Source organism: Bradyrhizobium sp. USDA 4341 (genome assembly GCF_054063755.1).
In genome coordinates this window covers 6,409,897-6,467,567 of the sequence record NZ_JBSSGO010000002.1, presented here as the reverse complement: position 1 = coordinate 6,467,567, position 57,671 = coordinate 6,409,897, and the positions used below count along the sequence as shown (strand labels likewise).

38 protein-coding genes, 1 pseudogene and 1 riboswitch (2 of these 40 only partly in view) are annotated in these 57,671 nt (G+C 64.6%); of the genes and pseudogenes, 13 read left to right on the top strand and 26 right to left on the bottom strand.

The features are described from left to right. Both ACVIGB_RS36625 and ACVIGB_RS36620 read left to right on the top strand, forming a co-directional pair. Window positions 1-250: the end of a flavin-containing monooxygenase gene (locus ACVIGB_RS36625; RefSeq protein WP_456719022.1), read on the top strand. The gene continues 1,538 nt to the left of window position 1, outside the view; the window shows 250 of its 1,788 coding nt (coding positions 1,539-1,788); its start codon lies off the left edge, out of view; the stop codon is at window positions 248-250. Window positions 251-375: 125 nt separating this feature from the next. After that, window positions 376-1,350, top strand: a complete 975-nt coding sequence (locus tag ACVIGB_RS36620; protein WP_456719023.1) for a peptidyl-alpha-hydroxyglycine alpha-amidating lyase family protein — start codon at window positions 376-378, stop codon at window positions 1,348-1,350. A gap of 152 nt (window positions 1,351-1,502) precedes the next feature. Here ACVIGB_RS36620 and ACVIGB_RS36615 read toward each other — a convergent pair whose 3' ends face one another. Then, on the bottom strand, window positions 1,503-3,263 hold the full coding sequence (locus ACVIGB_RS36615; protein WP_456719024.1) for a chloride channel protein: 1,761 nt from the start codon (window positions 3,261-3,263) through the stop codon (window positions 1,503-1,505). 192 nt (window positions 3,264-3,455) lie between these two features. Between ACVIGB_RS36615 and ACVIGB_RS36610 the strand changes: the two genes are divergently transcribed. Continuing rightward, complete coding sequence (locus ACVIGB_RS36610) at window positions 3,456-4,013, top strand: HNH endonuclease (RefSeq protein WP_092123236.1); 558 nt, start codon at window positions 3,456-3,458, stop codon at window positions 4,011-4,013. A gap of 68 nt (window positions 4,014-4,081) precedes the next feature. On the opposite strand, the gene ACVIGB_RS36605 is transcribed toward ACVIGB_RS36610, so the two are convergent. Next, window positions 4,082-5,317, bottom strand: coding sequence for an MFS transporter (locus tag ACVIGB_RS36605; RefSeq protein WP_456719025.1), 1,236 nt, complete (start codon window positions 5,315-5,317; stop codon window positions 4,082-4,084). Window positions 5,318-5,407: 90 nt separating this feature from the next. Here ACVIGB_RS36605 and ACVIGB_RS36600 point away from each other — a divergent pair, with 90 nt between their 5' ends. The 5 genes and pseudogenes from ACVIGB_RS36600 to ACVIGB_RS36580 all read left to right on the top strand — a co-directional run bounded on the left by ACVIGB_RS36600 (window position 5,408) and on the right by ACVIGB_RS36580 (window position 11,005). After that, complete coding sequence (locus ACVIGB_RS36600; protein ID WP_092123232.1) at window positions 5,408-5,911, top strand: MarR family winged helix-turn-helix transcriptional regulator; 504 nt, start codon at window positions 5,408-5,410, stop codon at window positions 5,909-5,911. 2 nt (window positions 5,912-5,913) lie between these two features. Next, window positions 5,914-7,966 (top strand): annotated as a pseudogene (locus ACVIGB_RS36595) (FUSC family protein). Next, window positions 7,963-8,169: a DUF1656 domain-containing protein gene (locus ACVIGB_RS36590; protein ID WP_456719027.1), complete on the top strand. Its 207-nt coding sequence runs from the start codon at window positions 7,963-7,965 to the stop codon at window positions 8,167-8,169. Before ACVIGB_RS36595 ends, ACVIGB_RS36590 begins: the two are co-directional and overlap by 4 nt. After that, complete coding sequence (locus ACVIGB_RS36585; RefSeq protein WP_456719028.1) at window positions 8,166-9,032, top strand: efflux RND transporter periplasmic adaptor subunit; 867 nt, start codon at window positions 8,166-8,168, stop codon at window positions 9,030-9,032. Before ACVIGB_RS36590 ends, ACVIGB_RS36585 begins: the two co-directional genes overlap by 4 nt. Before the next feature lie 173 nt (window positions 9,033-9,205). After that, window positions 9,206-11,005, top strand: coding sequence for an adenylate/guanylate cyclase domain-containing protein (locus ACVIGB_RS36580; protein ID WP_456719029.1), 1,800 nt, complete (start codon window positions 9,206-9,208; stop codon window positions 11,003-11,005). 125 nt (window positions 11,006-11,130) lie between these two features. Here the strand turns inward: ACVIGB_RS36580 and ACVIGB_RS36575 are convergent, their stop codons facing one another. Together ACVIGB_RS36575 and ACVIGB_RS36570 are read right to left on the bottom strand one after the other, a co-directional pair. Then, window positions 11,131-11,994, bottom strand: a complete 864-nt coding sequence (locus tag ACVIGB_RS36575; protein WP_456719030.1) for a tetratricopeptide repeat protein — start codon at window positions 11,992-11,994, stop codon at window positions 11,131-11,133. Between the two features lie 37 nt (window positions 11,995-12,031). After that, window positions 12,032-12,565, bottom strand: coding sequence for a FecR family protein (locus ACVIGB_RS36570; RefSeq protein ID WP_456719031.1), 534 nt, complete (start codon window positions 12,563-12,565; stop codon window positions 12,032-12,034). Between the two features lie 515 nt (window positions 12,566-13,080). Between ACVIGB_RS36570 and ACVIGB_RS36565 the strand changes: the two genes are divergently transcribed. After that, window positions 13,081-16,785, top strand: a complete 3,705-nt coding sequence (locus tag ACVIGB_RS36565) for a DUF5801 repeats-in-toxin domain-containing protein (RefSeq protein WP_456719032.1) — start codon at window positions 13,081-13,083, stop codon at window positions 16,783-16,785. Window positions 16,786-16,854: 69 nt separating this feature from the next. Here the strand turns inward: ACVIGB_RS36565 and ACVIGB_RS36560 are convergent, their stop codons facing one another. After that, complete coding sequence (locus ACVIGB_RS36560) at window positions 16,855-18,624, bottom strand: alkaline phosphatase family protein (protein ID WP_456719033.1); 1,770 nt, start codon at window positions 18,622-18,624, stop codon at window positions 16,855-16,857. 426 nt (window positions 18,625-19,050) lie between these two features. Between ACVIGB_RS36560 and ACVIGB_RS36555 the strand changes: the two genes are divergently transcribed. Further along, window positions 19,051-20,358 carry a cytochrome c peroxidase gene (locus ACVIGB_RS36555; protein WP_456749268.1) on the top strand — a complete coding sequence of 436 codons (1,308 nt, stop codon included), beginning with the start codon at window positions 19,051-19,053 and terminating at the stop codon, window positions 20,356-20,358. 9 nt (window positions 20,359-20,367) lie between these two features. On the opposite strand, the gene ACVIGB_RS36550 is transcribed toward ACVIGB_RS36555, so the two are convergent. The 4 genes from ACVIGB_RS36550 to ACVIGB_RS36535 all read right to left on the bottom strand — a co-directional run bounded on the left by ACVIGB_RS36550 (window position 20,368) and on the right by ACVIGB_RS36535 (window position 25,653). Continuing rightward, on the bottom strand, window positions 20,368-21,078 hold the full coding sequence (locus tag ACVIGB_RS36550; RefSeq protein ID WP_456719035.1) for a hypothetical protein: 711 nt from the start codon (window positions 21,076-21,078) through the stop codon (window positions 20,368-20,370). Between the two features lie 120 nt (window positions 21,079-21,198). Beyond that, window positions 21,199-23,256: an alkaline phosphatase family protein gene (locus ACVIGB_RS36545; RefSeq protein WP_456719036.1), complete on the bottom strand. Its 2,058-nt coding sequence runs from the start codon at window positions 23,254-23,256 to the stop codon at window positions 21,199-21,201. Window positions 23,257-23,494: 238 nt separating this feature from the next. Then, window positions 23,495-24,871, bottom strand: coding sequence for a cytochrome c peroxidase (locus ACVIGB_RS36540; protein ID WP_456719037.1), 1,377 nt, complete (start codon window positions 24,869-24,871; stop codon window positions 23,495-23,497). Then, window positions 24,868-25,653, bottom strand: a complete 786-nt coding sequence (locus ACVIGB_RS36535; protein WP_456719038.1) for an EfeM/EfeO family lipoprotein — start codon at window positions 25,651-25,653, stop codon at window positions 24,868-24,870. The genes ACVIGB_RS36540 and ACVIGB_RS36535 overlap by 4 nt, the downstream gene beginning before the upstream one ends. A 77-nt stretch (window positions 25,654-25,730) precedes the next feature. Between ACVIGB_RS36535 and ACVIGB_RS36530 the strand changes: the two genes are divergently transcribed. Beyond that, complete coding sequence (locus ACVIGB_RS36530; protein WP_456719039.1) at window positions 25,731-26,378, top strand: prepilin peptidase; 648 nt, start codon at window positions 25,731-25,733, stop codon at window positions 26,376-26,378. 19 nt (window positions 26,379-26,397) lie between these two features. Here the strand turns inward: ACVIGB_RS36530 and ACVIGB_RS36525 are convergent, their stop codons facing one another. Genes ACVIGB_RS36525 through ACVIGB_RS36480 form a run of 10 tightly spaced genes read right to left on the bottom strand, consistent with a single transcriptional unit; the run spans window position 26,398 to window position 34,580 of the window. Then, window positions 26,398-27,036, bottom strand: coding sequence for a hypothetical protein (locus tag ACVIGB_RS36525; RefSeq protein WP_456719040.1), 639 nt, complete (start codon window positions 27,034-27,036; stop codon window positions 26,398-26,400). Next, complete coding sequence (gene gspM / locus ACVIGB_RS36520; RefSeq protein ID WP_224944000.1) at window positions 27,036-27,599, bottom strand: type II secretion system protein GspM; 564 nt, start codon at window positions 27,597-27,599, stop codon at window positions 27,036-27,038. Before gspM ends, ACVIGB_RS36525 begins: the two co-directional genes overlap by 1 nt. Next, window positions 27,596-28,669, bottom strand: coding sequence for a PilN domain-containing protein (locus ACVIGB_RS36515; protein WP_456719041.1), 1,074 nt, complete (start codon window positions 28,667-28,669; stop codon window positions 27,596-27,598). The genes gspM and ACVIGB_RS36515 overlap by 4 nt, the downstream gene beginning before the upstream one ends. Next, entirely contained in the window at window positions 28,669-29,586 is a 918-nt protein-coding gene (locus ACVIGB_RS36510; RefSeq protein WP_456719042.1) for a general secretion pathway protein GspK, read from the bottom strand. The genes ACVIGB_RS36515 and ACVIGB_RS36510 overlap by 1 nt, the downstream gene beginning before the upstream one ends. Continuing rightward, window positions 29,586-30,293, bottom strand: coding sequence for a PulJ/GspJ family protein (locus ACVIGB_RS36505; protein ID WP_092123203.1), 708 nt, complete (start codon window positions 30,291-30,293; stop codon window positions 29,586-29,588). The genes ACVIGB_RS36510 and ACVIGB_RS36505 overlap by 1 nt, the downstream gene beginning before the upstream one ends. After that, complete coding sequence (locus tag ACVIGB_RS36500) at window positions 30,290-30,694, bottom strand: prepilin-type N-terminal cleavage/methylation domain-containing protein (RefSeq protein WP_456719043.1); 405 nt, start codon at window positions 30,692-30,694, stop codon at window positions 30,290-30,292. The genes ACVIGB_RS36505 and ACVIGB_RS36500 overlap by 4 nt, the downstream gene beginning before the upstream one ends. Beyond that, window positions 30,675-31,139 carry a pilus assembly FimT family protein gene (locus ACVIGB_RS36495; protein WP_456719044.1) on the bottom strand — a complete coding sequence of 155 codons (465 nt, stop codon included), beginning with the start codon at window positions 31,137-31,139 and terminating at the stop codon, window positions 30,675-30,677. The genes ACVIGB_RS36500 and ACVIGB_RS36495 overlap by 20 nt, the downstream gene beginning before the upstream one ends. Window positions 31,140-31,154: 15 nt before the next feature. Next, complete coding sequence (gene gspG / locus ACVIGB_RS36490; RefSeq protein WP_456719045.1) at window positions 31,155-31,670, bottom strand: type II secretion system major pseudopilin GspG; 516 nt, start codon at window positions 31,668-31,670, stop codon at window positions 31,155-31,157. Window positions 31,671-31,687: 17 nt separating this feature from the next. Then, window positions 31,688-32,899 (bottom strand): type II secretion system F family protein, encoded by a 1,212-nt coding sequence (locus tag ACVIGB_RS36485; RefSeq protein ID WP_092123199.1) that lies wholly within the window; start codon window positions 32,897-32,899, stop codon window positions 31,688-31,690. Between the two features lie 4 nt (window positions 32,900-32,903). Further along, a complete protein-coding gene (locus ACVIGB_RS36480) occupies window positions 32,904-34,580 on the bottom strand; it encodes a GspE/PulE family protein (protein ID WP_456719046.1) in 1,677 nt (558 codons plus the stop codon). Window positions 34,581-34,902: 322 nt separating this feature from the next. Between ACVIGB_RS36480 and gspD the strand changes: the two genes are divergently transcribed. Both gspD and ACVIGB_RS36470 read left to right on the top strand, forming a co-directional pair. Further along, window positions 34,903-37,281: a type II secretion system secretin GspD gene (gene gspD / locus ACVIGB_RS36475; RefSeq protein ID WP_456749267.1), complete on the top strand. Its 2,379-nt coding sequence runs from the start codon at window positions 34,903-34,905 to the stop codon at window positions 37,279-37,281. A gap of 13 nt (window positions 37,282-37,294) precedes the next feature. Next, a complete protein-coding gene (locus ACVIGB_RS36470) occupies window positions 37,295-37,831 on the top strand; it encodes a tetratricopeptide repeat protein (protein WP_456724986.1) in 537 nt (178 codons plus the stop codon). A gap of 102 nt (window positions 37,832-37,933) precedes the next feature. Here ACVIGB_RS36470 and ACVIGB_RS36465 read toward each other — a convergent pair whose 3' ends face one another. The 7 genes from ACVIGB_RS36465 to ACVIGB_RS36435 all read right to left on the bottom strand — a co-directional run. Beyond that, window positions 37,934-49,963 (bottom strand): filamentous haemagglutinin family protein, encoded by a 12,030-nt coding sequence (locus ACVIGB_RS36465; protein ID WP_456749392.1) that lies wholly within the window; start codon window positions 49,961-49,963, stop codon window positions 37,934-37,936. Between the two features lie 295 nt (window positions 49,964-50,258). Beyond that, entirely contained in the window at window positions 50,259-51,239 is a 981-nt protein-coding gene (locus ACVIGB_RS36460; protein WP_456719048.1) for a FecR family protein, read from the bottom strand. 62 nt (window positions 51,240-51,301) lie between these two features. Further along, complete coding sequence (locus ACVIGB_RS36455) at window positions 51,302-51,811, bottom strand: RNA polymerase sigma factor (RefSeq protein WP_456719049.1); 510 nt, start codon at window positions 51,809-51,811, stop codon at window positions 51,302-51,304. A 29-nt stretch (window positions 51,812-51,840) separates the two neighbouring features. Further along, a complete protein-coding gene (locus ACVIGB_RS36450) occupies window positions 51,841-52,461 on the bottom strand; it encodes an STN domain-containing protein (RefSeq protein ID WP_456719050.1) in 621 nt (206 codons plus the stop codon). A gap of 234 nt (window positions 52,462-52,695) precedes the next feature. Further along, window positions 52,696-54,180: a PepSY domain-containing protein gene (locus tag ACVIGB_RS36445; protein WP_456719051.1), complete on the bottom strand. Its 1,485-nt coding sequence runs from the start codon at window positions 54,178-54,180 to the stop codon at window positions 52,696-52,698. A 2-nt stretch (window positions 54,181-54,182) separates the two neighbouring features. Continuing rightward, a complete protein-coding gene (locus ACVIGB_RS36440) occupies window positions 54,183-56,465 on the bottom strand; it encodes a TonB-dependent receptor (RefSeq protein ID WP_456719052.1) in 2,283 nt (760 codons plus the stop codon). Between the two features lie 106 nt (window positions 56,466-56,571). Next, window positions 56,572-56,767, bottom strand: a riboswitch (cobalamin riboswitch). Between the two features lie 222 nt (window positions 56,768-56,989). Next, window positions 56,990-57,671, bottom strand: partial view of an IS110 family transposase gene (locus ACVIGB_RS36435; RefSeq protein ID WP_456718658.1) — the 3' portion only. 251 nt of this gene lie beyond the right edge of the window; only the last 682 of its 933 coding nucleotides appear in the window; the start codon falls outside the window, past its right edge — the gene reads right to left on this strand; its stop codon occupies window positions 56,990-56,992.

Here is a 57,671-nt window from a genome sequence, read left to right as displayed (position 1 = left end):
GCCGCAGGAAGAGCTGGTGAAGAAACTGTTCGGCGAGGCGATGGCCGCGCGCGTCGGCCCGATCTGGGGCTTTGGCGACGGCCAGGAGCTGCGCAACATGTACACCCGCACGCCGCAGCCCGGCCTGTGGTTCATCGCCGGCAGCCTCGCGCAATGCCGCATCAACTCGCGCTATCTCGCGCTGCAAATCAAGGCGATCGAGGAAGGCCTGTTGCCGCGCGACGTCGGGCCGTTGGCAACGCTAATGTAGTCAGCCGTCATTCCGGGGCGCGCGTAGCGCGAACCCGGAATCCATTGGGCCACAATCTCTGCGGACGAATGGATTCCGGGCCTGCGCTTCGCGCATCCCGGAATGACGAAAAGGGGGAGACCACGATGCCAACCATCCTCGGCACCGGCGAGCACCGCTATCGCGTGGTGGAGAACTTCGCAAAACTCCCCGACGGCTGGAGCCTGACGGATGTCGCCTCCGTCGCGGTCGACAGCAAGGACCGTGTCTATGTCTTCAACCGCGGCGAACATCCGATGGTGGTGCTCGACCGCGAGGGGAGCTTCATCCGGAGCTGGGGCGAAGGCGTATTCTCCCGCGCGCACGGCCTGCATATCGACGCCGACGATAATCTCTATTGCACCGACGACGGCGACCATACCGTGCGCAAATGCTCTGTTGACGGCAAGGTGCTGCTGACGATCGGCATACCGAACAAGCCGGCACCGTTCATGAGCGGCGAGCCGTTCCATCGCTGCACCCATACGGCGCTGTCCCCGAAGGGCGAGATCTATGTCTCCGACGGCTACGGCAATGCCTGCGTCCACAAATACACGCCGGATGGAAAGCTGATCAAAACCTGGGGCGAGCCCGGCACCGATCCCGGGCAGTTCAACATCGTGCACAACATCGCGACCGACGCCGATGGCTGGGTCTACGTCGCCGACCGCGAGAACCACCGCGTCCAGGTGTTCGACGGCAACGGCAAATACGAGACGCAGTGGAACAATTTGCACCGGCCCTGCGCGCTATGCTGCGGCGGCGGCAAGCAGCCGAACTTCGTGATCGGCGAGCTCGGTCCCGGCATGGCCGTCAACCGCAAGGTGCCCAATCTCGGCCCGCGGCTATCGATCGTCGATGGCACCGGCAAGCGCATCGCCCGGCTCGGCGGCGAGCATGGCCCCGGCGTCGAAACCGGCAAGTTCCTGGCGCCGCACGGCATCGCGCTGGACTCGCGCGGCGACATCTATGTCGGCGAAGTCGGCGTCACCGACTGGAAGACCAGCTTTCCGGACACCGAGATGCCGGCCGCCGTGCGGGTGACACGGTGCTTGCAGAAGCTGGAGCGGGTGACGGTGTAGCGCCGGCCCCCTATTTATCTCCGTCATGCTGAGGAGCGCGGAACGCGCGTCTCGAAGCATCGACGGCCCCGCTGCCGCAGCTCGGCCGTGCATCTTTCGAGGCTCGCAAGAGCTCGCGCCTCAGGATGACGGGTCGAAAGCGCCCGCCGCAATCAAATCTCGCCGATCACCTCGCGGCGGCGCTGCTCGGATTCTTCCGCATAGCGCCGCATCGCGTGCGCTTCGGTGAGCAGGCCGATCGGCCGCCGGTCGCCGTCGTCCTCGACCACCGCGAGCGATTCCGCTTCGGCGGCGTCGAACACCGCGATCGCCTCCTGCACATTCATGGCGGGATGCAGCACCACGTCGGCGTAGCGCAGGATGGCCGCAAGCCCCTTGTCGGCCTCGAGATCGGGCGCGTGCGCTTCCGCGACCAGCGCGAGCCCGGCATAACGCCCCTCGCCGTCGACCGCGACGACCTGGGTCTTCGAGCCTGGCGGGAATTCCTCGCGAAACGCCTCGATCGGCATCGCGGCGTTCACCGTCGTCATGTCCTGCCGCATCATCTTGCCGACCGTGAGATCGCGGATCCAGCCGATATCGGCGGCGCTGCGGATGGTCTCGCCGCGCAGATGCAACCGCCAGGTCGCGAACGAATAGCCGAACAACTCGCGCGTGATCGTGGTCGAGATGATGACCGCGACCAGCACCGCGGTGGTGAGCCAGAGATTGCCGGTGGATTCCAGCGCGATGAACGACATCGTCAATGGTCCACCGATCACCGAGGCCGACAGCGCGCTCATGCCGATCACCGCATAGGCGTTGGGATCGAGATTGAGCCCCGGCCACACGATGTCGACGCCGGCCGCGAACAGCCGGCCGCCAAGCGCGCCCATGAACAATGTGGCGAAGAACAATCCGCCGCGGAAGCCCGAACCGAGCGAGACGATCGAGGCGACCGCCTTCAGCGCGAACACGGCGGCAATGAAGGTGAGCGGCATCGCCACGATGCCGGCGAAGCGCAGCGCGCCGTGGCCCGACGACATCACCTGCGGCGTCAGCAGCGCCATGGCGCCGACCGCAAGCCCGCCCAGCGCCGGCCGCAGCGGCGGCCAGAGCCGGGTCTTGGCGAGCAGCGTCTCGCACAGCGCCACCCCGCGCATGATCGCAATCCCGGTCAGGGCCGCGACCACGCCGAGCAGCGCGGCGATCGCAAGATCCCGTCCGAGCACGTCGCCGACGGTTCCGACGCCGACGCCGAGCGGCAGCGGCTCGAAGGCATGGGCGACGAAATAGCCGGTCACCGCGGCAACGCCCACCGGGGTCAGGCTCGCCGGCGTATAACCGCCGATCACAAGTTCGAAAGCGTAGAACGCGCCCGCCAGCGGCGCGCTGAAGGCCCCAGCGATTGCCGCCGCCGCGCCGCAGCCGACCATGATTCGCTGGTCGTTGCGGCGGAGATGAAAACCGCGGCCGAGCGAGGCGGCCAGGCCGCTCGAAAGCTGGGTGTAGCCGGCCTCGAGCCCGACCGAGCCGCCGACACCGCTCGACCAGATCGTCTGCAGCGCCACGATCACGCTGCCGCGGAACGACATCCGGCCGCCATAAAGCGCGTTGGCCTCGATCGGGTCGATTTCCCGGGCCGGCCGAACCCTGAGCAGCAGCAGGAACGCTACTCCAAGCACCAGTCCGCCAACCGTGGGAACCACGAGGGCGCGCACGGGATCGATGCTGGGCTGGCTCGACAGCCGATCGCCCAGCGGCAGATTGAACAGCACCGAATGCAGCACCGTGACGAGGCCGCTCATGACCGCCACCACGAGACCGCCGATGGCGCCGATCAGCAGCGCCAGCACCACGAGGCTCGTCTCGTGCGCACGCACGAATGCGCGCAACCGGCGCGGCGCCTCGAGATAGCTTGTGGTCGTGGTCATCGGCAGGGTCCGTCACTGGCCGACAGGGCCTTGCGGCTCCCTTTACGGGCCTCGCGGGCGGGAGGCAATCGGGGCAGGAACATGGCAGGGCATGGCGGATAAGCCGCTCATTGCTCTTCACAATCCCGTCACGCTGCCTGTAGTATGTGAGTGCATGCTGCTTCGCAGCTAATGGGAGATCAGGAGCGTTATTTGAACGCACATGTCTCGCAAGGCGGTTGGCCGGTGCTGGTCTTGAATGCGGACTTCCGGCCGCTGAGTTATTACCCGCTGTCGCTCTGGTCCTGGCAGGACGCGATCAAGGCGGTGTTCCTCGATCGTGTCAACATCGTCGAATATTACGACCGGGCGGTACGAAGTCCTTCCTTCGAAATCCAGTTGCCGAGCGTCGTATCCCTCAAATCCTTCGTCAAGCCAAGCACCCACCCCGCCTTTACCCGGTTCAACGTTTTCCTTCGCGACCGATTCAGCTGCCAATATTGCCTGTCGGGCGACGACCTCACCTTCGATCACATCATTCCGCGCAGCAAGGGTGGCCAGACCACCTGGGAGAACGTCGTCGCCGCCTGCTCGCCGTGCAATCTGCGCAAGGGCAATCTGACGCCGCAACAGGCCAAGATGTTTCCGAGGCAAACGCCCTACGCCCCGACGGTGCATCAACTCCACCGCAACGGCCGGCTGTTCCCGCCGAACTATCTGCACGAGAGCTGGCTCGATTATCTCTACTGGGATACTGAGCTCGATCCGTAGACCGCGCCGTCAGCCGCACCCACCTCGTGCTTCCGAACGAGAGCGCGCATCGGCTTGCTGCCGCGCCGTCAGACCTTCGGTGCGGGCTGTCCCGGCGGGAGGAGTTGCCCGGCCAGGATTGCGCCGAGCATTGCGATCGCCGCCATCACGAGTGTCCAACTGACGTACAGCTGGTGACCAATCAACGCGCCGCTCAGCAGCGGAGCGCAGATATTGGCGCCCGACATCAGCGATTGGTTGAGACCCATGATCATGCCCTGCCGGTTGACCGCGGTGCTGCGCGACAGTTCGGCGGTCAGCGTGCTGCGGGCGAACATCATGCCGACGATGATCAGCGTCAGGAATACGGCAAGCAGACTGATCCGGTCAGCGAACGCAAGTCCGACCAATCCGGCTGCCATGCAGGCGAACGCCGCCAGGACAATGATGCGATCGGACGCGAAGATATTCGCGCGCGTGATCAGGGCACACTGCACGACCATGTTGATGAAACCGGCATAGGCGAACACCGCGCCGAGTTCGCGGGCGCCGAAGGCATGCCCGTTCCAGCTGAACCGCGCCGACAGGAACAGGCCGATCTGCGACAGGAACATCGAATTGACGAAGAAGAACACGATGAGCAGACCGAGCACGCGCCACGCATACCGCGACCCGAGGATCGTGTGCGGCAGCGCCGGCTCGGGCACCCGCTGTTGATAGAGCGGCTCTGCGGCCGGATGATCCGGCGACAGCAGAACGACCGTGGCAACGATGCTGATCAGCGACAACGCTGCGGCAGCCCATACCGGTGCGGTGTCGCCGTAGTGGACAAGGAGGCCCGACAGCGCGGGGCCGACCAATAGGCCGGTCCCGATCGCGCCGCTGGTCATGCCGAGCGCCTGCTTGCGGGCCTGCGGCGCGCTGTGCTCGGCCGCATAGGCGTGCGCCACCGAAATGTTGCCGGACGTCAGCCCGTCGACGATCCGGGCCAGAAACACCAGGGTCAGGTTGCCCGCGACGGCAAGCAGCACGAATCCGACGCAGGTGCCGATCTGGCTGACGAGAAGCACCTTGCGGCGACCGTAGCGGTCGGACAGCGCGCCGACGACCGGGCCGGCGATCAGCCGGCAAAGCGCGTAGATCGAGATCAGCGCGCCGATCACGAATGGCGTCGCGCCAAGCCGCTGCGAGTAGAACGGCAGCAATGGCAGGATGATCCCCAATCCAGTCGCATCCACGGCCACGACGATGAAGGTCGGGACCAGCGCCAGGCTGCTCTCGGCCCGAAATTCTTCGCCAGCTCCCGCCGTGGAGCTCGTGCCCATTGCCGCTTGCTCGATCGCTTTTACGTGATCACCAGGAACGTTCCGGATTATATAGTTGCAGCCTAATAGTTTGTATCCTATCTAATTTGCATGCCTCCTTCGCAATCCCATATCCACGCCGAGATCGGCCGCCTGATCACCAGGCTTGGGCGGATCTGGCGGCGCGAGTCGGATCAGGCGCTGTCCGATCACGGCCTGTCCTACGCGACGGCGATTCCGCTGCTGGTGCTGTCGCGGCAGGGCGAGAACGTCCGCCAGGGAGTACTCGCCGACGAGCTGGGGATCGAGGGGCCTTCGCTGGTGCGGCTGATCGATCTGCTGCAGTCCGAAGGCCTGGTCGAGCGTCGCGAGGACCCGACAGATCGGCGCGCCAAGACACTGCATCTCACCGCGGCCGGCGAAGCCAAGGTCGAGGAGACCAACCGGGTGCTGCGCCGCGTGCGGGCCAGCGTGCTGAAGGATATCGGCAGCGAGGAACTTGCGGTAACCTTCGAGACGCTGCAGCGCATCGAGGCGCGGGCGAGCCGCCTGCAAGACGCCAAGAGCGCTGCAGCCAAGACCGCTACAGCTAAGACCGCTGCAGAGGCGAAATAGTCATGCGCGCGGAAGAGCCGTTCCTGGTCCGCCACGCGGACCTCATCTTCGCGTTGAAGACATTCGCCGCGTCGATGCTGGCGCTTGTCATCGCATTGGCGATCGATCTGCCGCGGCCTTATTGGGCGATGGCGACGGTTTATATCACGTCGCAGCCGCTGGCGGGCGCGACCAGCTCGAAGGCGTTCTTCCGCGTGATCGGCACCCTGGTCGGCGCGAGCATGACGGTCGCCCTGGTGCCGAACCTGATCAATGCGCCGGAGCTGCTGTGCCTCGCGATCGCGCTCTGGGTCGGACTGTGCCTTTATCTGTCGCTGCTCGACGGCACGCCGCGCAGCTATGTCTTCATGCTGGGCGGGTATACCGTCGCACTGATCGGCTTTCCGTCGGTCGCCGACCCGGGCAGCATCTTCGATGTCGCGCTGGCGCGGGTCGAGGAGATCTCGCTCGGCATCATCTGTGCGAGCCTGGTGTCGACCGTGGTGTTTCCGCGCAGCGTCGCGCCGGCGGTCGGCGGCCGCGTCAGGAGCTGGCTGTCGGATGCGCGCCGCCTCTCCCGCGACGTACTGCTTGATCACGGGACCAGCGAGACGCGCCGGGCCCAACGCCTTCGCCTTGCGACCGACATCGTCGAGATCGATACGCTGGCGACCCATGTCGCCTATGACCGGCTGGCCGATGCCGGCACCGCGCGTGGCCTCGGCGAGGTCCGGCTGCGCATGCTGATGCTGTTGCCGATCATCACGTCGATCGAAGACCGGCTCGCCGCACTCGGCGAAGCGGCGCTGCAAAGGCAGCCGGAGCTGCGGCGCCTGATCGGCGATCTCGCCGCTTGGATCGTGGACGAGGATCGCCAGCGGCAATCCGGCAACGAGATCCGCGCTGCGATCGCCGAGCGGCAATCTGCCCTCGACGGCCTCGCGCCGCGCGAGCGCATCATCACGATCAGCCTGCTGCTCCGGCTCCGCGAGCTCGTCGACATCTCGGCCGACTGCCGCGCCATCGGCGATGCGATTGCTGCGGGTAAGGATATCTCCGCCGTCCCGCTGGCATTCCACCCGGAGGCGGGGGCCGCGCCGGTCCGTCATCGCGACCACGGCATGGCGCTCTGGTCCGCCGCGGGGGCGGCGGTCGCCATCCTGATCTGCTGCGGCCTGTGGATTGCGACCGGTTGGGCCGATGGCGCCTCGGCGCCGATGATGGCGGCGGTCGCCTGCTCCTTCTTCGCCGCGCAGGACGAGCCGGCGCGCAGCATCCGGGCCTTCGGCCTGTTTTCGCTGGTCGCGATCGTCGTCGTCGCGATCTATCAGTTCGCGCTGGTGCCGGGCATCTCCCATGTCGAGGTTCTGATCGCCGCGCTGGCGCCGACCTTCCTGCTGTACGGCTTCCTGATCGCGCGGCCCAAAACCGCGCCGATCGGCATGGCGCTCGCCGCCAACACCGCGACGCTGCTGGCGCTGCAATCGACCTACAGCGCCGATTTTGCCAGTTTTGGCCAACACGTCCGTCGCCTTCTTCCTCGGCGTCGTCATCGCCGAGATCGTGACGCGGGTCGCGCGCGGCGTCGGCGCCGAATGGATCGCCAAACGGCTGATGACGTCGGGCTGGCAGACGCTTGCGGTCGCGGCGGAGCGGCGCGGCCACGGCGATCGTGCGCAGTTTGCCGGCCTGATGCTGCATCGGCTCGGCCTGTTGGTGCAGCGCATCGCCTTCATCTCCGAGAGCGACCGCCGCGATGCCGACAGCCTGGTCCAGCTGCGCATCGGGCTCAACATCATCGACCTCAGGCGGGCCCGTTACGGCCTCGCCGCATCGACCGTGCGTGCCATCGACGACATGCTGGACGACCTCGCGGCGGCATTTCGCGCCCATGCGGACGAGGCGATGCCGGCCGAATTGCTGTCATGCATCGATGCGGCGCTGACCGCGGTCGTCAAGGATCCCAATGAGCGCGCGCGGGACGATGCATTGCTCGGCCTCGTCGGCATCCGCCGCGGCCTGTTTCCCGATGCACCTGCGTATCGATCGCAGCCCGAGGAGAGTTTTGCTGCATGAGATATGAGCTCGACATCTACGGTGTCCTGGTCCCGGCGCTGCTGCTGTGGCTGATCGTGGCCTATGCGCTGTGCGCGGGGATCAGCCGGATCATGCAGCGCTTCGGGCTCTACCGGCTGGTCTGGCATCGCGCGCTGTTCAATTTCGCCCTGTACGTATGCCTGCTGGGCATCGTCGTCTATCTTTCGGAGTTTCTGCCATGAAAGGGAATTTCGCCTGGCTCGGCCGGGTTGCGCTGACCGCGATCGCGCTCGTTGCAGCGCTAGCTGTCGGCCGCGCGCTCTGGGTCTACTACATGGAGTCGCCATGGACTCGCGATGGCAGGGTCCGCGCCGACGTGGTGCAGGTTGCTCCCGATGTCTCCGGCTTCGTCACCGACGTGCTGGTCAAGGACAATCAGCAGGTGCATCGCGGCGATATTCTGTTCCGGATCGATCGCGCACGCTTTGCCCTGGCGTTGCAGCAGGCCGACGCTGCGGTCGCCGGCCATCGCGCGACGCTGGATCAGGCCGACGCCGACCTCAAGCGCTACAGCGCGCTGACCACCGATGCGGTGTCGCAGCAGAAGCAGGAGCAGGTCCTGGCCACCCAGCTCCAGGCCAAGGCCGCCTATGACCAGGCGGTCGCCGATCGCGCGGTCGCCCAGCTCAACCTCGATCGCAGCGAGGTCCACGCGTCGGTGAACGGCACCATCACCAATATGGAGCTGCGGCCCGGCGCCTACGTCACCGCGGGCAAGGGCGTGATGGCGCTGGTCGACAGCGATACGCTGCATGTCGAAGGTTATTTCGAGGAGACCAAGCTCGCGCGCATTCGCGTCGGCGACAAGGCGCAGGTCCGGTTGATGGGCGAGCCGGTTCGGCTCACCGGACATGTCGAGAGCATTGCGGCCGGCATCGCGGACCGCGACCGCACGGACGGCGCGAACCTGCTCGCAAACGTCAATCCGACCTTCAGCTGGGTGCGGCTCGCGCAACGCGTCCCCGTGCGCATCACGCTGGACCGGTTGCCGGACCGCATCGCGCTGGTCGCCGGCCGTTCGGCGACGGTCGAGATCATGGACTAGGCCGTGTACCCATAAACCCGGCGGCGTGATTTGACTAAAGCAATGTCTGCCTTGCCCCTATAGCGACCGACTTCGTGCGGCAGCGCAATATGTCGCGATGGGCCAATAGGCGACATCGCGGATGGGCAATCCTTTCAACTTGTTGTAGTAAAGTAACTGGTTGGATTGCGACTATGCTGCAGGAGCGGTCAATGCGGGTCGAGCGCAGGTTGACGGCGATACTGGCGGCTGACGTGGCGAGTTATTCGCGGCTCATGCACATTGACGAGGAGGCTACCCATGCCAAGCTCATGGCGCTCCTCGCTGACGGCGTCGAGCCCGCAATTGCGGAACACGGTGGCCGCATCGTGAAGAACACCGGCGACGGGTTCTTGGTGGAGTTTTCGAGCGCGGTCGAAGCGGTTCGGGCTGCGCTTAAGTTCCAAGCCCGGGTCCACGAACTTACGACCGGCGACCCGGAAGACAGACGCATCGCTTTTCGCGTGGGCGTCAACATTGGTGATGTGCTCGTCGAGCCTCACGACATCTTTGGCGATGGCGTCAATATCGCGGCACGGCTTGAGGGCATTGCTGTGCCCGGCGGGATCTGCATCTCCTCTGCTGTTTACGAGCAAGTCCAAGGCAAGGTTGGAGGTAAGATCGCCGATCTGGGCGAGCAGAACCTTAAAAACATCGACCGTCCGGTTCGAGCCTATGCCGTGATGTGGGATGAACCCAACCCAACGACACGGTATCAGCGCACGGGATCGAGCGCACTTTCGCCGCCTCGTCTTTCCTTCGTTGTACTGCCTTTCGCCAACCTCAGCGGCGATCCCGAACAAGATTATTTCGTCGATGGTGTAACCGAGAACTTAACAACGGACTTGTCGCGCATCGGTGGCTTGTTCGTAATCGCCCGAAACAGCGCGTTCTCATACAAGGGCAAAGCAATCGACGTACAGCAAGTCGGCCGCGAGTTGAACGTCCGGTACGTGCTTGAAGGTTCCATGCAGCGCAGCGGCAAGCGGCTTCGAGTGAACGTGCAGCTCATCGATGCCAAAAGCCGCAAACATCTTTGGGCCGATCGCTTCGAAAAGCCAGTCGCCGATCTTTTCGATATGCAGGACGAAATCGTATCCAGGCTCGCCCACTCGTTAGGTGCCCAGCTCGTTGTAGTCGAGGCACGACAAGCGGAGCGGTCGTTGCATCCCGACGCACTAGACCTGTTCTTTCAGGGTACTGCCTGCTTGTACAACGGGCCGACCCTTGAGGACTTGGCCAGGGCGCGCGGCTTTTTTGAACGTGCTTTGGTGATCGATCCCCGAGGTATCGGAGCGATTTGGGGGTTGATCGGCATGGCAAACGTCGATCTGACATTGGGAGCCGACCTGTTAACGGACGAACGAGCCGCGCTCCTTTCGGCAGCCGAAGCGAACGCGATCAAAGCACTTTCGCTAGCCCCAAACGTTCCTGGGGGCCGTCTGATCCTGGCTCTCGTCTACATTGTAACAAACCGCGCCAAGCAAGGCATTACCGAATGCGAGCAGGCATTAGCACTTGATCGCAATTTGGCTTATGCTCACGGCGCTATTGGTTTAGCCAAACTCTATATGGGACGCCCTACCGAAACTGAAGGCCATGTACTCGAGGCTTTCCGTCTGTCCCCTCGCGATCGCGGTGCCAACCGGTTGATGCGTTTTGTGGGCGTGGCAAAGCTACATGTCGGTGCGGATGCCGAAGCCGTCAGTTGGCTGCGACGAAGCATTGAGGCCAACCACACTCATCCTCTCGCACATTTCTCGCTCGCCGCCGCCTTGGGCTTGCTCGGCGCGCTCGATGAGGCGCGAACTGCTGCGAAAGCAGGATTGGCGCTCAACCCAGGCTTTACGATCCGCCGCTTGCGCGCCGCCAAAATAAGCGACAATCCTATTTATCTCTCTGGACAAGAGCGCCTCTGTGAGGGCATGCGCATAGCCGGGGTGCCGGAGGGGTGATGTCGGAGATGGGGCAAAGGCGGCTGTAGACGCCTGTTCCTCTGCTTGTCCGGTCTTCCTCTGATAGCCGACAAAGCCGCAATCACATCGAAAAGCGGCTTCGGGCCCGCCTCGGTCATAGGCGTCTATTGCACGCCGTAACGGGTGAAATCGTCGCCGATGCTGCCCTGGATCGCCTTGGCCGCCGAGATGTCGGCATTGCCGCCGGCCTTGTCGCCCTGCTTCTGCTTCGCCAGCCCGCGTCCATAGAGTGCGCTTGCCAGCTTCGGCTCGATGCGGAGCGCGGAGCTATAGTCGTCGATCGCTGCGCGGAGCTCGCCGGTCTTCAGATAGATCAGGCCGCGCGAGTCGTAGGTCGCGGCATTGGCCGACCCCGATTGCAGCGCCTTGTTGCAATCTTGCAGCGCCTCCTGCAACGAACCAAGGATAGCCCTGCTCCAGCAGCGTCCGTTCCACACGCCGTCCAGGTTCGGCTCGAGGCGAATGGCTTGATCGTAGTCCTGCCCAGCGCGGGCATATTCATTTTTCTTCAGGTAGGCACCGGCGCGGTTGGCAAAGGCTTCGCCGTAATTCGGGTTGAGCTTGATGGCCTGATCGAACGCGTCGGTCGCGCGATCGTATTCGCGCTTCCTGAAGTAAGCCACGCCGCGGTTGTTGAACGGCTTGGCGTAGGTTGGATTGAGCTCGATGGATCGATCGAAATCCCGGATGGCGCGGTCATAGTCTCCGTTGGCGGCGTAGGCGTTGCCGCGGTTGTTGTAGGCGATCGCAAGGCCGGCGGGCGTCATGTCCTGGCCCGCGTCGATCAGCGCCGTGCATCCGTCAATGCGCGCGTCGAGGGGCGCATGGTCTCGGCCGCTGCACAATTCGACGTTCCGCAGATAGCTGTCCTTTGGCTTCGGCTTCTGCGCGACCGCCGGCAACGCAAAGAGCGCAACGACAGGCAATATCAGGCTGACAATTGCGCCGGCGGTTGCACGAGATTTCATGTCGGCCCTTGCTTGCTCGAAAAGGCCCGCGCCTGGCCTAGCATCCTCGACAGATGTTTGGATTGAATTTGTGGAGGATGTTTTGCTCAGGTCGCTGCGTCGTTCGTATCCCGGTCTTTCTGGTCTTGCTCTTGCCCTCTTCAACGAGCGTAGCGAACTTCACAGTTCCATCCTCAGATATTTCGATGCGCGGCGTGGTGCCTCGAATTCCCATCGTTGCGGCGGGCGTGTCGATCTTCATGTCACCGGTCTTCGCGATATTGCCGGCAACGAAGGTGAACGTTCCATTGGCCAGCTTGAACAAGGTCGAATTCGACTTGCCGTTCGGGTCGTACACGAATTCGGTCATCGCCATCTTGGCGTTGCTCGACAGATTGAACGAGGTGCCATCGGTGAAGTTGATCCCCACCCGTCCGTCGGCTCCGGTCTGCACCACATCGCCCAAATAGACGGGGTCGCCAACCTGCGTCTGAGGCGGCTTGTCAGGCAGCGCTGCCTGAACGACGACTGCACTCTCATGCTCGATCGTGACCGAACCGGTGGCCGCCACGACTCTTCCGATGAATTTCAACGAAGAATTCTGGACCGCGGGCTGGGCCGGCTCGGTTTGCGCCTGCACCTGGCCGGGCGCAAGAGTTGCGAGCGCCAGGACGAAGCTTGCAAGCAACTGAACAATCAAATGGATGCGCACGATCCCCTCCTTTGAGAAGATTTCGTCGTGTCGCAGCGCGATGGTAACCGGACCGCCGGGCCGAGACCGCAGGACCTGGAGTGCCAATTGAGTTGCCGCGGACAGGCCTAAGCACCTGACGCAGTTAGATTAAAAATTAATAAGTGGACAATTTGCTTGGTAACTATACTATTAATTTTGTGGGGCTGCACGCGCGATAAAGGACAGCTGTTCTGCCATTTTCGTAAGGCTCCGCACTGGAGTTCTATTTTCACTACCGAATTTAGTTTCAATCAGGACGTTTCGGCGGGCAAGCCTATGGCTGCTGACGCGAGGATTTTTCACCTCGCGGCGAGCCAAACCAAAAAACTACGGCAACCACGTTCCGTCTGAATTGCTCAGCAGGCGAAAAGCCAATGTCAGTTGCGTCCGGCGTCGAGTTCGGGGGCGTGTGCGTGGCCGCTTTGGGCCAGCCGCCCCGATTGATCGGCAACATTGAGACGGCGATCGGCTGCGGCACTATCAGGCGTGCAAGCGGCATCGCGGTTCGCGGCGCGATTGGCGACCCCGTTCGCGAGGGGGACGTCATAGAGGTCGCAGCCGGCGGACGGATCGAGATACGCTTGATCGATGGCGGGGTGCTCGACGTGCCAGGCGGCACCTGCCTCGAGCTAAATGGGTGCGCGCAGGACCCTAGCGACATCGCGCAACCGGGCCTGCTCGCGAAGACCAGGGGCATCTTCCGTTCCATTGGCAGTTGGCTGGAGAGGTCGGGCACCCCGACAGCGGCCCCGTCGGTGGGCAACATTCGAGCGGGCGGCTTCGGCACGCTGTCGCTCACCGCGCTGACCTTCTCGCTCCTGGAGGACGCCCGGGCTGCGGAGCCGAACGTCACGTTTCTGGACGACGACAGCATCAGCTACAAGGACCTCCACCACGGCGTGTTTGAGCTCGTGACCAAGGAGGCGATCCCCCGGCACATCATTGTCGAGGATCCCGGCGAGACGATCATCCTGAGCAAAAGAGGGTCCTCTGTCGGCGTAAGCCATGTCGCGAATTCCCCTACGCACATGGAGGAGTTACGGGAGGCCCAACAGGAGGCGCTTGCTAATTTCGAGAAGGGAGCAGGATCAAAAGGGTCCGGCATGCCCGCTTCCGAAGGGTCGCCGTTGCTGCAACCGATCAATTTTCAGCCTGGCGCCCCGCCGCTGACGCAAGATCCGCTCGCGCCCGTGCCGGAGGTTATCTTCGCCACCATTCAGACCTTCAAGCCACCGCCGGTGCCGCCGAGCCTGAACCTCGGAGCAGGGCTCACAGAAATCGACACGACGAAATTTGACGACTTCAGTGCAGCAAGCGGGACCTTTTCCGCGAGCAGCAAGAACGGTGGAGTGACATTCGGCATCAGCGGAGGAATTACCGGCAACGTGGTGCTGGGCCAGCTGACCTACAACGTCTCGAGCACCGGACAGTTTGGCACGCTCTACCTCAACAGCGCGACGGGAAACTACACATTCGTTCCGAACAATGCCGCGATCAACGCGCTGAAGGTCAACTCGAGCCAAAGTTTCGTTATCACCGTATCGGACGGCACGCTCGCGACGAGTGAGAGCTTCAACATCACGATTGTTGGTGTCGATGATGCCTCCATCATCTCCGGCGCCAAGGCTGGCGCGGTTGTGGGGGCAGTCGGCGTCAGCGGAGCCTCGCCCGGTCTGCTCATCGCGACCGGCACGCTCACCGACACCGATGTCGACGACCCCGCCAACACCTTCACCGCGGTGAACGTGCCGAGGACAAGCGCGGGCGGCCATGGCACATTCACACTAACGACGGCCGGCGTGTGGACCTATACGCTCAACAACGCCGACAGCTCCGTGCAAGCCCTCCATGTCGGCGACACGCTGACCGACAGCTTCACGGTGACCACGATTGGCGGAACCCCGCAGGTGGTGACGATCACCATCCACGGCCCGCTGATCGAGGCCAGACCGGCGCCGTCGCTGACGCTGAGCGAGACCCACCTGACAGCGACGGCGCTGGACGACAACATCGCCGGCTCGGCACCGGACGCCGCGTTGACGACGACCTCTGGCGAGTTCTCGGCGGCATTCGTTACCGAAGCGGGTCTGGCGGTCAGCTACGCGCTGACGATCACCGGCGGCAACGGTGCAGCGTCGGGGCTGATCGATTCGCACACCGGCCTCTCCGACGTGCTGGTTCTGAACGGTAACACCATCGAAAGCCATGTCGGCACAGCAAGCGGCACGCTCGCATTCACCATCACGGTCGATCCGGCCACCGGACGCGTAACCTTCGTCGAACACCGAGCGGTGGAACAACCGCTTGGCACCAGCCCGGACAGCGGCGAAGCGATCGCGTTGGGGACGGGCATTGTAAACCTGATCGCGACGGTGACGAACATCGACGGCCTGTACCAGGATATAAGCATCGATCTCGGCAAGCAGCTGACAATCACGGACGACGGCCCGCACATTGCGGCGACGGGCACAGCCCCATCGCTGACGCTGAGCGAGACGCATCTGACGGCAACGACGCTGGACGACCACATCGCGGGCTCGGCGCCGTGCGCGGCGCTGACGACGATTTCGGCCGATTTCTCGACGGCATTCACTTCGGTTCAAGGCGCCGATGGCGCGACGACCCACTATGCGTTGGCGATCAACGGCGGTAACGGCACAGCGTCGGGCCTGATCGACTCGCACACGGGCTGCGCCGACGTGCTGGTTCAGCATGGCAACACCGTTGAAGGCCATGTCGGCACGGCAAGCGGGGAGCTGGCATTCACCATCGCGCTTGATCCGGCCACGGGGAGCGTCACTTTCACCGAGTATCGCGCGGTGACGCATCCGTCCTGCACCAGCGCCGACGAAGCCGTGTCGCTGACCGCCGGCATCGTGAACCTGGTTGCCACCATTACAGACAAGGATGGCGATACCCAGAGCGCGAGCATCGACCTCGGCAATCAACTGACGATCACGGACGATAGTCCGACCATTGGCGGCTTCCCAAAGATCTGCATTGCCAATGAAGACCATCAGTTCGTCAACGGGACCTACGATGTCAATTTCGGCGCGGACGGCGAAGCCGCGATGCTCGTTGCCATCCACAGCGGAGCCGTCGGCGACACGGGCTTCGATCTGGCGACGGCGCAACTGGGCGACGGCGTCACTTCGGTGAACGTCACCGGAAATTGCGACCACTTCACTTTCTATTATTCGACCCACGAGGTGGGCGGCGGAGTCGAACTCGATGCCTATCTAACGGATTGCGGCGGCACGCTGGCGGATCCGTACTTCAAGTTGCTGATCGAACCGGACGGGACCTTCTGCTTTGATCTCAAGAGCGACGATCTGCTGAAGGAGGCCACCGTGACCGGCTCCGATTTCGGCGCCTCGGGTGGCGGCACGCCGTCTCTGACGGCGCCGGATGGCGAGCTCGTCATCACCGGATCCAACAGCAATGGCCATCCGCTCGATGTCAAGGCATCGAGCAATGGCATCGCGGTCGGCGATACCGGGCTGAGCATGGATCCCTGCGAGCAGTTGAATCTCGCGTTTTCCGAACAGCAGCAGAAGACCAGCTTCGCCCTGACCCAGTGGCAAGGTAACGGCACGGCAAGTGTGGTTTTCAAGGTTCTGGATGGTAGCGCCCACGTTCACGACTTCTGCATCGATGTTCCAAAGCCGCAAGGCGGCAGCGCCAGCATCGTGGTGCAGGAAACGTCGGATGCTTCGCTGATCAACACCGCGGCCTTTGACAACACGACATCGACCTACACGCTCTACGTCGGAAAGGCGTTCAATCAGGTCCAGGTCGATTACGATCATGCGGCAACCGGAAACGCCACCTTCACGGTCAACAACATCACCTATACCGAGAAGACGAGCATCCCGGGCACGAATCTGCTGTTCGATGTATCTGCCGCCGACGGGGACGGCGATTCAGCGACGGCCCTTCTTCAGGTCGATATTCAGGGCCACACGACCTGGACACCCGCCTTCACATTCGCGCCCAGTCCGGAAAGCGCTGCCATGGTCGGCGACAGCACCCACATGACAGCGCTGGTCCCGCACGTGCAACACGATCTGATCCTGTAAGGGCCCTGAAGCCTGGTGAAGGTCCTGGCCCGCGCCAGACGTTGGCGCGGGCCAGGATCGTTTCTCGGGTCAATGCCAGCCTTCGCCGGCCTTCAGCGCCGCCGAGAGGCTGCGCACCGGGCGCGTCACCAGCGGATCAAGATCGAAGCGCTTCTCGAGCAGCCGGAGGATCGACGTGGTGTCGAAGTCCTCATGCGCGACGCCCGATTTGTTGAAGCGCTTGGCGATCAGCAGCGCCGGAATGCGGGTGCCCGGACCCCACTGATCCGCAGCACGGGCTTCGGCACCGCGACGGTTGTGCGGCGGGGGCGGAACGTGGTCCCACTGTCCACCGAACTCGTCATAGGTGATGACGATCAGCGTGTCCCTGCCATCCGGCCCTTCGACGATCGCCTTGACGAGATCGACGAGATGCTGGCTGCCTTCGGATTCGCTGGTGTAGCCCGGATGCTCGTTCTCCTCGCCGATCGGCTTGATGAAGCTGACCTGCTTCAGCCGGCCGTTCTTGGCCGCCTGGATGAACTCCGCTTCGTCCTTCAGGTGATCCCTGCGGGCCTGCGTTCCGGGCGCGTAGCTGGCGAAGTAGTTGAGCGCCTGATGGTGGAACTGGAAGTCCACATCGGGGCAGTTCGGGAACACCGCCGTGGAGAGGTGGTTCGGATCGGTGCAGGTGGTGCCGTTGCCGTTGGTCCAGCCGGACGCGCCGACATCGCCATTGGCGTTCGACCAGCCGCCCGAATACCAGGCCCAGTCAACATGCTTGGCCGACAGCCGATCGCCGATGTTCGGCGTGTGCAGCGGAGGCAGGCGCTTGATGTCCGGAGTGCCCGGCGAATAGGGCTGATAGGTCGGCTGCGTGGTGTTGACCGCGTAGTCGCCGCAGGCGAGGCCTGCCGGCAGGCCGGCTTGGTTGCACTTCGCCGTCAGCTGCGCATCCTTCACGGTCGAGACCGGCGCATAGAGCGGCGTGCTGGTCGGCATGCCGTTGGCGTCGACGATCGAGTGGAAGTCATTGGCGCTGCCGTCGTTCAAGGCACCGACGAACTGCGGCGCCGCAGCCGCGACCAGGAACTGGTGGTTGAGGAACGAACCGCCGAAGGCGCCCTGGAAGAAGCTGTCGGCGATCACGTAGTTCGGCGCACCGTGGCCGTGGAGATAGGTGTAGATGGGCAGCTTCTTGGTGTCGTAGTAGCCCATGACAAGACCCGCGGCGTCGCTGCCGGTCATGTAACGGTTCTGCCGGCCACCGTTGAGCTGGTACTGCTCGCTGTAGAAGCGATGCACGATGTCCTCGGTGCAGCCACCGGGCGCGCCGGTGCCGTTGAGGAAGCCGTGCGCCGCGAAAGACCCGAGCGGCTTCGGACAGGTGGTCGCCGAGGTCGGGATGAAGTCGTTGATCTCGAACGGCTTGTTCTTGAAGGCGCTGAGGATCGCGACCGAGCCCGTGTTGTCGGTGCAGGTCGTCGGCTGCGGCGACGGAGAGGTCAGGTTGACGTCAGTCTGCAACAGACAGGCATAGACGGTCTGGTTGTCCTGCCGGACCTGCAGCGTATGCGCTTGATCGGCGTCGGAGGTACCATTGATCCGGTCACGGCCGACATCGCCCCAGTGTCCATAGAGGTTATCGAAGCTGTGGTTCTCCTGGTAGATGACGACGATGTGCTTGTACTGATGCACACCTTCATGACCGCGGTCGCGCAGGTCACGCAGCTCGTCCCTGACCTCGTGCTTGAACTCACCAATGATCTTTTCGACCAAATTCTCGGCGTTTGCCACCGGTGAGATGGCAACGGCGCCAGCAACAACTGCGAGCGCCGGAATGGCTCCCCAAAGCCGCATAGTGCTCTCCTGATTCAGAAAGAAATAGAAATGGAGTTACACGCTATGCAAAACACATTTCGCCGGGATGACCGTTTTTCGACGCGCGCACAAACGCGTGAAAAGATGCACGCGCCGATAAATCTTCGTTCTGTCAAATTCAGACCGGCCTGCGTCTCGTTGATCGATCGTCATCAAACCGCAATCAACAGTCGTCTATCCAAACAGATGGTCATTGATCCTGCCGACAGGAAACTGTCACCTCCGTGACATCTTCCGACGTACGGCAGTGCAAATGCATTGTGACAGGGGCTTTTTCTCGCAATGGTTTGGGATATTCTGGCGTCTGGTTCCGGAAAATGTCGTGCGGCATCGGCCGACCATGGCGTTCGAACCGCACGGGTCGCGTTGCTGGCAGTCGTCGTTGCGCTTCTCCCATCGCGCGCGATGGCATTCCCGCTCGGCGGCGACCAGACCGTGCTGCCGGCCGGCACTGAATTTTCCGAGGACGCGCTGGCGCGGCCGCGCGAAATCTTTCATTCCGAAGCGATGGGCGGGCGAAAATCCTATCTGGTCAATCTCGGCGATCTCGCGTTCAATTCGCCTTCCATCCTGGGCGGCAAGGCCCGCCAGGCCGAGATGAGCTGCGGCACCTGTCACGTCAACGGTGCATCGAACCCGAAATTGTTCGTTCCGGGCGCATCTTCCCGCCCCGGCACCTTCGACACGACCAGCCTTGTCTTCAACGCGAAGACGTTCAACAGCATCCTCGATCCGGTCAGGATCCCGAGCCTGCGGGGCGCCCGCTTCCTCGCCCCCTACGGACATGACGGGCGCACGACCTCGCTGCGCGACTTCGTATATAATGTCATCGTCAATGAGTTTTCCGGGCCGCGGCCGCGCGACGAGGTTCTCGACGGCCTCGTCGCCTATATCAACGATATCGATTTCCTCCCCAATCCGAAGATTGCGCCCGGCGGAAGGCTTGCCGCGCAGGCAAGCCTCGCCGAGCGTCGTGGTGAGGCGCTGTTCTTCAAACCGTTCCCCAAGCAGACCGAGCTGAGCTGCGCCGGCTGTCATCTTCCGGCCGGGACCTTCAACGACCAACTGCGTCACGACGTCGGGTCCGGCGGGCTGGTCAAGACCCCCACTTTGCTCAACGCCAATTTCAATGCGCCGTATTTTCACGACGGCCGCTACGACAGCTACGAACAGGTGGTCGGTCATTTCGATCGCGTGTTCGACCTCGAATTGTCGACCCAGGACACGCAGGATCTCGTGGCCTATCTGAATGCGGTCGGCGACGGCGAACGTCCGTTCGACAAGGACGGCGTCGTGCTCCGGATGAAGGAAGTGCTGGAGCTCTCGAGCGTGCTCGAGGTCGCGATCCCGGCCGCCGACGCCGCGGTGGTGTCGCTGGCCGTGACCGGGGTCGGCGCCGAACTGCGCGAATTGACCGAGCACATCCCCGACATCAGGAACACCTCGGTCGGCGGCAAGGACGAGCGGCTCGCCGCGCGCGCGATCCTGAAGGATCTCGTTCTGACCTTGCGCCGTATCGACCTCGAGGTCGGCGCCGGCCGGATCGACGAAGCGATGGCGGAATACCGCAAATTTGCCCAGCTGGTGAATTTCGACGTTCCGGTCGCCCTGAAGAAGGCCGAGCCCTGGTCCCTCTTCAACAGCAACGTGCATCAGTCGCACTACACGGCGCTCGGCCGGATACTGCCGGTGACAAGCCAGCAGCCGCAGTAGCGCACGCGCTCACTGCGAGGCCGGCGGCGCGACCCATACATCGCTCTGCTGGATCCGGCGGATCAGCGCTTGCGGGTCGAACTTGCGCAGACCTGCGGGAATTTCGAAGGTTTGCGCCGGCTGCGGTTCGTCGCGGATGTGATCGGCGACGATCACCGTCCCATCCGCGGTCTTGATCTGCACCGGAAACCCGCGCGCGCGGTCGACCCAGCCGGTAAAGCCCAAACCTGATGGCGCCGCTACTCGATAAACATCGGTGTTGCGCCCCGCGATTACTTCCTCTCCGTCGCGCTGGCAGTGCCATGTCGCGACATCGACCGGCGCGGACAACTGCGCCATCGCCAGCCATTGCCGGCAGGGATCGCTTGGGTCGACCGGGACGAACAGCTGGGTGAGCGGGCTCGATTGCATGGCCTTCATATAGACGTGTGCGGCCGGGCGGACGAAATAGGCGGCGGGCTTGGCCGTATCGAGCAGAAAGAAGCCATCGGGCAGCGCGGTTGGATCGATCCGCGCTTTTCCGCCCGAGATCCGCAGCGTTCCCATGGCGATTGCCGTATCGTCCTTTCGCGCGAGGAGGTCGGCGGAAAACTGCTGCGCCGCGGCCGGCACCAGCGAGTTGGCCAGGATGGCCATTGCGAACAGGCTGGCCATGGTATTCCAGCTGCCCTTCCACATCTTCTTGCACACCTTCTTGCACGTCGTCTCGTCGCGCTTCATCGCATATCCCCGGTCGATCGGCTGGCGGGCCGGCAGAACATGACAGCGCCGACCGAACCAAAGGTTCGATCGGCGCCGGCCTCGGATGGACTCAAGACCTCGCCCTGGACGAGAGCTCGATCACTCGGTGTAGGACAACGTGACCGGCTTGCTGAAGTCGAACGCGTCGAACAGGTCAGACAGCGCCGGGCTGTTGGTCGGGACGTACTCGTTGTTCTTCGAGTAGGTCGGGTTCGGCAGGTTGTCGCGGCTGCGGTGCGTGAGCGGCTCGAGAGCCCAGTTGCGCTCAATGAACTTCAGCAGCGAAACGTGGTCGGCGTAGTTATGGTTGACCTTGCCGCCCGTCGAATAGGGCGAGAGGATCAGGGTCGGAATACGCGGTCCGTCGCCGAAGAAGTCGATCGACTGCGTGTAGCCGGAGTCCCAGTAGCCGCCGGCTTCGTCCCAGGTGATGAAGACCGCGGTGTCGGCCTTCAGTTCCGGATTGTTGTCCAGCGCGTTGAGCACGTTCAGGACGTAGGCCTCGAACAGATCAACTTTCGAGCTCTGCGGATGACCGTCGAGCAGACCGTCGGGCTTGCCGAACGACACTGCGGGCAGCGTGTTGTGCTGGATCGCCGTGATCAGATCCGCCGTGTCCTTCATGTGAGCCTGACGCACGGTCGGATTGGCCATGATCGAGGTCGCATACTGGAACGGGTTGCAGATCTGGCAGTAGGCAACACCGAGCGCGTGCGCCGGATCGGCGACCGCGGCGGCGCCGAGGTTGGGGTTCGAGGGGTTGGCGGCAACCGCGGCGTTGGAAAGCGCCACGGCGTCGTTGAACGCACCACCATAGAACGCCCAGGTGATGTTCTTCTCGATCAGAGCGTCACCGATCGTACGAACCGACGACGGCGGGACGTTGTTGCCGCCCGACAGCGCGCCGTTCGGCAGATAGCCCGGATTGACGTTGTTGAGCATGTAGTAGTGGTTCGGCTTGCAGTTCGGCTCCGCCGCGTACGGCAGATTGTTGAGGTAGGTGACGATCGGCTTCACGCCGGGCTGGAACACGTCCGAGCAGTTGCTCCAATTGCCATCGACCGTGTAGCGGTTGACCGAGCCCGCGACCGGGTTCGGGTTGGCGATCAGGTTCGCCGGCGGCGTCACCGGATTGCCCTTGCCGTCGCTCCAGAAGGCCGCATCGCCGGTGCCGAGCATGAAGTGGTTCGCACCGGTGCCGCCATGGAACGACTGGTGGAAGTTGTCGCTCAGCGTGAAGCGGTCGGCGAGCATCTTCAGGATCGGGGCCTGACCCTGCTGGGCATTGTAGAAGCCCATCGAGTTGGCCATGCTCTTGTTGGACGCCGAATAGGTCGCCATCACGAACGGGAACAGGTCGTTCAGGCAGCCCGAATTGTTCTTCTTGGTGGCGCTGGCGGCGCTGCAATCTTCCTGCTGCCAATCCTGGTAGAAGCGATGGGTCGAGTCGCCGGTGTAGTCGTCGTCGCTGATCTGCTCGCCCTGCAGCGGGAACGGTCCGTTGAGACCGCCGGCACCGGGAACGCGGGTATCAAGCACACCAGTCGGCAGGCCGCTGAAGCCGGTGGTCAGGATGTCGAGATCGGCCGGGTCCATGTCCTTTTCGACGCTGGCTTCGGCGATCGTCTTGAACGGGGGCGAAGTATCGCTCTGCGCGGTCGGCGTGCCGTTGGTGTTCGGCTGCGGCATCAAATTGGTCGCGTTGTAGGGCGACTTCGCGATCGCCGGCGCGCCGATGTAGAAGGACGGCTGGCCCGCAACCGAGTACTGCTGCGCCTGCGCAAAGTTCGGTCCCGGCGTTCCATCCTCGTTGACGATGCCCTTCGACAACAGGTTGGAGATGGTCTGCCCCTTGCCCTTCGGCTTGTAGATACCGAAGGTGTGATCGAGGCCGCGGTTCTCACCGATCAGGATGATGACGTGCTTGATCGGCGAAGCGGTCTTGCCCTTGCCGCCGTGATCCTTGTCGTCATGATCGTGGTCATGCTTGACGCGATCAGCTTCCTGATGCGCCTGATGATTGTGATGCGGACGCTTGTCCCAATCACTGTGGCCGCCCGGATAGTGAGCGGCATATGCGGCTGTTGCGACGAGCACCGTTGACGCGATGCAGAGCGCGGTGCTGGTTCGCCAGTGCTTTTTGTAGTTCAAACTCATTGTCGACCTCAGGGTGTTTGCGGTTAGCAACACACACTGCTTAGTGCGACAGTATGACGCATGGTTTTCGCTTGCGTGAAACCGTGCGAGAAATTTCGAAACGTTCAAATATTTTCTGTGGAGACATCTGCTGCTGCACGCTGCATCTCCACGATTCTATTCTTCAACTGAAGAACGAACGCAGATGACGCGCTCCACGCAGCGACGCGGATCGCAAATGCTCTACAATTCAGTTCAATCAATGCGAGATGTGCCTGGAGCGCATCACTTCGCGAAGCGCGGCGTAATGCTGATCATGCACGTCTTGATTGAACAACGACCACGGCTCGGCGCTCGCCAGTAACGCAGGCACCGCAGCCGCCATCAGATTGCGATAATTCCTGAACTCGGCTGCAGCATCCGCGTTGCGACCCGCGGCAACGGCCATCTCGATTCGCCGCAGCGTGAGCACGAGCTCCTTCAGCCCGCTGCGCGCAAGCACGCGCTGCTGCTCGCCGCCGGACACGCTGGTGTTCTTGCGATCGGGATATTGCTCGGTCAACTCGCGCAGCTCGCGGCCGATCGTATCGACTGCAAGCGCGACGATGTCCTTGTCGCCGGCGGGGATCGCGGTCGCGAGCACCGTCGAGAAATCGTTGATCTCCTTCAGCGTCGCACCGGCGCCGTCGCGTTCATAGGGCTGCACGCCGTCGCCGACGGCCGTGAGATAGGCGACGAGGTCGCCCTTGTCCTGCGCCGAGAGGTCGAGCTGAAAGGTCCGGTCGAAATAATCGACCACCTGGTTGAAATTGTCGAAGCGGCCATCGTGGAAATACGGCGCGTTGAAGTCGGCGTTGCGCAGGGTCGGCGTCTTGAACAGGCCGCCCGAGCCGACATCATGCTGCTGGTGATCGACAAAGCCGGACGATGGAACGTGGCACCCCGCGCAGCTCAGCGCGGGATCGTGCGGGAACGGCTTCGCGAACAGCGCTTCGCCGCGGCGCTCCGCGTCCGTGATCTTGCCGGCCAGCCGCCCGGCGGGACCAAGGCTCGGATTGGGCAGGAAATCGATGTCGTGAAGATAGGCCACGATCGCATCGAGCGTGGCCGGCGACGGCTCGGGACCTGCGAACTCGCTGGTGATGACGTTGTGGACGAAGTCACGCAGCGAAGCGAACCGGCCATCGGCGCCGTAGGGTGCAAGATAGCGGGCGCCGCGCAGGCTCGGAATCCGCACCGGATCGAACGCCAGGTTGTTGGCCTTCGGATTGAACAGCGCCCCCGTGGTGTCGAACGTGCCGGGCCGGCTCGACATTTTCGGCATGAAGAATTTGGCGTTGTTCGCGCCATTGACGTGGCAGGTGCCGCAACTCACGCCGGCCTGCCGCGCCACCTCGCCGAGCAGCCCCGGCGAATTGAAGGCGAGATCGCCGAGATTCACCAGATACGACTTGGCTCCGGTGCGCTCGGACTGGAACACCTCGCGCGGCTTGTCGAGCGCATCCTCGTTCAACTCGGTCGCAACCGGCAGCACGGTCTTGTCGCCGTCGACCGGAAACGCCGCCGCGCGCCCGAGCAGCGCAAGGGCGATGACCGCGGAGAGCAGCGCAGCCAGGCGCAGGTGAAGCGATCTCATCGCGCCTGCGCCTCCAGGGTCGGGCGCTGCAGCCCGAGCTTTGCCGAGGCACTCTGTAATGCGACGACCAGTTCCTCGCTGGTCTGGCGCAGATCGGCGATATTGACGTGCGGCAGGTCGGGCGTCGCGACGATCGCCTCGAGCTGCTCGATCCGGTTCGTCACCATCTCGTCGAGCTTGCCGTCGACCGTGTTGAGCGCGGCGGAGAAAATCGTGTGATAGGCGAAGTCGATGCCGGCGATATTGTTGCGCATATCGTCCAGCGAGGTGCCGCTGATGCGCGACTCGCCGCCATCGGCTTTGCTCTCGCCGACTTCGTAAGCGAGCCGCACGGTGCCATCCAGGAGGCCTTGCGGCGTCAGCTTGATATCCTTGAGCTTGCCGTGAAGATCGTTCAGGTGCTCGACAAGGCCAGTCGCATCGGTAGCGACGTCGGTACTACCCGCTCCGAACAGTTTCGCCTCGATGGCGTGAAACCCGCTGTCCGCGTTCGGCCAGGCGTCGATCTGCGCATCGAGCTCGGGGACGAAGCCTGCGGTGAACACCTCCGAGCGCTCCCAGCCGGCGCGCGCCGACAGCCAGGCCTTCCGTGCACCGCGCAAATCCGCCGCAGCGGCGCGCTCGCGCAACGCACGCGCGCCCGCCAGCGCACTGGCAACGCCCTCGATCAAATACGGCCGATAACGCTCGGCGCCATCCTCGAGAGCGCCCGCGTTCGCGGCGCGCACGCCTGCCGACGCTGCCAGCATAGCAAGGCACGCCGCCACTCGCATCTTGTGCATAGCCAACCCACTCGTCTGCCGCAAAGGGCTCGCGGCACGTAATCGGCCGAACTATTGTCGGTATCCTATGCGGATTTGTGACAGCGCAGACTTTTTGTCGCATCTTTTCTGCTTCGCGATCGTTGTTGACGATCACATTCCCGCAAACGCATTGCTCGATTGAAAATGGGCTGTTCAACGCGCGCGAGTTGTTGCAACACGGTGTGTTCACGCGTCACACTTGTCCCGCCACCATGCCAATCGATCGCGAAGCTCTTTATTTCATTGCATCTTACGGCGCGCTTTGCGTGCTGTGCTGCACCGTCGCGCTGATCGATCTGCGCCACGGCATCATTCCAGATTGGCTGAATCTTGCGATCGCGGCACTCGGTCTTGCACATGTCATCATCACTGAGAGTATGACAGCCGCGTTCAGTGCGATGGCGATCGCCGCTCTCGTCGGCGCCCTGTTCTTTCTGTTGCAGCGCCTCTACTTCGCCTTGCGGCACGTGGACGGCTTGGGACTGGGCGACGTCAAGTTTCTTGCCGCCGCGACGATCTGGGTCGGAGCCTTTGGGATTCCGACTTTGCTGCTGATCGCGGCGCTCGCGGCACTTGCTGTCGCCGGCAGCCTGCAACTCGCAGGACACGAGATGAAGCGCCAGACGTCGATCCCGTTCGGTCCTTTTCTTGCGCTCGGACTTCTCCTGACGCCCGCCCTGCAGAGCTGGCTGGGATCGAACTAGCGCGGGAGCGAGATCGCAGTCACCGCTGGATCCGCGCAGCCAACGGCCTCCTGTCGGTACTGACCGGAACGAGGCGGACATCGCCGCTCTCCTCGGTGCCCGGCTGGGGCAATGTGAGCACTGCATCATGCTCGTCTTTCTGCATGGTAACTTCGCGTCCGCTGATGGCTCGCAGCTTCCATCCTTGGAAATCGTCGCCGAGCTTCAGCCGCAATGCGGTCTTGTTCGCTTGGTCGAGAAATATCCCGAAACTTTCATCGTCTCCCGCGATCGTGCCGACGAGCGACAGCGGCGGCGGCTCGAGCGCGATCTTGCGTGGCGGCGGCGGCAATGGCTTGCTGACTTCCGGCTCTGCAACGACGGCCGGCGGCGGCCGCCGCGACGGCGAGAACACCGGGCGGTCGCGGGTGTTGGACAGCGTCTTGAGCGGAATGCCCCACAGCGGATTTGCGCTGAGCGGCCGGGGCGCCGGCGAAGGCGCCACCCGGACCGACGTCACCGGTTCGGACGGCGGCGGTGAACTCAACACCGGCCCACCGAGACGGGTATCGTCGAGCATCCCGGCGTCCAGTGCATCGCCGGATGGGTCAGGCACCGCAGCCGGCGCCGAATAGGCCGACACCGCCAACAGCATGATGGTTGCAGCGAAGCGTCGCATCACTTGGCTCCTCGCCATTGTCCGGATACGCCGAGCAGCACGCGCAGTTTGCCGGGATCGGCGCCCTTCGCCGCCTCGTCGGCGACGGGTTGCACGACCAATTGGTCGATGAACAGGAACGGCATGCCGGCTTCGAGATCGTAGAGCACCTGTTGCAACTGCGCCTGTTCGATCTCGCTGCTTGCGACCATGCTGATGAAGCCGGCCTTCGCGGGCGCGTTGGGAACGTCGAGCTGCGTCGACAGCACATTGCCGCCGGCCTTGATCACCGCGCCCGACACGCGCTGCAGCAGCGTGGCGCCGGCAACCGTGACGGTCGCCCCCTCGAGATAGGCGGAACCGGTCGGCATGGGGGACTGACCGGGCGCGGTATTCGCCTTGGACCGTCCCTCCAGCTGTTCCAGCATTCCGGCCGACGCCGCAACATCGCTGCGCAGGCCGATGATGTCCGAGAGCGACGAGATGACGACGAAGAGCAGCAGCACGAAGAGGCCGAGATAGCTCGCGGTCGCGACCAGTGGCGAAGTGCTGACGGCTGTCAGCGATCGGGATGCTGCGCTCATGAGCCGGACCCAAAGGAAGCGGATATATTGGCCTCGACGTGGAACCGCTCCGCGGATTCATTCGCGGCGCGGGTCGTCGGCGCGAAGAACGTCGCGCGGGTGAATTGCGGCGACTGTTCCAGCAGGCGGATCAGGGATGGCGCATCCTGGGTCAGTCCCACCACCTGCACCTTGTTGCCCTCGATGCGGAGCTCCGTCACATAGGTCGTGTCGGGCAGGACGCGCGAGATCGCTTCCAGAACCATGACGCTCGATGGCGTCGTCTGCTTGCGCTTGGCGAGCAGGCCGAGACCGGACGAGTCGCCATTGGCATCGAGACGCAGCGCGGCGCGGCGCTGCGAGATCCGGTGTTGCAGGTCCTCCTGCTCGGATTGCAGCCAGCCGCCGAGATAGATGTTGAGCAGCAGGGAGACCGCTGCCGTAGCCGCCGTCGAGACCAAACCGATGCGCAACAGGCGCGGAACCGCAGGTCCGGCAAGGCCGCGCAGCGATCTGTCGAGCAGCGTCACCTGCTGCGGGGCGCCATCGCCGCCAACCGCCGGCGCCGAGACCGCAACGGTGGCGGCGCCGAGCATCCTGGCCATCCGGATCAGCGGATCGACCTTGCTCGCCGCGGTCGCACTGAACGCGACCTCGATACGGTCATTGGAGATCGGCTGCGGCGCCCCCCAGCCAAAGACCGCATCGGCGGCGGTCCACGGCGTCAGGCGGTCGACCTGCGCGCGGATCATGCCATCGAGGAAACCGCCCGCCTGGCTCGGGAAATCAAGCACACGGCTGACGACGTGATCCGATCGCAAACGCACCTCGATGCGGCTGCCGTCGAACGCCGTCTTCCACGCTGTTGACAACGGAGGCTGCGGCACATCGTGATCGAGCCGGAACGAAACCGGAGCTGACGGCGAGCCATCTCTCGACGCGGTGGCGCGGGCTGTGAACGTACCGTCAGCATTTTCGTCGAGTTCGATGCTGCGCCGGCGCATGAACCTGCCCGCGACGCCGTCGACGGCAGTCGCGACCGCGCCGATCCATTGCTCGAACCATTGCCGTGCTTCGGCGAGTATTGCCATCAACCTCTCCTCCGCGGCAGAACCGTGCTTCGCGGCTCGACATCGTTCTGCCAGGACAACACACGATATGGCTCGACCTTGTCGCCGAGCGCAATCACCGCTTCAGACGTGGTGCGGTGACCGTTGCGGAACCGGATCGAGATTGCGATCCGGTAGCAAGGGCTCTGCGCGGTCGATGCCGCACTTTGCGGGTTCGGCGCCTGCGATCCGGCACTGAGGCCGCCGTTCGGCGAGGGAGCAGGCGCGCCGAAGCTGTCCTGCTGCTTCCCAGATGCCTTATCCACGGCAAGAGCCACTTCCGGCGCGGCGATGGCCGGATCAACATCCGGACTGCCGTTGAACACCGTCACGAACGGCAACACACGATCGACGAAGGCTTCGGGGATGCCGGCGACCAGCGCCAGCTCGTTGACATGGGTGAACAGCCCCTGCCGCGGCGAATAGCCGAGCGCGTTGTAGCGCGCTGCCTCAACATTCTCGCTGCCCGGCACGGGCCGGGTTCGCCAGCCCACGATCCGGTCGGCGTATTCGCTGGCCGCATCCTTTCGGGCGCCGAGCACGACGAAGAGGCCGATCAGCATCTCCTTCGACGCATAGTTCAGGTCAACGCGGCCCGCCTCCGACGTGAAGGTGATACCGACGCTGGCGTCGTCCAGCCCGAAATGAAACGCCCCGTACTGCGGCCGCGTCTTCTCATCCGTCAGCGTCAGCTGATAGGCGGTGAGTTCGAGCCCGGCCGACACCAGCGCCTCGGTCTGCAACGACAGGTCGCTGGCCGCCAAGGCGCGCGCCGACGCGGCAAGATAGGCCGAGAAGATGATCGCCAGCGACGACAGCGCAAGCAGGATCCAGAGCACCGCAACGATGACGAAGCCGCGATTGGGCGGCGATCGGCCGATATTGCCGGAGACGCCCATCACGTCTTCCCCTGATCGGTGGCACCGTCGGAACTTTGCTTGTCGCCGCAATTGCCGTCCGGCTTGGTGCAGTCGCTCGGAATCTGGACATGGACCGGCGCAATGGTCGAAACCGACAGGACGCGCTGGCTTGCCGCGTCACGCACGGTCAACCGGATCATCGTTGGCAGCTTGTTGGCATCCTTCCACACGCTCTTCCAGGCCCGGTCGGCACCGGCATAGGCGAACGACAGGCGATAGGGTGCGCGCAGCAGCACGACGGGGCTGCCGAGATGCACCTGCTCCGACAGCGACACCCCGTCGGCCAGCGGCGTGAAGCGCGCCTGCGAACGAACCGTGACGAACTCGCTGCGATCCCGGGTTTCACCAAGGTGCACCACGTCGAGCCCCGGCCCCGCATTCGGCCCCACCGACGTGCGCACGAACGTGACCGACAATTCCGATCCGTCGAACAGCGGCTTGTGGGTATCGCGGTTGGCGGCAACGAACTCCGCCGCGGCGAGATCGGCGCCGATCCGCTCCAGCGCGATCCCGATCAATTCGCTGCGCTGGATCCGGTCGAGCCCCCGGTTCCAGCTCGGCAGCCATTGCGCCGTGATGCTGGCGAGCGCCGACAGCAGCAGCCCCATCAGCGCCAGCGCGACGATGGTCTCGATCAGCGTGAAGCCGCGCTCATGCGTTCGCTGTGCTGTGCCTGCCGGGGTCATTCCGAAGACCTCGGCATCAGGCGCACGGTGCGAATGTCGGACAACGCACCGCCCGGAGATTTGACGCGAATGCGTACCAGCTCAGGCGCCCAGGGCACGTTGCCCTCGGGCACGGTCCAGTCGCCACCGAGCGGACTGATCTCGATGGTCCAGCGGTAGCCCTCCGCCTGCCCCGTCGACGTGCCCGACTGCAATTCGGCGCGCGGCGGAATGCCGACCGTCATCAATGTGCGCACCGCCTGCATCAGCGCGACGTGCTGCTCCATGGCCCGGACGCCGCGCGTCTTGACACCCATGACCGCACCGATCGCAACGATCGAGACAGCCACCAACGCCAGCGCCACCAGCACCTCGATGATGGTGAACCCTGCATCCGTGCGGTTAGTTGGCGGCGACGTCACGAGCAACGATTTCTACCCTTCCGGTGAGCCAGTTGACGCGGACCTCATATCCTGCGTCGAGCCGCGTCAGCGCGATGGAGCCGCCGCAGGAACCGCCATTGGCAAAGAAGCGGATGGTCGACAGTGCGGCGCGGCGCTGACAGCTCTGGGGCAGCACCGCATCGAATCGCACGTCATCGGGGATTCGCACCGTCATGCGCGACGCGCCCGAATGGATCACCCGGCTCGCCGCATCGACCAGCGTCGCAACGCTGGTGCTGCGCTCGATTGCGGCATTGCGATCTGCCTTCAGCAGCGTTGCGGTCTGCAACGCATAGGCCTGCAAGCGCGACCGCGAGGTCTGGTGCGGAATGAACGGGAGCAGCACGGCCGCCAGCAGCGCGATGATGGCAAGCACGCACACCATCTCGAGCAGGGTGAAACCGCGCTGCGACACCTCATTCATGCTCGCCATGCATCCCTATTGGTCGTTGTTGGCGGCTGTCGTCTTTTCGAGCGAGATGTCGGCCGAGGTGCCGCTGCCGCCCTCCTGACCGTCGGAGCCATAGGAGACGATGTCGTAAGGCCCGTGTTCGCCCGGCGAGCGATAGAGATAGGGATGGTTCCAGGGATCGTTCGGCACGTTGCCGCCCTTCAGATAGGGGCCGTTCCAGGCGGCGACGCCCGGCGTGCGGCGGACCAGCGCGACAAGTCCCTCCGCCGTGGACGGGAAGCGTCCGGCGTCGAGGTAGAACAGGTCGAGCGCACTGGAGAAGCTCTGCAACTGGATACGCGCGGTCTTGACCTTGGACTCGCTGAGATAGTTGAGCACGCGCGGCCCGATCAGCCCCATGATGAGGCCGATGATCGCGATCACTACCAGCATCTCGACGAGGGTAAAGCCCTCCTGCCCCGGACGCCTTGGTGGTTGTAAGTGCGCCGGATCGCGTCCCGCTCGCAAGGCGAATGTTTCGATGATCGTGTTGCGCGATATCATGACCGATGACCCCTGCTCTAACCGACTAGCTGCGTGACCGAGAGCAGCGCCGTCATGACCGATACGATCAGTCCGCCGACGACGGTGCTGATCGTGATGATCGCCAGTGGGCCGACGATGCCGACGACGCGGTCCAGGCTGCGCTGCAATTTTGCTTCGTAGAATTCCGCGACCCGCCCGGCCAGCACCGGCAGCTGCCCGGTCTCTTCACCGAGCCGCAGCATGCGGACCGCCATTGGCGGCAGGCTGTCCGCCACGGCGAGCGCGTCCGACAATTTTCCGCCATGGCGGACGCGGTCGGCGGCGGCGGTCCAGTTCGCCTCGCTGCCGGTCACCGCCATGATGTCGACGAGAATGCGCAACGCGGCCGTAAGGTGGACGCCGCTGCCGAGCAGGACGCCCAGATTGCGGCAGAACAGGCTTGCGCGATAGAACTGGAAGGCGCTGCTGATGCCCGGCACCCGCGAGATCCCGCTGACCAACGCGGCGCGCACGCGCGCCTGCCGCAGCAGCCACCACGCGAGCGCAATCGTGGCCGCACTGATCAGGCTCGCCGCCGTGGCGTTGGCGCGCAGGAAATCCGACACCGCGATGAAGCTGGCGAGCGCCGTATCCGACTTGCCGCCGAAATCGCCCAGCACGGTCGAGAATTGCGGCAGCACGAACAGCAGGAAGAACAGCATCACGCCGGATGCCGCGACCAGCACGAAGGCCGGATACTGCATGGCGTCGGTCAGCTTGCGCCGCATCTGCTCGGAACGCGCGCGCTCGGTTCCCAGCATCTCGAGCACGGAGTCGAGCGTGCCGGAGATTTCCCCCACCCGGACCAGGGCGATGTACATCGGCTGGAACAGGGTCGGATGATCCGCCACCGCATCGGCAAAGCTCTCGCCGGTGAGCAGGGCCGCGCGGATCTTCGCCACCACCGGACGCATCCGGCCGACATCGGCATCGCCGGACAAAAGCTCCAGGGCATCGTCGAGGCGCGCGCCGGCCTTGAGCAGCAGGGCGAGATCGCGCGTGAAGGTGGTGACCTCGGCTGCACTCGGCCCGCCGAACAGGCTGCGGCCACCGGCTGCGCCGGATGCGCGCTTGTCCTCGGTGGTTTCGATCGGCAGCAGCTTGAGATATTCGATCCGCCGCGCCACCTCAGCGGCCGTCGGAGCCGAGATCGTGCCGTTGACGATCTCGCCGGCCTGGGTCAAAGCGCGATAGCGATAATTGGGCACGGCGTCACCGCACCGTTGCAACGCGGAGGATCTCGGCGGGCGAGGTCAATCCGGCGCGGCATTTGGCAACCCCGTCATCGAGCATCGTGGTCATGCCCGCCCGGATCGCCATCGTATCGATCTTCATTCCGTCGGTTCGCTCTCCGATCAGTTCGCGCAGTTCACTGGATAATTCGAGCAGCTCGAACACGCCGAGACGGCCGCGATAACCGGTCCCGCCGCAACGCTCGCAGCCGCATGGCTCGTGAATGATCTCGCCTTCCCGGAATCCGAGCGCGGCGAGCCGGGGATCCTCGGTGAAATCGGCCGTTGCCAGCGGCCGCGCCGTCTTGCAGCGCTCGCACAATTGCCGAACCAGGCGCTGCGCGATCACGCCGCGCAGCACCGAACGCAGCAGATAGCCTTCGACCCCGAGGTCGAGCAGGCGCGGCACCGCGGCGGCCGCGGTCTCGGTGTGCAGCGTCGTCAGCACCAGATGCCCGGTCAGCGCCGCATGCACCGCGACATGCGCGGTCTCGGAATCTCTGATTTCACCGACCATGATGACATCAGGGTCCTGGCGAACGAAGGAGCGCAGTGCGGTGGCGAAGGTCAGGCCGATCGCCGGCTTGACCTGGGCCTGGTTGACGCCGGGGATCTCGTATTCGACCGGATCCTCGATCGTCAGAATCTTGCGGCTGGGCTCATTGAGGATCGAGAGGATCGTCGCCAGCGTCGTGGTCTTGCCGCTGCCGGTCGGCCCCGTGATCACGACCATGCCGTACGGCAGCTTCAGCAGCCGCCGCAGCTTGGCTTCGTCGGGCTCCGAGAATCCCAGCTTCTCGACGACCAACAGGCCGCGATCCTTGGGCAGGATGCGGATGACGGCGGATTCGCCGTGTTGCATCGGCATGATCGCGACGCGGATATCGATGTCGGTGCGCCCGACCCGCAGCCGCGCCGCGCCGTCCTGCGGCAGGCGGCGCTCGGCGATGTTGAGATTGGCGATGATCTTGATGCGGGAGACCACCGCCTGTGGCAGCACCCCCGACAGCGCCGCGACCGGCCGCAGCAGGCCATCGATGCGCAAGCGCACCATGAGGCCGGCGGAAAACGGCTCGATATGGATATCGCTGGCGCGCAGCTCGACGGCCTTCTCGATCAGATCGTTGACCGCGCGCACCACCGGCGCACCGCTGGCGAGATCGCGCAGGCTCTCGATGTCGTCTTCGCGGGGCAGCGCCGCGGCTGTGTCGGTGGTCTCGGCCTCTTCGGCGCTGGAAGAGTTGTTCAGCGCGATGGCGACGTCTTCCGACGAAGCCACCTTCGCATTGATGCCGGCGCCGAGCACGATCTGCGCCGCCCGCAGCGTCGCCTGGTCGGTCGGGTCGACGACCGCCAGGATAGTGCTTCCATCGGCCGTTCGGCACGGATAGACCATGGTCTCGCGCAGGAAGCGCGGCGAGAACGCCCCGACCAGCGGTTCGGCCGAGGTCATCTCCTGGAGCGTCAGGCGGCCGAGCGCGAAGAAGCGCGCGGCCTCGTCGGCGAATTCGGTCGGCGCGAGGCTGGTGACCTCCCACAGCTTCAATTGCCTGGCGTCGGCACCCTGCCCGCTCCGCTCCGCCGATCCGTCGATCGGCGCCAAATGATTGTTCTGGCGCAGATAATCCACGAACCGAACGGACAGGTCGTTGGCCATTCTCGATATCCCGCCACACTATCCCGGATCAGTCCGTGCCATCCGCCGTCGCGTCGGCTCCCGGCAATTCTGCGGTTATCGATCCGAAGTGTGACAGCTGTGCGAAGTCACATCGTTCGCCTGGCTCAAGAAACCTTGACGTGGCATCGCGGACACGGCGGCGCGCCGGCTGCGAAGATTGGTGCGATGCGATGGTCAGGTCGCGAACGACAATCATGTAACCAATTTATTTCTGTCATGTTCGATCGCTAAGAGTCCCACCGGGGTAGGACCGATCGTCGCACGCCGTCGAAATTTCAGTTAGTCAGAGCGAAGGGCCTTCATGCAACGCGTAGGCACAGTGGGCCGCTGCCCGACGATCCGTGGCGGCCTGGCAGCCATTTTTGCCCTGACGTCGCTGGGGTTGCTGGCGTCCTGCAATTCCGCGACGGTCGGCGAGAGCGTGGACGCGTCCCAGGTCGACGTCACCGACAAGGTGCGATCGCTCGATCTCTTGCCGCGCCAGCCGCAACCGGTGAGCGGGCTGGCGGCAGCGGGCGGCGGCCAGGGCGGCAGCGTCCGCGCGGCGATGTATGAGGGAAGCGAAGTAACCGGGGTCGCCGACGCGCGGCCGCAGCCGGCCTCGAACGGCAATGGCTTCGATCTGAATTTCGAGAGCACGCCGGTTGCGACCGTCGCCAAGGTCGTGCTCGGCGACATCCTGCATGTCGGATACACCATCGACCCGCGGGTACAGGGCACGGTGAGCCTGGTGTCGGTCCGACCGGTGCCGAAATCCGACATGGTCTTCGTGCTTGAAAACGCGCTTCGCCTGAGCGGCGTGGTGCTGCTCAAAGATACTGCGGGCTATCGCCTGACGCCCCTCGGCGACGCGGTCGGCGGCGGCCGCGTCGATGCCGCGGCGGCCAATCCCGAACCCGGATTCGGCATCTCGGTGGTCCCCCTGCAATATGTGTCGGCGCAGACCCTGCTGAAGCTGACCGACAGCTTCGCCACCAGGGCGGGCTCGATCCGCGCCGACACGACGCGCAATCTGCTTCTGATCCAGGGCACCGGCGCCGAGCGCCGCACCGCGGTCGACACCGTGCTCAGCTTCGACGTCGACTGGATGCGCGGCCAATCCGTCGGCATCTTCCCGATCTCGAGCGGCTCGCCCGCGCCCGTCATTGCGGAGCTGGAGAAGATCGTCGATTCCGGCGAGAACGGCCTCAGCCAGAACGTCATCAAGTTCATGCCGATCGCACGCCTCAACGCGGTGCTGGTGGTGACCAAGAAGCCGGACATGCTGCACACGGCGGCGACCTGGATCAAGCGCCTCGATCGCAACGACACCGCGCGCACCTCGGTCCATGTCTACCGCGTCAAATACGGCGATGCGCGCCAGATCGCGCGGGTTCTGACCGACATGTTCCTCGGCGGATCGTCCGGCAATTTGCTCGACAGCGCCGACAGCCAGCTCGCGCCCGGCTCCGGCACCTCGTCGACCTCGAGCGTCGCCGACCGTCTGTCGGCGAACGGCAACTCGGGCTCGAACTCGGGCAGCTTTGCCTCGCGCGGCACGTCAGGGACAGGCGCAACGGGTCAGGGCCTCGGCCAGGGATTTGGCGCCGGCGGGCAAGCGAACAATCCCAATCAGGGCCAAGGCAACAATGCCGCGCTGGATAGCGGACGCGGCGCTGGCTCAGGCTCTGGCAACGGCCAGCCCGTCATGCAGGACGTGCGGATCACGCCCGATGTCGTGAACAACAATCTGCTGATTTACGCCGATCAGGCCAACTACCGCATCATCGAGGCGACGCTGCAGCAGATCGACGAGCCGCAGCTCCAGGTCGCGATCGACGCGACGATCGCCGAGGTCACGCTCAACAACACTTTGTCCTATGGCGTGCAGACCTATCTTACCAGCCGGAACCTCGGCCTGAAGCCGAACACCGGCTCGATCCTCGGCACCCAGGCCACCACCGCACCCGCGACCACCACGGACGCGACCACCGGGGCCGTCTCCGTCGCAGGCTCGGTCACCAATGCCTTCATCAACCGCGCCTTCCCGGGCTTCAACTTCCTGATCGGATCCGAGACGCAGCCGAGCCTCATCCTGGATGCGCTGCATGCCGTGACCAGCGTCAAGGTGCTCTCCAATCCGTCGCTGGTCGTGATCAACAACCAGGTCGCGACGCTGCAGGTCGGTGACGTCGTCCCGGTGTCGACCGGCAGCGCGACGGTGCTGACCGGGAGCAACACGGTGGTCAACACCATCGACTATCGCAACACCGGCATCATCCTGCGGGTCTCGCCGCGCGTCAGCGTGAACGGCACCGTGCGGCTCGATGTCGAGCAGGAGATCAGCAACGTTCCGCAGACCAGCGCGAACAGCCTGACTCCGACGGTGTCGGAGCGGAGGGTCAAGAGCCAAATCGCGGTCGCCAACGGCCAGACCGTGCTGCTGGCGGGTCTGATCAGCGAACAGCAAAGCGGCAACCGCAATGCGCTTCCCGTGCTTGACCAGATTCCCGGCCTCGGCGACGCCTTCGGACATCAGAGCAACGGCACCCAGCGCACCGAGCTGATCATCTTCATTCGCCCGCAGATCATCCGCAACGGTTCCGACGCCCAGATGGTGGCCGAGGAGCTGCGATCGAAATTGCGCGGCAACATCGCAACGACATCGACCAATGCGCCGATCACCACCGCCTATCACTGAGCCGGGCAACACGATGCGCCGCGTGCGCGCGCAACGGGCCGCCCTCTGCGCCTCGCTTGCGGTCGCGCTTTGGGGCACGACCGCGTCCGTCGCGAGCGCCGACAGCGTTGCGCGCGGAACGGCCTCCTTCCATCGCGGCGACTATGTCAGGGCGTCCCGGGAGCTCGCGCCGGCCGCCCACCGCGACAACCCAAGGGCCCTCGGCCTGCTCGGCTTCATGTACGAGCACGGCTTCGGCGTCCCGCAGGCTTATGATGCCGCCGCCGATCTCTACTATCGCGGCGCCGTGCAGGGCGATCCGTTCGCGCAAGCCATGCTCGGCCTGATGTACGACAAGGGCCACGGTGTTCCGAACGATTACGTGCTGGCCTACAAATGGCTCAATCTGGCGGCGGCCCGCACCGGCGGGCGGCAGCGCGATGCCTATCTCCGATTCCGCGATGCGGTTGCCTCAAAGCTCTCGAGGAATGAGATCGTCGCCGGTCAGCGGTTTGCATTGGGATGGGTCCCCGGCCGGCCGGCGCCGGACGTGCGCCTGACGGTCAAGTAGTCGCCGACCGTGTAAGCCGGGGCTGCGCACAAGGCGCTGGCGATTCCGGGAAAGCGACATTTGCATGTGCTGTCGCTTTCCCCGGCCACGCCCCCTCGCGCGTCACCTGCCGGACGAGCCCGTCGCATCGCCGAGCCCGATGACCTGGAAGGCGCTGTTCTCGTTGTAGCTCTGCTTTTCGCGCGGTTTGCGCTGCTGCTCCGGCGGATCCTGTGGCGGGGTCCCGTCACCGCCGCCATAGCCGAGCACTTCGACGATCACGACCGACGGCTGGTCATTGTTCTTTGGCGGTGGCGCCGCGGCCTGCTGGCTGGCGGCGGTGGTGTTTGACGCTGATGTCAGCGCCCCGACCGGCGGCCCCTGCACCGTCGGAATGCCGGTCGAGGTGCCCTGCACCTGGATGTTGGCGGCGTTGACCACCTGCAGCGCGGCGAGATTGACGTTGCCCGACACACGGATGCCGGCTTCGCCCGCATCGATGGTGCCGAGCGGCGCGATCAGGTCGATATTGCCGGGTGGAACTTCCGGAATCGGATTGAGCGTCGCGATGCCCGCGCCCGTCGAGGGCACGGTCGGCGATAGCGTGACAGCGCCGTAGTTGTCGTAGGTGCGCTTGGGCGGGGTGAAGATCGTCGTCGTCTTCGAGCCGCGGCCGGCGTTGATGTCGCCGGCCGCCGACCACGCCAGGATGTTGCCGCCGAACGTCGTCATGATGCGGCTCTGGCCAAGCAGCACGCTGCCGAGCGAATAGATATCGATATCGCCCTGCCCTTGCGTGATCAGGCCCGCACCGGCACCCGGCGTCACGCCTTCCACGCCGACGATCGTCTGCCCGCCCGGATTGAGGATCTGGATGTCGCCGCCGAACTGGGTGTTGATCCCGCCATCGGCCAGGTAAGTGCTGCCGTCGCTCTTCTTGGCGACGCCGCTGAACATGGTGATCTTGCCGGAATATTGCACTGGATCGCCTTGTGCATCCTTGTCCGGAAACAGGGTGGCGATCGCCTGACGGCCGCGCAGATAGCTGCCGAGCCGCGGACTCGCGACCGCACCGGTTTGTTCCCGGCCGCCGGCCGCCAGCTCGGCGAAATAGACCTGACGAACGAAGATGCTCTGTTGCTCGCTGGATAATGCCAGGAAGAGCTTCAAAGCGTCCGCACTCGTCCCGACAAAACCGTACAGCTTGTGCAGCCAGGCGATGAGGGCCTGATCGTAGGTCTGCACCACTTTGCCGCTGCCGGCGAGCGGCGTCCCGCCGGGCAGTTGGTTGGCCGGGTCGAAATAGAGCCTGGCAAAGCCCGCATAATCGGGCCCCGTCGCACCGACTCCCGCCAGCACCCAAATGCCGGCGCCACCCGAAGTATCCGCGGTGTTCAGCACGTTGCCGATGCTGACCAGCGACCCATAGTAGCCCTGATAGAGATTGCGCCCGGCCTGCACGTCAAGCAGGCCGGAGCCGGCGATCGTCACCGACTGATAGATGATGTCGCGGCCTGCTTGAATCAGCGTAACGTGACCGACATCGTTCGAGATCGGGTTGTTGAAGAACACGTCCGGCGTTGGGCCGGTGCCGACGATGTCGCGACCGGCGATCACCTCGAACGGCTTGGCGGCGATGTACCAGGTGCTGTGGGTGGGATTGAAGCCCGAGGAGAAACTGCGGGTCTTTGGCAGTGCCTGTCCAAGCCCAAGGTCGACGATATCGATACCCGCATAGACCAAGGCCGGCTGGTTGTCGCCTGCGTGCAGGTTGGAGATGGGCAAGTCCTCGCCGTAGGCAATCGGATTGAGCGAATTGTCCCGGAAAGCGGCGTTCGCCCAGGCGTTGCTGGTACCGGCGCCGCCTGTGCCGGTGGCAAAGACGGGATTGAATGGCGTCGCCAGCGTGCTCATATCCGCGCCGGACATCGCCACCACCTGGCTCGTGCCGTAGATCGAGCCTGCCGCCAGCAGTTCAAGTTGGCCGAGCGGCGACGGCGTCAACTCGATGGTTGGCGCGCCCTCCCCAAATCGAATATCGCCATTGGCAGCCGCAACGATCAGCGTTCCCGGAAAGAAGCCGGCGCCGTTGGCGGAAATCCCGTTCAATACGGCCGCGTCGCCACCGGCTGCGTAAAGGCTGATCGCCGTCGTTGGCGTCCACAGCGTGAAATTCGACTGTCCGCCGCTCTTGAGCGACATACTGCCGTCGGCATTCCGTACCGTATACGCGAAGCCGTTCAGATCGACCGACGTTGCCATGCCCGCATCACCGGCGCCGCCGAGCACGAGGTCGCCACGGGTGACGACGCTCACGCTGCCGTCACCCGGTATAAAGAGCGGACCCGTGCTGAGTGAGCGCTTGAAGACGTTTGGATCGATAGCGCGCGGATCGTACGAAACGAGCGAGGATCCCCAGGCGTTCTGAGCCAGTGCGCCGACGGATCCGGCTTTGACGATGATGTCGCCGCGCAGGTTCGTGATCGAGCCGTAGTAATCCGGGACCGGCCCGTAAGGTGTCGTCGGCACGAGGGGATTCAATCCACCGCCGACCTTCACAACAAGATTGCCGCCGCCGGTCTCAACAAGGGTGCCGTTTGGCAGAACACGGCCGGTTGAAGCGACCGCCAGATCGAGGCCGGTTGAGCCGCCTCCCGTCACCCCTGCGTTGCCGCCGGCGATCAAGGTCAGGTTGCCGCCGCCGAGCGTACCGATGCCCTGGAATCCGACAAGCTGCCTGGTGTTGACCCACGCACCGGTCTTGGCGAGCGAGCCGAAATTGATCGACCACGCGGCCGGATCGGCAGAGGCACCGCCGCCCTGCAACCGGAACCAGTTGGCGGTGAGATTCGAGTCGACGTAGCGGGTGTTGTTGTCCGCGATCTGAATATTGCCGGTGATATCCCGCTGCGCGGTGAGCTGGAGATCGCCGCCATGTTCGGGATACCACGCGTGCGAGTTGCCGCCGCTGGTGGTACCGACAAGATCATAGGGATTGCTGCCGTCGGCGGCCAGGACCGGCGCCGATTGCGTGCCGGCGGTGTAGACGCCGTACGGCGTGGCCTCGCTGAAGCTTCCGCCCGCCAGCAAGTCGAGGCTGCCGGTGCCGGTGCGGAGCACGCTGAAGAACGAACCGTTCAGCGAGGCATTGTAGGCAGGATCGCTCAGCGTCAGGTTACCGCGCCCGTTCAGCGCCGACGTCGTCTGCAGCGCGCGCTGGTCGGCAGCGGCGAGGTCGGCGCCCGCCACGATGCGAATCGACGCGGAAAGCGAGCCTGGCGCGAGCATCAGGGCTCCCGCCGCAGTGGCGGCGGCTCCCGGGATCGCGGGGGTCGTCACGATTCCGACGGTGGGCACGCTACCCGGCTCGAATGCAAACCCGCCGCTGTTGCTCGCACTCAGTATGGTGCCGGCCGGGATCGTGTCTCCGGGGTTGTAGTTGTTGTTGTTGGTGTCGACCAGCGGTCCCCAGTAGTTGTTGATCCACCAATCATAGAAGGCATCGTTCGGAACCGTCCAATCGTTCACGAGATAAACGTCGGTCCTCTGGTCGAACCAGTAGGTGTAGCCACCGAACGTACGCTTCATGAAATACCGACTGTGAGTGACGTCGAAGATCGTGAAGGTCGCCGGCAACCCAGGCGACGACTTGAACCCGTCCGAGATGCTTCCGTTGACGGTCACGTTACCGCCGGCGCGGACCACGAGGGCCATCGGCTCGCCTGCGCCATAGGCAGTGGAGTGCTGATCACGATCAGCGCCCGCGCCGTAGCGATATTTGGCAAGGTCGATATCACCCGACGTCGACAGGTCGCCGCTCGATGTGATCTGGACGCCCGGTCGCAGGTGGTAGGCGCTGCCATAGGCAGACAAGCCCGCGACGCGCGTCGCCAGTCCGCCGTTGCCGAGCGCGGCATTGATAAAGGCCGTGCTCGCTGTGTCGTATCCGTCGAGCGTCGCCTGGGTGATGGTGCTGCCGCCCGGCAGGTCATAGGTCCAGAACGCGTTGAGCGCGATGCTGTAGGCGCCCTTGATGTTGAGCGGACCTGCCGCGTTAATGGCGATATCACCGGAGGTCTCGCCGGTGCGCTGTGCGTTGAGCACCACGTCGCCATAGGCGCCGCCGTTCGGCGTGGTGAGATCCATGGTCGCGCCTGGTGACAGCGTGAGCGCACCGCCCGCCGCGGTCAGTTCGATATGGCCGCGGTTCCTCGCCTCGATCGGCTGGCCGTAGCTGTCGACCTGCAACACCGTGCCGTGAACATCAAGCACGGCCGTCGGCGCAAGCGCGAGCCCGTTGCCGGCCGAGAGCCGGATCGTGCCGGGTGCAACACCGGATGCATCGATGGCGCCGACGACGGCCAGGCTGCCGTTGTCGGTGGCGATCGTGACATTGCTAGCCCTCACACCATCGCCGACGACAAGATCGCCGTTCCTGATGTCGAAGGCGCGCGCGTCGAAGAAGCCGCCCTGGGTCAGGAGCGCATTGAGCGCGGCGAAATCCGAGCTGGACAGCCGGCCGGCGGTGACGCTGAAATCGCCGCTCGCGTAGCCATTTGTTGCCGCCCCGTTGAGTGCACCGCCGAGCGTGACCGGTCCATTCGCCGCCGCGATGCTGATCGACCCGGCACCGGCGTTGGTCGCGGAGACATCGATCACGGAGCCGGCAAGCTGCGTCAGACCACCCTGCACGCTGTTGAAGATCGCCGTGCCGCCGAACCCGTAGACGGTCGCCCGCTGGATCGTGGACGGTTGACCGCTGAGATCGATGCGGCTTGCACCGTCGAGCACGATATCGCCGGTCGCATTAACGACGAGCTTGCCGCTCGGCAGCAAGATCGTCGTGCCGATGGCGACGCTGCCGCCGGTCAGGTCGATCTCGGTGCCGGCCACCGTCGACTTGGCGAGGCTCGGCGCAGCGCCCGCGGGCGCAACGACATCGAGCGCGCCGCCCGCGGAATAGGCCATGATCGACTTCTGCACACCGGTCAGAAGCGGCGTCGTCAGCGTCAGGTTGCCGCCGCTGCCGCTCTGGCCGAATACGGCGCCGGCATCGGAGCTCGGCGACTGATAGACGAACAGCTTGCTGTTGCCGGCCGAGATGATCCTGGAATTGCCGGTGATGTTGACGTTGCCGAAGCCGTAGATCACGCGGCTCGCGGTCGAGATATCGAGCGAGGCGAACCGGCCGAAGTCGATCTCGTTGGCGACGAGATTAAGGGTGCCGGCTCCGGTTCCCGGGCCGCCTGCGGCGATGGCCGGCGGCGTGGCGCCACTGATACCGTTCCAGGTGATCCTGTTGGCTGCGATGGTGGATTGATCGCCAGCCGCGCCATAGCCATAGATCGCCGACGTGTTCAGCACCAGGTCGACACCGCTGCCGGTGGCATCCAGCCCCGCACTCCCGAACAGATTGATGGAGTTCGCCGCAGCCAGCGTGATGGTCTTCAGCGCGGGCGCGCGATGCAGCGGATCGCCATGGAGAAGCGTGTTGAACAGCGTCTGATCGAACAGCAACCCGGCCGGTGCGGCTGCCGCGCTGACCGTTGCGGCGTCGCCGATATTGATCGTGCCGACCGCAAGCGCGATGTTGCTCGATCCGAAATGGGCGGTCGGATCGATCGTGGAAGCGCCGTTGGTGACGAACGCCAGCGTTCCCTCCGAATAGAGCGACGAGCCGGCGCCGATCGTGATGGAGCCGTTGCCGATATTGGAAGGCAGGAAATTGATGTCGCCGTTGGACAGCGCCAGCACCGTGACCTGGCTGGTGGCCGCATAACTCATGCCGGTGGACGCGGAATCGTACGGGACGGCGCCCTGTCCGACGGTGCTGAGCGTGACGTTGTTGCCGATCGTGATGTCGTTGCCGATGAAGAACATCTCGCCGGCGGAAAGCGAGACGCCGTCGCGGATGAAGAGATGGTATCCGTTCACGCTGTAGGGCTGACCGAGAGTCAACGTGCCATTCGAAATCCCGACCGTTCCATTGACCAGCAGCCGCGGCGCCCTAAGTGCGTCGATATCTGCCGCCCGAACCGAGATACCGGGGAACCCGGCCGTCGGCGCGTCGGCATAGATCTCGCCGACGTTCATCAGCGCCACCTGCCCGGCCGCTCCCCCTTGCTCAGCTTGAAACAACGCGGTCCCGTTGAAGGTGAGCGCGGCACCGCTCGTGGTGGGGGCCGGCGTCTCGAACAGCACTTCCAGCGTCTTGCCATCGCTCGGCAGCAGCGGCCGCAGGCCGCCGAATTGCGTCACGTTCGCAATCAGGAAATCGCTGTAGCCCTGCTCATTGAACTGCGAGTATTTGCGAACGGAAGTGCCCGCGGTAATCAGCGCCGTCACAGGAAGGCTGCCCTTGATCGCGGTGTCGGCGATGCCGGTGGTGACCGAAGTGGCATAGGTTCCGTTGCCGATCGTGATCGGGTTGCCGACCGGCGTCGTGGTGCTGCCTCCAAGCTCCACGCGGTATGCGCCAGGCAGCAGCGCATAGTTGGACGGCAGCAATGTGTACGTCCCCGCCGCCAATCCCGGAACACCGGCAGGAACAGTGATCTGTTGACCAACGACGGGATCGCCGGCGCCGTTCTCGGATGCGACCGGTGCGTAACCTGAACCATAGCCGGGCAGGATGGCGTAGACCTTGTCGCTCGCCTTGCTGACCGGCGTCGCCGGGTTGGCGTTGACGAGCGGCGTGTTGATCACATTGACCGAGCCGCCGCGGCCGGAGACGAAGCCCGCGCCGGTGAGCGTGCCACCGCCCGACATATCCAGGATCGCGCCGCTGGCGACGTTGATCGATTGTCCATCGAGCGTGATTCCGGATTGCGGTCCGTTGGTGCCGAAATTGGTCAGGTAGAGCGGACGAATGCTGGCGCCGTTGTAGCTGTAGGTGACGCCGTCAACCGTGCCGCCATAGGGAATGGTCAGCCCGGCCATTGAGACTGAGGTCACGCTGCCGGGCAGCAGATCGACGTGCGGCGTGAACACGGGCCAGCCCTGGCCAAGGATCAGGGCACCAAATGGCGCGCGCACGATGCCGCCCTGCTCGATCACCGGCGCCTGGAACGCGAGGCTGCCGAAGACGGAGAATGGTGTGTCCGGAATGGTATCTGTGGTGCGTCCGATGGTCAGCGTCGTGGTCGGGTCGGAATTTCCGCTGCCGGCGATGACGGTGGCAACGCTGTTGGTCGCGGGATAGACCTGCGCGGCGAGCAGTTCGAGATTTCCGCTGGTCGACAGCTGGGTCGCGACCACCCCGGGCATCGACAGGAAGCGGATGTCGCCCTGGCTGACCAGCTTGGTGGTCAGGAATCCCGGCGCGTATATGTTGTTCGGCGAGCGCGCCGAGAATCCGATGAGGCCCTGGATGTCGATCTGGTTCGCGTCGGCTTCGAACGTCGCCGTGGTCGGCAAGGCCGCGCCACTGGGATTGCGGATGCTGCCGCTGACGGTCCCATCCGGGATATTGGCCGTCGCTTCACGAAACAGGATATAGGGGGCTGACACCTTCACGCTGCCAGCCGAGGCCGGCATCGAGGGATCGATCGGTCCAACCACCGGAGCTCCCGACGTAAACGCTGCCGCCGTCAGCGTCAGGCTGCGGCCCAGCGCCAGCGAGACGTTGCCCGAGAACTGCATGTAGTCGCCGGACGTCAGCGTCAGGCTGTCGAACCCGCCGGCCTTCACCATGTCGGCGCTCACCGTGGCCTGACCGAACGCAAGATGCGACGCGCCCCTTCCCGGCGCGATATCCTCCGGCAGCGCGGAGTCCTGACGCGCCTGCACCACGGTCATGAGGCTTGGAACGATGACATTGGCCGGCGCCTGGCCGTTGGGGAAGGAATTCCCGTCGAAGGTCGGCGTGGTGAGCGCGATCGAGAGGCTGCCACCGGAAGCATTGCCTCCGCCGGAGAAGGCGTGGATGTCGCCTTCGAGATAGAGGCCGCTCTGCGAAGCCAGCGTGATGGCGCCGCCATTCGTTGTTATTGCTTGCAGCCGGCTCGACGCTGCGGCACCGCCGGCCGCGAGATCGATTGCGACCTGCGTGCCGTCGGCATTGAGTTCGGCGCCCGGGCGCAAGATCACGAAGGCGCCCCCGCCGTTGATGGTGATCGAGCCGCCGTCGGTCGCCCGTCCGAAGCTGCGTCCAGCGACATCGGACGTCTGGTAGGCCAGACCCGAGACGTCGAGCTTGGCGGCAGAACCGACCCAGACAGACACGCCGCGGCCATTGCCGTTCAGATCGAAGTTGCGCGCCGCCTCGGCTGTCGAACTGTAGGCATCGTTGACCAGATTGATGCTGCCGCCATGCGCGGTGAGACTGCCGAACACGTTGATCTGACCGAACGCGTCGAGCGTGATGCTCTGGCCCGGATCGACACTGACCGAGGCGCCGTCACCAACCACGATCGCCCCGCCGCCCACGATCGGTCCGCTTCCGGACTTGATGAGCGATCGCAGCGTGAGACTCACGCCGCCGCGCTGGGCGATCGTAGCCTTGACCGGATCCGCGATGTACAGCGGCGGCGTCCACAGCGTCAACGCCGACGACGGGTCGCTGCCGGTAGCTACCGCATAGCTGTTCGCCGTGAACCGGTAGACCGGCATCGCGGCCGCAACCAGTGTGTTGTTGGCAACCACAACACCCAGGCCGCCGTTGATGTCGTAATTCGAGAAGCCGGCGGTGAAGAACGAATACTGCAGCGACGGCGCAGGTTCGATCGCCACGGTTTGCGGCAACACCGCCGCGGTCGGAATGATGGAGCCGACCGGGTAGGTCATGGGCGTGGAGTAGATCGTTCCGGCGGCATAGGTGACCTGGTAAGGCTGGACCGGAAGGCCGTTCGGAAAGACGTTTGACGGAACGACGGTCCCGGCAGGAATCTTTGAACCGCCTGCCCAGCTCGTGATGGTCGAACCGGCCGGTAAGATTGACGACCCGCACGGCCAACTGCCGTAACAACCGTTGGCCCCACCGCTCGTTGCCCACACCAATAGCCCGGCCGGAACCGGCCAATCCGCCCCGGTCACCCCGCTCGGCAACGTGTCGCTCAGCGTCACATCGGAGAGCAGCGGCGTATCGTAGGTCATCGTGGTGAGGGTCAGCGTCAGCGCAGCCGGCAATGGCTGCCCCGCGGGAATGGTCAAGGCCTGCTTGAGCTTCACCGCAGCCGGCGCCGGCATTCCGGCGGGCAGAATGCCACCGGCCAGTTCGGCATTGTCGCCGATCAGGATGTTGCCGGGCGTCGAGATCGTCAGCGTGCCGCCGCCCGTGACGCCCCAGGCGCGGATCGTCCCGTCGAGAACGAGATTTCCATTGCCCGGCGTTCCGGCATTCTGCTGGGTATTGCCCGCGATAATCGTGACGTTGCCACCCTTGCCGCCTTGCGTCTTGCCGTTGGCAAGAACGGCTCCGCCGGAGGACACGTCGATCACGCTGCCGGCCGCGAGCGTGACATTCTGAAGGGAATTGATGGTGACGTTGCCACCGTCGAGGAAGCCGAGGCCCGACGCGCTGTTCGGATTGGTCAGTGCGTTGACCCACAGGCCGCGCATATCGATGACGGCGCCGGACTCCAGCGTCAGCGCCGCGCCTCCAGCCGCGTTCGTCAGCGCAAACGTGCCGGTTGCCGAGTTGAGAATGTTGCTGACGGTGACGGTGCCGGAGCGCGCGGTGATGCCGGCCGCGATATCGACGGTCGGAGCGATCAGCTTGACCTGCGCGCCCGATGACAATTGCAGCGGCGCATCGATGGAGATCTTGTTGGCCGTGTTGATGTTGAGGCCGCCGAGGCCGAAGCTGTTGAGCGCCGGCGCATCGAAATAGGCGGTGTTGACGCGACCGGCCGGCAGCGCGGATGTCAGGTCGAGACCGCCAGTGACCGGCGCAACGTTGCCGATCGACACATCGGTGTTGTACGCGTTGGCGAGGCCATAGCCATTGTACTGCCCGAGCGCGAGCGTGCCGGCGAGCGGCACGGTGTTCTGCGTCAGCTTGTAGCCGTCGGTGACGGCGGCCGGGCGTTTGGCGATCTGGTTTTCGCCGTCGATCACATTGGCGAGGATCGTGCCCTCGAACACCGAGGTCGGGGTCGCGAGTATCAGGCTGCCGGCGTCGCGGCCCACGGTGTAGCCGTTCTCCCAGCGCGAGCTGCCTTTGCCGAACGGACTGAGATAGACCTCGAGGACGTTCCAGTGCGCGTGATTAACGATGAAGCCGTTCGCCACCGCGACATAGGTCAGGTTGGCCGGGGCATCGTCGGCATTATAGATGCGGCCGTCGCTGCCGAGCAGCAGCGTCTGCCGCACATAGCCGCTCTGATACTGCACCGCTCCGCCGGAGATATTGAAGATCGCGCCGCGCTGCACCACCACCTCCGGCGCCGACAGGGTGATGGTGCCGCCGACCGCGGTCCATTCGCCGATCTTGTGTCCGGTGTTGTTGAGATAGCCGGACACCTCGAGCAACCCGCCCGCGGTGTAGTAGCGGTCCGTCGCATAGCCGCCGGTGCCGGCCGGCACCAGGGTCAGATCGCGGGCGTCGATCCACATATTACTGTTGATGAGCGCGCCGCCGTCGCGATTCTGCGGGCTGTCGCGCAGCTCGTTGCCCTGAACGTTGACCTTGATCGAATTGGCCGACACGGGCAGCACGGTGCCGGTGGTGCCGGAGACGTCGATGACCGATCCGCTTTCGGCGAACGCGCGCTTGCCGGCGGAGGCCGTCACCTGGCCGCCCTGCGCCATGGTCAGCGAGCCGTTCCTGAAATCGATGGTGCCGCCGGTGACGATCTCGATGCGCGACTGATCGGGCCGATCGGACAGCGTCGAGAGATTGTCGAACTGCCTGGTCGCCAGCACATTCGGCTTGACCGAGGCGATAAGGGCATCGCGCTGCGAATTGAGCGCGGTCACGCTCGGATCGATGCCGGACACCAGCGCGGCCGCCGCATCGGTCTCCGGCAGGATCAGGCTGATGCCGTGATTGGTCAGCGTGACGCTGCCGGTGGCGTCGGACGCCGAATTGAGCAGATGGATGGTGCCGCGCTGATTGACCGAGGTGGTGGAGACCAGAATGCCATCCTGGGTGACGGCATGGCCGGCGAGCGTGATATCGCCCTGCTGGGCGAGGACGAGACCTGTGTTGGTGACGGTCCCGCTGCCGCTCCCGGGATAGAGCACCGGCGCGATCTCGTTGCCGCGCGTGGTCGAGTTCTGGTTGGTGTTGGTGCCATAGCCGGCGCGCAGGATGAAATCGTCGCCGGCCGCGAACTGGGTCTGCCCCTTCGGCGTGGTGATGGCGCCGGCATTGTCGACTTCAGTGCCCATCAGCAGCACGAAGCCGCCGCCCGCCGTGACCGAGGACGGCGCATTGGTGGCGATCAGCGCGCCGCTCTCGACGACGATCTTGCCGCCGGCGCCGGTGAAGCTCGGCAGATAATTGGTGCCGCTCTGGGCTGAATAGATGCCATTGGTGAGGAACTGGCTGTCGGCGATATTGGCGGTTGATGCGATCAGCGAGCCGACATTGATCTGGCTCGCGCCACCGAAAATGATGCCGTTCTGGTTGATCACCAGCACCTGCCCCGGCGCGGTGATGCGGCCGAGGATCTGGCTCGGTCCGGTATTGCCGACCACGCGATTGAGCGCGGTCCAGTTGCTGGCCTGCTGGTTGAAATTGAGCGTGGTCTGGCTGCCGACGTTAAAACTCTGCCAGTTGAGGATCGCCTGCGGCGCGGTTTGATTGACGGTGACCGTGGTCTGGCCACCGCTTGCGGCCTGGCTCGGCAGGGCGGCACCTTGCCAAAGGCTCGAACCGGGCACAGCGCCCGGCGCAACCTGAAGGCCGCCCGGCGCGAGGCCGTTCGGCACCGCCACCTGCGGCAACGTGGCCGATCGCTGCGAGGCGGCGGCTGCGTTGCGTGCGGCGGACTGCGCGGCCTGCAACGCCTGGATGGCCTGGGTCGCCCGCGTCAGCGCGCCCTGGCTTTGCCTCGCGACGTCAGTGGCCTGCTGGGCCGCGGCAGCTGCGGCATCGCTGGCGATCGCCGGCGCCGAGTTCGTCGTCGCGAAATTGCCAAATGGACGCGCGGATGCGCCCTCAAGCCCGCTCAGCAGCAGCGCCAGCGTGCTCGTTCCCGCGAGCAGCATGGAGCGGGATGCCAATCGGATCCGCTGCCGCGACGGAAGCGGCGCGACCCGACGCGGATCGAGGCGAGGACGGCAGGCAACGCGCTGACGAGACGGCATAGGATGTCCCCTGGGAACAACGGACGGAAAGATGCGCAGATCGGATCCGCGCAGGTGCTCGTCACACGGCTTGACCGTATGCCAGGCTTCTCGTCCTCAAGGACGCCATTTGATCGGCGGGACCGAACGACAAAATCGCGGGCTGCATCACAATTCCCGCGCAGACATTGTGCGCGCTTTCATGGCTCGCTCGACGTCAGCTCAGCAGCACGATGCCGCCGGGCAGATGTCGCGCCTTCGCGCCGAAGATTTGCTGGAACATGGTCAGGATGCCATCGACGTTGTCGATGCGGAACCGGCCGTTGACGAGACGGCGTTCCAATTCCACGTTCGTCACCATGACCTTGCCAGACCGGTAACGGTTGATCTCCGTCACGACGTTGCCGAGCGGAGCGTCATGAAAGATGAGCATGCCGTCGCGCCAGGCTGTCACCTCGGCGGGATCGACCGGCATGGGCGCCGCGAGACCAAGCGCTGCATAGCTGACCTGTTGCCCCGCGCGCAGCGCCGCGACGGAACTGTGACGGGTGACGCGGACCTCGCCATCGAGGCACGTCACGCAGGTGCTGCGCGGCTCATGACGAACGTTGAACTGCGCCTGACGCGCACTCATCTCGCCGTCGCCGGCAACCACGCGCACCTCGCGGCTCGCGGAGGGCGCCGCGATCACGGCTTCCCCGGTCAGGATCTCGATGCGATCCTGGCTGCTGTCGCCCGACTGAACATTGACGCTGGTTCCGGTGTTCAGCGTCACCTTGACACCGCCATCGATCGTGAGCTTGCGCTGCTCGCCGGCGGCGGTGCGATAATCCGCCATCACATCCTGCAGCGACGGCCACAGCTGCAGCGGTGGCGACACCACGAGATAGGCGGCGGCCGACGTCGCCAGCGCGCCTCCGAGCACCGCCCGCCGCGTCATCCGCGGCTGCCGCCGGACGTCCGCCAGCATGGAATCGCCACGCCGCTTCAACAGGTTGGCGCCGGCTGGGCCGAGCTGATCCCAGAGCAGGCTGGCCTGCGCCAGCGCCTCCGAATGGGCGCTGCTCTGGCTTCCCCAGTGCCTGGTTTCCTCGATGTCCCGCCGGGTGGCCTGCCCCGAACCAAGCCGCTGGACGCGCGCAAGCGCCTCGCTCTCGATCGCGGTCAGCTCCTCCGACGGTTCGTCGCTACGTGTCATCGATCGGGCATTTCTCTTGGCAGCACGTCCATCCAAATACGCAACACTCTGACGCTCTCCTATCAGGACGTTTCCCGCGGCGCCGGACCGAAACGCCTTGTGACCTTTTTATTAAACCGCTTGGCGCAATGCTCGAGCGCGGCTTTCAGCTCAAGCTCCACCAAGCGCTGCGAAACGCCGAGGCGCGCGGCGATTTCCCGGAGCGGCGTGCCTTCCAGGCGGGATGCGAGCAGGATCGTCCGGCGCCGCGGGGTGAGCTCCTCAAGCACCTGCTCCAGATGCGCAATCTGCTCCCGCGATTCGACCTCGCGTTCCGGCCCGGGCGCCGCGTCGGCGATCTCGAGCATCGGCTGCACCTCGAACCGCTTGATGCGGCGCGTCTCCTGGCGCTCCCGGCTGATCGCAAGATTGAGCGCACTGCGCAGCAGATAGCCAATCGGGCTGTCCACCACGCCCGGGCCGTTCTTGTCGCGAAGGTGCAGCCACGTCTCGTGAAGGGTCTCGCGCGCTCTTTCGTCGCCGAGACGCCGCGCGAGGCGGCGGCGAAGCTCGTCGTAGCGCTCGACGAGCACCTGCCGAAGCGTGGTCGAAGTGGTTTCCGTCATCGCGCGACCGGTCCCGGGCGCCTCGGGTCGCGCGCAGCACAGTCGCCGGTCTCGGAAGGCGGCCGCGGCGAAACCGCCATCACGACGGGCTGCGGCATGTCCGGCGGCGGCGGCCGGCCGATGACGACAGCACGCAACAGGGCGGCGATCGCCTGGTCACGCGCGCTGTCATCGGTCGAGCCGAGCAGCTGGGGCTGCAGCACCTCGCCGGCATGCCCGATCCAGAACTTGAACTTGATCCGATAGCCGCCCGGCGCGGTCAGCGCGGACCGGCAGAATGCCTCCTCGACGCTGCTCTGGACGGCCGCAAGATACGGCATGAAGTTGTGCATCGACGCCGTCTGCGGCGCTGTGGCCGCAGGCACAATCGTGAAGGCGTTGGCCGCGGCATAGACCGCGACCAGACCGGTTCCTTCGAGCAGGAGCTGCAACGCCATGTCGGGCGTCATCGATCCCTTGACGGCCTGCGCGCGGCGTCCCCCGGCCAGCGTGGCGTCGTAAACGACCTGAAGACCGGTGGCCGCGCTGTAGGCATCGAGCGCGGAGACCAGAGGCTGACTGCCAATATCGAAGTCGACCGTTGCCGGCGTCCGAACTGATTCAAGGCTTGCGGCCATCGTTACCGTCTGGATATTCCCGGCAACGAGAGTGCCTATGACCAGGCCAAGAAAGCGCTGCCACATCCGATCATGCTTCGAGCGCAGCCCGATCTTCCGACCCATTGAACAAAGTGCATGAGGCGCCGCCTTGATCCTCAAGCCCAGCCGAACAGCACGATCTATCGGTGATCGATAGAGCTGTTCGTCAAACCCCGCGGCAGGCGCAACATAGAAACAGATTGTGACAATCTGCTAACAAGGGCGGAGACCTCGCGCCGGCCGCACCTTGCGCCGCCGCAGCCGGCGCCAGCCGATCACGATACCGCTGATCGAGACGATGGTGCCGACCGCCGACAGCAGCCAGACCACGACATCGCGCGCCGGTGAGATGCGCAGCAGCAGCGGGAAGTCCAGGCTGTGCAGCGCGTTGAACAGCCAGCGATAGGACCGGCGGCTGTCGTCGCTGCGGTCGAGGATCTCGGCGGTGACCGGAGAGATGTGCAGCCAGGTGTGGGCGGGATCGTCGAAGCCGATCCGCAGCACGGGAAGCTCGCGCGCTTGGTGCAGCGTGTACCAGTAGGCGTCCGGTTCATCGAGCTGTCGCGCCGATATCATCGCAGCTCCCGGCATCGCGCGCCGGGCGGCCGCGATGATCTCATCCTGCGAGAGCGACACGGGCGCGCCGATCACGGGATTAGCGAGGCTGCGGCGGCCGCTACTGTCGTCGAGCACCATCAGCCGGCGTCCGCCGATCCAGACGAAGCGCGCCTCCACCGCCGATACCTGCGGCGGCGACTGCAAGCGAGCGACGATATCGGGTGCATCATGGCTGCTGTAGCCGACCGCGATCTCGCGCGTGAGGCCACGGCCGGAGAAGGCGCCGCCGGGATTGAGCGACAACCAGCCGCTGAACATCCAGGTGAAGACGAAGATGCCGCCGACGAGGCCGGCGACGTGATGCCAGGCCATCCAGCCGCGATAGGGCGAGACGGCGCCATCAGCGTAACGGCGCGTCAGCCGCAGGCGCAGAATGCCGATCCAGAAGCCGGTGACCGCGACGACGAGGCAGATGCCCGAGATCCACAGCACCACGTCCCGCCACAACGGGCCGTCCTTGCGCAGCACGGTCGGATAGATCCAGTGCGGGATCGAGCCGAGCCAGTTCCAGACGCGCTCTCGCCGCGTGGTGTCGAGCGCGATCTCGCCGCTGCGCGACGAGACATAAAGTTCGGTGCCATCGGCGTCGCCGAGGCCGATCAGATAGAGCGGCCGCAACGGATCGAAGCGCGCGGTGACCGACCATTGATCGCGCGTTACCGTATCGAGCAGTTGCGGCTGCACGGCACGCGGGTGATGCCGGGCGACGGCAAGCGCCTGATCCGGCGTGATCCGTTCGATCACGCGGCCATCGATCGCCGAGACGGTGACGGCGCCCCCCTTCCAAGGGGTCACGCGATAGACCGGAACGTCGTCCAGCATCGAGAGCCGGAGATCGCGCGGATAATGCTCCGCACCTGCGATCGCCATCGCGCGATCAGGAGCGACCTGCACCTTGTTCCAGAGAATGACGGGGAGCGCGGAGAGGCGCTCGCTGTCGGTGAGGCGCGGAAACGCCACGTACATCATGACGAGGCCGGAGATGAACCACATCGCGAAGAACAGACACGTCGCAATGCCGATCCAGCGATGGACGACATAGAGCCATCGCCGCGCTCGCCGGATCAGAGCGTTGCGCATGGTCAGAACTTCACGTTGACGGACAATTCGGCGGTGCGCGGCATGCCGAGCAGCCACTGCCCCGTCCCGTTCGAGGTCACCGCGTAGACCTTGTCGAACAGATTGTAGACCCGGAACGCGACCGTGGTGCGGTCATCCGGCTTCCACCTGATGCCGCCATTGACCACATTGTAGCCCGGCCGCAGCTGGGTGTTGGCGAGATCGGAGTACATCGCGCCGACGATCTGGACGCCGCCATAGACCGACCAGTTCGGCGCGAAGTCCCAGGTCAGCCAGACGTTCGAGACCTGCTGCGGAACGTTGACCGGAACATTGCCGTTGTAGCTGACGACTTTGCCGCCGACCACCTGGCTGTTGTTGTCGTATCGGGCACGCAGCAGCGCAAGATTGGCGTCGACGCGCCAGCCGTCGTTCAGCGCGAGCCCGATCGTTCCTTCGACCCCGCGGGATGATTGCTGGCCGATCTGCAGTGCCAGGCCGGCGGTCGGATTGCTGGGATCGGGAATGGTCAGGCCGGTCTTGACGATCTCGTACCCTGCCAGCGTCCACTCGCCGCGGCCGCCCCAGAACGACTGCTTGACGCCGATTTCGGTCTGCTTGCCGGTCGCGAGCTGGAAGGTTTTCTGCGAGGTCGACAGCGAGATCAGGTTGCTGACCGGATCGACGCCGACCGCATACTGACCGTAGAACGCGAGGTTCTTGATCGGCTCGTACACCAACCCGGTTCGCCAGCTGGTGCCCGACAGCGTGGTTTCAAAACTGTTCGCCGGCGTCTTGTAGTCGGTGCGATCGACCTCAGGACGATCGTACCGGACGCCGGTGACGAGCGACAATTGATCGGTCAGCGACAGGCGATCTTCGGCGAACAGCGCGTATTGATTGACGATCGCGTTGAAGCCCGGCGTCGTCGCCGTGGTCGTCGCGAAGAACGATCCGGGATCGAACACGTAAGGATTGATCGACGACGCGCCGCCATAGGGCGAATTGTTGGTGTGGGTGAAGTCGATCCGGTTGACGTCGAACCCGGCGACGAACTGGTTCGCGAGCCCGAGGACGTGACCGCTGAAGGTCGCATCCATCCGGTTGCCGAGCTGCTTCTGGTCGTGGAAGATCTCGATGTAGCTGGAGCGGTCGATCAGCTGGGTCTTCGGGTTCCAGGTGTAGTTTTCGATATCGCGCCAGTGCCGCTCGCTGGTCAGATAATACAGCGTGTTGTTGATCTTGATGCCGTCGGCGACGTCCCACTCGGTCTTGAATTGGGTCCAGCTGTCCTGATATCGGATCGCGCTGTCCAATGCGTTGTAGTTCTTGAAGCGCAGCGCGTCCTGGATCGAGCCGCTGATCAGCGGCGTGCCGAAATAGCGCGACGGGCTGCGGTCGCCGTAATCCTCGGACAGTGTGAAGGCGAGATTGTCCGATGCCTGCACGCGCACGGCGGCGGAGACCACTGCATTCGAGGTCTTGTCGCGATCGACCCAGCCGTCCGACATGTTGCCGGTGGCGTTGATACGGTAGGACACATTGGGATTGATCGGACCGGTGCTGTCGACCGACAGCCGCCGCGTCAGATTGCTGTCGAGCGAGACCTCGGCCTCATTATAGGGCGTGCCCTGCGGCTTTTTCGGAACGACGTTGATGACGCCGCCAATCGCGCCCTCGCCGTACAGCACCGAGGCCGGACCGCGCAGCACTTCAACCCGTTGCGTCGACCAGGTGTCGTAGGGGAACGTCAGGGTGCCGGAGCCGATATAGAAGCGCGTGCCGTCGTATAGCGTCATCACCGAGTTGCTGCCGGCAAAGCCGCGGGTGCTGAACGACAGGCCGCCATTGCCGGGCGCCGGCGTTGCGATGAACCCGGCCGCGTTCTGGGTGACGGCATCGACCACATTATGCTGGCCGCGTTCGGCAATGGTTTGCGACGTGATGATCTCGACGCTGGCCGGCGTCTGCAGCGGCGTCAGGTTGAGACGACTGCCGGTGCCTCCCTGCGTGGTGGCGTTGAGCGTCGGCGATGCCGATCCCGATGCACCTGACGCCGCGGCGCGCGGCGCGCCAGCGGTTGCCGCCGCCGTTGCAGGTCTGGCGCGCGGCCGCGACGACGTCGCCGAGTTGCGGCTTCGCGCCGCGGGCTTGGGCTTTGTGGATGTCGAGGGTGCGACCTCGATCGGATCGAGCGTCGTGGGTGGAGATGTTTGTGCCGAACCTTCAGCCGGCAGCAGCAGCGATGACAGGGAGCAAACGAGACCGAGGCGCCATTTGCGCGCAGCGGGAGAGGACGGAGACATGAAAGGACTCGCGGTAACGTGGCACGTCACCGCGAACGCGGACTGGCGCATTGCCGCAAAGGCAGTGCTCCGATCCCACCAGGACGCCCCCGCCCGATGTGCTCGCGTGTGACCACGACTGACGGCAGGTCTCCTGGCTCACGGGTCATCGCCTGTCGACGCCTTCCCGGGCGGAGTGGCCCAGTGGCAAATTGACGAAAGGCTCGCCGTTTACAGTTGCGGGGACAGCTGCGGCATTGGGGTTACCCTCGCACCGCATTCCCTTTTGATCCCCGAAGGGAACCGTCGGCAGAAACGATAGGTGGTGCGGGATGGGCTGTCAATTCGATGCGATTGTCGCACACATGCTTTGCGGGATGATGCTGCTGCGATGACACACAGCCCAGCGACATCTACTGCTGACACGGAGAGGTAACCCGTCATCCTGAGGAGCGCGGAACGCGCGTCTCGAGGGATGCACGGCCCGGCTGGTGGCCGTGACCCATCGAGACGCGCTTCGCGCTCCTCAGCGACTGTGTTCTTCGTCAAGCGGGTTGCCATAGTTTTTGGTCCCTGAGCATGGCGTTGAGGATGGTGAGGACTTTGCGAGCGACGGCGATGAGGGCGACCATCTTCGGCTTTCCGGCTGCCAACAGGCGTCGATAGAAGACCTTGAGTTGGGGGTGATATCGGCTTGCCGAGAGGGCGGCCATGTAGAGGCCGGCGCGCAGTGCAGCTCGCCCGCCGCCGATCATGCTCTTGCCCTTCCAGCGGCCGGACTGGCGGGTGAACGGAGCAAGGCCGGCGAGGCTTGCGATCTGGCGCCGATTGAGGGTGCCGAGTTCAGGCACCTCGGCCAGGAACGTGCGGGCAAGCGTGTTGCTCACCCCCGGAAAGCTGACCAGCAGTTCCTCCTTGGCCCGCCAGATCGGCGAACCGCGCACCAGCGTGTCGATGTCGTTGTCGATCTCCAGCAGTTCTTTCTCGAGGACCTTGATGTGGCGGGCAAGGCTCTTGCGAACGCGCACATTCTCGGCCCGCTTCTCGCGCTGTCGCTCGGCAACGATCATCTCGATGATCTGCCGCCGGCGGCTGACAAGTTCGGCCAGAAGCCGGGCTTCCTGATCCGGCATCGCACGCGGCGTTGGCTTCACCGCCTCGACAAACCGCGCGATGATCGCCGCATCGATCGGATCGGTCTTGGCGCGCTGGCCAACCGCCTGCGCG

What these genes read in the sequence shown, in the direction of transcription:
- ACVIGB_RS36590 (WP_456719027.1), top strand. Translation starts at nt 7,963, where the DNA reads ATGAGATATGAGCTCGACATCTACGGTGTCCTGGTCCCGGCGCTGCTG.
- ACVIGB_RS36545 (WP_456719036.1), bottom strand. Translation starts at nt 23,256, where the DNA reads ATGAGTTTGAACTACAAAAAGCACTGGCGAACCAGCACCGCGCTCTGC.
- ACVIGB_RS36525 (WP_456719040.1), bottom strand. Translation starts at nt 27,036, where the DNA reads ATGCGACGCTTCGCTGCAACCATCATGCTGTTGGCGGTGTCGGCCTAT.
- ACVIGB_RS36560 (WP_456719033.1), bottom strand. Translation starts at nt 18,624, where the DNA reads ATGCGGCTTTGGGGAGCCATTCCGGCGCTCGCAGTTGTTGCTGGCGCC.
- ACVIGB_RS36540 (WP_456719037.1), bottom strand. Translation starts at nt 24,871, where the DNA reads ATGAGATCGCTTCACCTGCGCCTGGCTGCGCTGCTCTCCGCGGTCATC.
- ACVIGB_RS36575 (WP_456719030.1), bottom strand. Translation starts at nt 11,994, where the DNA reads ATGAAATCTCGTGCAACCGCCGGCGCAATTGTCAGCCTGATATTGCCT.
- ACVIGB_RS36515 (WP_456719041.1), bottom strand. Translation starts at nt 28,669, where the DNA reads ATGGCAATACTCGCCGAAGCACGGCAATGGTTCGAGCAATGGATCGGC.
- ACVIGB_RS36480 (WP_456719046.1), bottom strand. Translation starts at nt 34,580, where the DNA reads ATGGCCAACGACCTGTCCGTTCGGTTCGTGGATTATCTGCGCCAGAAC.
- ACVIGB_RS36585 (WP_456719028.1), top strand. Translation starts at nt 8,166, where the DNA reads ATGAAAGGGAATTTCGCCTGGCTCGGCCGGGTTGCGCTGACCGCGATC.
- ACVIGB_RS36565 (WP_456719032.1), top strand. Translation starts at nt 13,081, where the DNA reads ATGTCAGTTGCGTCCGGCGTCGAGTTCGGGGGCGTGTGCGTGGCCGCT.
- ACVIGB_RS36555 (WP_456749268.1), top strand. Translation starts at nt 19,051, where the DNA reads ATGGCATTCCCGCTCGGCGGCGACCAGACCGTGCTGCCGGCCGGCACT.
- ACVIGB_RS36510 (WP_456719042.1), bottom strand. Translation starts at nt 29,586, where the DNA reads ATGGGCGTCTCCGGCAATATCGGCCGATCGCCGCCCAATCGCGGCTTC.
- gspM (WP_224944000.1), bottom strand. Translation starts at nt 27,599, where the DNA reads ATGAGCGCAGCATCCCGATCGCTGACAGCCGTCAGCACTTCGCCACTG.
- ACVIGB_RS36535 (WP_456719038.1), bottom strand. Translation starts at nt 25,653, where the DNA reads ATGCACAAGATGCGAGTGGCGGCGTGCCTTGCTATGCTGGCAGCGTCG.
- ACVIGB_RS36600 (WP_092123232.1), top strand. Translation starts at nt 5,408, where the DNA reads ATGCCTCCTTCGCAATCCCATATCCACGCCGAGATCGGCCGCCTGATC.
- gspG (WP_456719045.1), bottom strand. Translation starts at nt 31,670, where the DNA reads ATGATATCGCGCAACACGATCATCGAAACATTCGCCTTGCGAGCGGGA.
- ACVIGB_RS36505 (WP_092123203.1), bottom strand. Translation starts at nt 30,293, where the DNA reads ATGACCCCGGCAGGCACAGCACAGCGAACGCATGAGCGCGGCTTCACG.
- ACVIGB_RS36550 (WP_456719035.1), bottom strand. Translation starts at nt 21,078, where the DNA reads ATGAAGCGCGACGAGACGACGTGCAAGAAGGTGTGCAAGAAGATGTGG.
- gspD (WP_456749267.1), top strand. Translation starts at nt 34,903, where the DNA reads ATGCAACGCGTAGGCACAGTGGGCCGCTGCCCGACGATCCGTGGCGGC.
- ACVIGB_RS36440 (WP_456719052.1), bottom strand. Translation starts at nt 56,465, where the DNA reads ATGTCTCCGTCCTCTCCCGCTGCGCGCAAATGGCGCCTCGGTCTCGTT.
- ACVIGB_RS36615 (WP_456719024.1), bottom strand. Translation starts at nt 3,263, where the DNA reads ATGACCACGACCACAAGCTATCTCGAGGCGCCGCGCCGGTTGCGCGCA.
- ACVIGB_RS36495 (WP_456719044.1), bottom strand. Translation starts at nt 31,139, where the DNA reads ATGAATGAGGTGTCGCAGCGCGGTTTCACCCTGCTCGAGATGGTGTGC.
- ACVIGB_RS36470 (WP_456724986.1), top strand. Translation starts at nt 37,295, where the DNA reads ATGCGCCGCGTGCGCGCGCAACGGGCCGCCCTCTGCGCCTCGCTTGCG.
- ACVIGB_RS36580 (WP_456719029.1), top strand. Translation starts at nt 9,206, where the DNA reads ATGCTGCAGGAGCGGTCAATGCGGGTCGAGCGCAGGTTGACGGCGATA.
- ACVIGB_RS36465 (WP_456749392.1), bottom strand. Translation starts at nt 49,963, where the DNA reads ATGCTGCTCGCGGGAACGAGCACGCTGGCGCTGCTGCTGAGCGGGCTT.
- ACVIGB_RS36605 (WP_456719025.1), bottom strand. Translation starts at nt 5,317, where the DNA reads ATGGGCACGAGCTCCACGGCGGGAGCTGGCGAAGAATTTCGGGCCGAG.
- ACVIGB_RS36460 (WP_456719048.1), bottom strand. Translation starts at nt 51,239, where the DNA reads ATGACACGTAGCGACGAACCGTCGGAGGAGCTGACCGCGATCGAGAGC.
- ACVIGB_RS36620 (WP_456719023.1), top strand. Translation starts at nt 376, where the DNA reads ATGCCAACCATCCTCGGCACCGGCGAGCACCGCTATCGCGTGGTGGAG.
- ACVIGB_RS36450 (WP_456719050.1), bottom strand. Translation starts at nt 52,461, where the DNA reads ATGGCCGCAAGCCTTGAATCAGTTCGGACGCCGGCAACGGTCGACTTC.
- ACVIGB_RS36445 (WP_456719051.1), bottom strand. Translation starts at nt 54,180, where the DNA reads ATGCGCAACGCTCTGATCCGGCGAGCGCGGCGATGGCTCTATGTCGTC.